Source organism: Spirillospora sp. NPDC049024 (assembly GCF_040649235.1).
Classification (GTDB): Bacteria; Actinomycetota; Actinomycetes; order Streptosporangiales; family Streptosporangiaceae; genus Spirillospora.
In genome coordinates this window covers 427,820-484,763 of the sequence record NZ_JBEZFD010000001.1, presented here as the reverse complement: position 1 = coordinate 484,763, position 56,944 = coordinate 427,820, and the positions used below count along the sequence as shown (strand labels likewise).

General features: G+C 72.7%; 55 protein-coding genes and 3 tRNA genes (1 of these 58 only partly in view). 46 read left to right on the top strand and 12 right to left on the bottom strand.

The genetic code is table 11. The features are described 5' to 3' along the window. Positions 1-39, top strand: the end of a protein-coding gene (locus tag AB0C21_RS02300) for a D-alanine--D-alanine ligase family protein (protein WP_500202263.1). It extends 1,086 nt beyond the left edge of the window; the window shows 39 of its 1,125 coding nt (coding positions 1,087-1,125); its start codon lies off the left edge, out of view; it ends in the stop codon at positions 37-39. Between the two features lie 70 nt (positions 40-109). Here AB0C21_RS02300 and AB0C21_RS02295 read toward each other — a convergent pair whose 3' ends face one another. Then, entirely contained in the window at positions 110-1,981 is a 1,872-nt protein-coding gene (locus tag AB0C21_RS02295) for a beta-propeller domain-containing protein (RefSeq protein WP_500202262.1), read from the bottom strand. A gap of 159 nt (positions 1,982-2,140) precedes the next feature. On the opposite strand from AB0C21_RS02295, the gene AB0C21_RS02290 reads away from it, so the two are divergent. Next, positions 2,141-2,713 carry an acetamidase/formamidase family protein gene (locus AB0C21_RS02290; protein ID WP_500202261.1) on the top strand — a complete coding sequence of 191 codons (573 nt, stop codon included), beginning with the start codon at positions 2,141-2,143 and terminating at the stop codon, positions 2,711-2,713. Here AB0C21_RS02290 and AB0C21_RS02285 read toward each other — a convergent pair. The 4 genes from AB0C21_RS02285 to AB0C21_RS02270 all read right to left on the bottom strand — a co-directional run bounded on the left by AB0C21_RS02285 (position 2,710) and on the right by AB0C21_RS02270 (position 6,248). Then, positions 2,710-3,048 (bottom strand): carboxymuconolactone decarboxylase family protein, encoded by a 339-nt coding sequence (locus AB0C21_RS02285; protein WP_500202260.1) that lies wholly within the window; start codon positions 3,046-3,048, stop codon positions 2,710-2,712. The genes AB0C21_RS02290 and AB0C21_RS02285 overlap by 4 nt on opposite strands. 124 nt (positions 3,049-3,172) lie before the next feature. Further along, the gene (locus tag AB0C21_RS02280; RefSeq protein ID WP_500202259.1) at positions 3,173-4,060 is read right to left on the bottom strand and encodes an NAD(P)-dependent oxidoreductase; all 888 of its coding nucleotides are present in this window, start codon (positions 4,058-4,060) and stop codon (positions 3,173-3,175) included. Beyond that, entirely contained in the window at positions 4,057-4,791 is a 735-nt protein-coding gene (locus AB0C21_RS02275) for an SDR family oxidoreductase (protein WP_500202258.1), read from the bottom strand. The genes AB0C21_RS02280 and AB0C21_RS02275 overlap by 4 nt, the downstream gene beginning before the upstream one ends. Further along, positions 4,788-6,248 (bottom strand): aldehyde dehydrogenase, encoded by a 1,461-nt coding sequence (locus AB0C21_RS02270; protein ID WP_500202257.1) that lies wholly within the window; start codon positions 6,246-6,248, stop codon positions 4,788-4,790. Before AB0C21_RS02270 ends, AB0C21_RS02275 begins: the two co-directional genes overlap by 4 nt. 154 nt (positions 6,249-6,402) lie before the next feature. Between AB0C21_RS02270 and AB0C21_RS02265 the strand changes: the two genes are divergently transcribed. Together AB0C21_RS02265 and AB0C21_RS02260 are read left to right on the top strand one after the other, a co-directional pair. Next, complete coding sequence (locus AB0C21_RS02265) at positions 6,403-7,311, top strand: hypothetical protein (RefSeq protein WP_500202256.1); 909 nt, start codon at positions 6,403-6,405, stop codon at positions 7,309-7,311. Next, on the top strand, positions 7,308-7,691 hold the full coding sequence (locus tag AB0C21_RS02260) for a hypothetical protein (RefSeq protein ID WP_500202255.1): 384 nt from the start codon (positions 7,308-7,310) through the stop codon (positions 7,689-7,691). The genes AB0C21_RS02265 and AB0C21_RS02260 overlap by 4 nt, the downstream gene beginning before the upstream one ends. Positions 7,692-7,755: 64 nt before the next feature. Here the strand turns inward: AB0C21_RS02260 and AB0C21_RS02255 are convergent, their stop codons facing one another. Then, positions 7,756-8,460: an enoyl-CoA hydratase-related protein gene (locus tag AB0C21_RS02255; RefSeq protein ID WP_500202254.1), complete on the bottom strand. Its 705-nt coding sequence runs from the start codon at positions 8,458-8,460 to the stop codon at positions 7,756-7,758. Between the two features lie 75 nt (positions 8,461-8,535). Between AB0C21_RS02255 and AB0C21_RS02250 the strand changes: the two genes are divergently transcribed. From AB0C21_RS02250 to AB0C21_RS02215, 8 genes are all read left to right on the top strand, one after another. Next, the gene (locus AB0C21_RS02250) at positions 8,536-9,111 is read left to right on the top strand and encodes a TetR/AcrR family transcriptional regulator (RefSeq protein WP_500202253.1); all 576 of its coding nucleotides are present in this window, start codon (positions 8,536-8,538) and stop codon (positions 9,109-9,111) included. A gap of 94 nt (positions 9,112-9,205) precedes the next feature. Beyond that, positions 9,206-10,711: a protein kinase domain-containing protein gene (locus tag AB0C21_RS02245; RefSeq protein ID WP_500202252.1), complete on the top strand. Its 1,506-nt coding sequence runs from the start codon at positions 9,206-9,208 to the stop codon at positions 10,709-10,711. A 223-nt stretch (positions 10,712-10,934) separates the two neighbouring features. Next, a tRNA-Leu gene (locus AB0C21_RS02240) sits at positions 10,935-11,008 on the top strand. Positions 11,009-11,013: 5 nt separating this feature from the next. Continuing rightward, positions 11,014-11,086, top strand: a tRNA-Leu gene (locus tag AB0C21_RS02235). Between the two features lie 26 nt (positions 11,087-11,112). Continuing rightward, positions 11,113-11,196, top strand: a tRNA-Tyr gene (locus tag AB0C21_RS02230). A gap of 92 nt (positions 11,197-11,288) precedes the next feature. Next, the gene (locus tag AB0C21_RS02225) at positions 11,289-11,855 is read left to right on the top strand and encodes a TetR/AcrR family transcriptional regulator (RefSeq protein ID WP_500202251.1); all 567 of its coding nucleotides are present in this window, start codon (positions 11,289-11,291) and stop codon (positions 11,853-11,855) included. Between the two features lie 10 nt (positions 11,856-11,865). Next, complete coding sequence (locus tag AB0C21_RS02220) at positions 11,866-13,062, top strand: cytochrome P450 (RefSeq protein ID WP_500202250.1); 1,197 nt, start codon at positions 11,866-11,868, stop codon at positions 13,060-13,062. After that, entirely contained in the window at positions 13,062-13,841 is a 780-nt protein-coding gene (locus tag AB0C21_RS02215; RefSeq protein ID WP_149257828.1) for an SDR family oxidoreductase, read from the top strand. Before AB0C21_RS02220 ends, AB0C21_RS02215 begins: the two co-directional genes overlap by 1 nt. Positions 13,842-13,863: 22 nt before the next feature. Here AB0C21_RS02215 and AB0C21_RS02210 read toward each other — a convergent pair whose 3' ends face one another. Both AB0C21_RS02210 and AB0C21_RS02205 read right to left on the bottom strand, forming a co-directional pair. Next, positions 13,864-14,313, bottom strand: a complete 450-nt coding sequence (locus tag AB0C21_RS02210; protein ID WP_500202249.1) for a DUF3515 domain-containing protein — start codon at positions 14,311-14,313, stop codon at positions 13,864-13,866. Positions 14,314-14,332: 19 nt separating this feature from the next. Continuing rightward, positions 14,333-14,566 (bottom strand): Lrp/AsnC family transcriptional regulator, encoded by a 234-nt coding sequence (locus AB0C21_RS02205; protein WP_149257826.1) that lies wholly within the window; start codon positions 14,564-14,566, stop codon positions 14,333-14,335. A gap of 133 nt (positions 14,567-14,699) precedes the next feature. Here AB0C21_RS02205 and AB0C21_RS02200 point away from each other — a divergent pair, with 133 nt between their 5' ends. From AB0C21_RS02200 to thiD, 3 genes are all read left to right on the top strand, one after another. Further along, entirely contained in the window at positions 14,700-15,620 is a 921-nt protein-coding gene (locus AB0C21_RS02200) for a thiamine-phosphate kinase (protein WP_500202248.1), read from the top strand. Between the two features lie 101 nt (positions 15,621-15,721). Further along, positions 15,722-16,612, top strand: a complete 891-nt coding sequence (locus AB0C21_RS02195) for a cellulose binding domain-containing protein (protein WP_500202247.1) — start codon at positions 15,722-15,724, stop codon at positions 16,610-16,612. A gap of 38 nt (positions 16,613-16,650) precedes the next feature. Further along, positions 16,651-17,454, top strand: a complete 804-nt coding sequence (gene thiD / locus AB0C21_RS02190; protein WP_353820156.1) for a bifunctional hydroxymethylpyrimidine kinase/phosphomethylpyrimidine kinase — start codon at positions 16,651-16,653, stop codon at positions 17,452-17,454. A 123-nt stretch (positions 17,455-17,577) separates the two neighbouring features. Here the strand turns inward: thiD and rpmB are convergent, their stop codons facing one another. Further along, entirely contained in the window at positions 17,578-17,772 is a 195-nt protein-coding gene (gene rpmB / locus AB0C21_RS02185) for a 50S ribosomal protein L28 (protein WP_030164391.1), read from the bottom strand. Positions 17,773-17,957: 185 nt separating this feature from the next. Here rpmB and AB0C21_RS02180 point away from each other — a divergent pair, with 185 nt between their 5' ends. The 5 genes from AB0C21_RS02180 to AB0C21_RS02160 all read left to right on the top strand — a co-directional run bounded on the left by AB0C21_RS02180 (position 17,958) and on the right by AB0C21_RS02160 (position 26,043). Then, positions 17,958-19,547: a DAK2 domain-containing protein gene (locus AB0C21_RS02180; RefSeq protein ID WP_500202246.1), complete on the top strand. Its 1,590-nt coding sequence runs from the start codon at positions 17,958-17,960 to the stop codon at positions 19,545-19,547. A 32-nt stretch (positions 19,548-19,579) separates the two neighbouring features. Next, a complete protein-coding gene (locus AB0C21_RS02175; RefSeq protein WP_500202245.1) occupies positions 19,580-22,792 on the top strand; it encodes a helicase-related protein in 3,213 nt (1,070 codons plus the stop codon). A gap of 57 nt (positions 22,793-22,849) precedes the next feature. Further along, complete coding sequence (locus tag AB0C21_RS02170; RefSeq protein ID WP_500202341.1) at positions 22,850-22,930, top strand: putative leader peptide; 81 nt, start codon at positions 22,850-22,852, stop codon at positions 22,928-22,930. 58 nt (positions 22,931-22,988) lie between these two features. Then, a complete protein-coding gene (locus tag AB0C21_RS02165; protein ID WP_500202244.1) occupies positions 22,989-23,858 on the top strand; it encodes a HEAT repeat domain-containing protein in 870 nt (289 codons plus the stop codon). Positions 23,859-24,300: 442 nt separating this feature from the next. Then, entirely contained in the window at positions 24,301-26,043 is a 1,743-nt protein-coding gene (locus tag AB0C21_RS02160) for a serine/threonine-protein kinase (protein ID WP_500202243.1), read from the top strand. A gap of 65 nt (positions 26,044-26,108) precedes the next feature. Here the strand turns inward: AB0C21_RS02160 and AB0C21_RS02155 are convergent, their stop codons facing one another. Continuing rightward, on the bottom strand, positions 26,109-26,972 hold the full coding sequence (locus tag AB0C21_RS02155; protein ID WP_500202242.1) for a hypothetical protein: 864 nt from the start codon (positions 26,970-26,972) through the stop codon (positions 26,109-26,111). A gap of 220 nt (positions 26,973-27,192) precedes the next feature. Between AB0C21_RS02155 and rsmD the strand changes: the two genes are divergently transcribed. The 10 genes from rsmD to smc all read left to right on the top strand — a co-directional run bounded on the left by rsmD (position 27,193) and on the right by smc (position 37,900). Further along, a complete protein-coding gene (rsmD, locus tag AB0C21_RS02150; RefSeq protein WP_500202241.1) occupies positions 27,193-27,759 on the top strand; it encodes a 16S rRNA (guanine(966)-N(2))-methyltransferase RsmD in 567 nt (188 codons plus the stop codon). 38 nt (positions 27,760-27,797) lie between these two features. Continuing rightward, positions 27,798-29,249 (top strand): peptidoglycan D,D-transpeptidase FtsI family protein, encoded by a 1,452-nt coding sequence (locus AB0C21_RS02145; RefSeq protein WP_500202240.1) that lies wholly within the window; start codon positions 27,798-27,800, stop codon positions 29,247-29,249. Between the two features lie 94 nt (positions 29,250-29,343). Further along, on the top strand, positions 29,344-29,826 hold the full coding sequence (coaD, locus tag AB0C21_RS02140; RefSeq protein ID WP_500202239.1) for a pantetheine-phosphate adenylyltransferase: 483 nt from the start codon (positions 29,344-29,346) through the stop codon (positions 29,824-29,826). 106 nt (positions 29,827-29,932) lie between these two features. Beyond that, the gene (locus AB0C21_RS02135) at positions 29,933-30,580 is read left to right on the top strand and encodes a YceD family protein (protein WP_149257816.1); all 648 of its coding nucleotides are present in this window, start codon (positions 29,933-29,935) and stop codon (positions 30,578-30,580) included. A 1-nt stretch (position 30,581) separates the two neighbouring features. Continuing rightward, positions 30,582-30,761: a 50S ribosomal protein L32 gene (rpmF, locus tag AB0C21_RS02130; protein WP_149257815.1), complete on the top strand. Its 180-nt coding sequence runs from the start codon at positions 30,582-30,584 to the stop codon at positions 30,759-30,761. A gap of 275 nt (positions 30,762-31,036) precedes the next feature. Next, positions 31,037-31,864 (top strand): ribonuclease III, encoded by an 828-nt coding sequence (gene rnc, locus AB0C21_RS02125; RefSeq protein WP_500202238.1) that lies wholly within the window; start codon positions 31,037-31,039, stop codon positions 31,862-31,864. Then, the gene (gene mutM, locus AB0C21_RS02120) at positions 31,857-32,750 is read left to right on the top strand and encodes a bifunctional DNA-formamidopyrimidine glycosylase/DNA-(apurinic or apyrimidinic site) lyase (RefSeq protein WP_500202237.1); all 894 of its coding nucleotides are present in this window, start codon (positions 31,857-31,859) and stop codon (positions 32,748-32,750) included. The genes rnc and mutM overlap by 8 nt, the downstream gene beginning before the upstream one ends. 19 nt (positions 32,751-32,769) lie before the next feature. Further along, positions 32,770-33,084: an acylphosphatase gene (locus AB0C21_RS02115; RefSeq protein WP_500202236.1), complete on the top strand. Its 315-nt coding sequence runs from the start codon at positions 32,770-32,772 to the stop codon at positions 33,082-33,084. A 178-nt stretch (positions 33,085-33,262) separates the two neighbouring features. After that, positions 33,263-33,460 (top strand): hypothetical protein, encoded by a 198-nt coding sequence (locus AB0C21_RS02110; protein ID WP_141577590.1) that lies wholly within the window; start codon positions 33,263-33,265, stop codon positions 33,458-33,460. Positions 33,461-34,237: 777 nt separating this feature from the next. After that, positions 34,238-37,900 carry a chromosome segregation protein SMC gene (smc, locus tag AB0C21_RS02105; RefSeq protein ID WP_500202235.1) on the top strand — a complete coding sequence of 1,221 codons (3,663 nt, stop codon included), beginning with the start codon at positions 34,238-34,240 and terminating at the stop codon, positions 37,898-37,900. Positions 37,901-37,915: 15 nt separating this feature from the next. On the opposite strand, the gene AB0C21_RS02100 is transcribed toward smc, so the two are convergent. Continuing rightward, positions 37,916-39,022, bottom strand: coding sequence for a helix-turn-helix domain-containing protein (locus tag AB0C21_RS02100; RefSeq protein ID WP_500202234.1), 1,107 nt, complete (start codon positions 39,020-39,022; stop codon positions 37,916-37,918). A gap of 227 nt (positions 39,023-39,249) precedes the next feature. Here AB0C21_RS02100 and AB0C21_RS02095 point away from each other — a divergent pair, with 227 nt between their 5' ends. Beyond that, positions 39,250-40,455, top strand: coding sequence for a sensor histidine kinase (locus AB0C21_RS02095; protein ID WP_500202233.1), 1,206 nt, complete (start codon positions 39,250-39,252; stop codon positions 40,453-40,455). Next, a complete protein-coding gene (locus tag AB0C21_RS02090) occupies positions 40,455-41,141 on the top strand; it encodes a response regulator transcription factor (RefSeq protein WP_500202232.1) in 687 nt (228 codons plus the stop codon). The genes AB0C21_RS02095 and AB0C21_RS02090 overlap by 1 nt, the downstream gene beginning before the upstream one ends. Before the next feature lie 195 nt (positions 41,142-41,336). Here the strand turns inward: AB0C21_RS02090 and AB0C21_RS02085 are convergent, their stop codons facing one another. Next, complete coding sequence (locus tag AB0C21_RS02085; protein WP_500202231.1) at positions 41,337-41,876, bottom strand: hypothetical protein; 540 nt, start codon at positions 41,874-41,876, stop codon at positions 41,337-41,339. 924 nt (positions 41,877-42,800) lie between these two features. On the opposite strand from AB0C21_RS02085, the gene AB0C21_RS02080 reads away from it, so the two are divergent. The 14 genes from AB0C21_RS02080 to lepB all read left to right on the top strand — a co-directional run bounded on the left by AB0C21_RS02080 (position 42,801) and on the right by lepB (position 56,390). Beyond that, positions 42,801-43,208, top strand: coding sequence for a globin domain-containing protein (locus AB0C21_RS02080; protein ID WP_500202230.1), 408 nt, complete (start codon positions 42,801-42,803; stop codon positions 43,206-43,208). A 3-nt stretch (positions 43,209-43,211) separates the two neighbouring features. Next, positions 43,212-44,363, top strand: a complete 1,152-nt coding sequence (locus AB0C21_RS02075) for a globin domain-containing protein (RefSeq protein WP_500202229.1) — start codon at positions 43,212-43,214, stop codon at positions 44,361-44,363. A gap of 5 nt (positions 44,364-44,368) precedes the next feature. Continuing rightward, positions 44,369-45,040: a DivIVA domain-containing protein gene (locus tag AB0C21_RS02070; RefSeq protein ID WP_500202228.1), complete on the top strand. Its 672-nt coding sequence runs from the start codon at positions 44,369-44,371 to the stop codon at positions 45,038-45,040. Between the two features lie 136 nt (positions 45,041-45,176). Further along, positions 45,177-46,331 carry a signal recognition particle-docking protein FtsY gene (gene ftsY / locus AB0C21_RS02065; protein ID WP_500202227.1) on the top strand — a complete coding sequence of 385 codons (1,155 nt, stop codon included), beginning with the start codon at positions 45,177-45,179 and terminating at the stop codon, positions 46,329-46,331. Positions 46,332-46,612: 281 nt separating this feature from the next. Further along, complete coding sequence (locus tag AB0C21_RS02060; RefSeq protein WP_500202226.1) at positions 46,613-47,953, top strand: ammonium transporter; 1,341 nt, start codon at positions 46,613-46,615, stop codon at positions 47,951-47,953. Beyond that, the gene (locus AB0C21_RS02055) at positions 47,953-48,291 is read left to right on the top strand and encodes a P-II family nitrogen regulator (protein WP_149257802.1); all 339 of its coding nucleotides are present in this window, start codon (positions 47,953-47,955) and stop codon (positions 48,289-48,291) included. Before AB0C21_RS02060 ends, AB0C21_RS02055 begins: the two co-directional genes overlap by 1 nt. An 8-nt stretch (positions 48,292-48,299) precedes the next feature. Then, complete coding sequence (locus AB0C21_RS02050) at positions 48,300-50,894, top strand: [protein-PII] uridylyltransferase (protein ID WP_500202225.1); 2,595 nt, start codon at positions 48,300-48,302, stop codon at positions 50,892-50,894. Between the two features lie 87 nt (positions 50,895-50,981). Beyond that, positions 50,982-52,556 (top strand): signal recognition particle protein, encoded by a 1,575-nt coding sequence (gene ffh / locus AB0C21_RS02045; protein WP_500202224.1) that lies wholly within the window; start codon positions 50,982-50,984, stop codon positions 52,554-52,556. 228 nt (positions 52,557-52,784) lie between these two features. Next, positions 52,785-53,234, top strand: coding sequence for a 30S ribosomal protein S16 (gene rpsP, locus AB0C21_RS02040; RefSeq protein WP_141577564.1), 450 nt, complete (start codon positions 52,785-52,787; stop codon positions 53,232-53,234). 1 nt (position 53,235) lies between these two features. Then, positions 53,236-53,478: an RNA-binding protein gene (locus AB0C21_RS02035; protein ID WP_021598307.1), complete on the top strand. Its 243-nt coding sequence runs from the start codon at positions 53,236-53,238 to the stop codon at positions 53,476-53,478. A gap of 11 nt (positions 53,479-53,489) precedes the next feature. Continuing rightward, a complete protein-coding gene (gene rimM / locus AB0C21_RS02030; RefSeq protein WP_500202223.1) occupies positions 53,490-54,002 on the top strand; it encodes a ribosome maturation factor RimM in 513 nt (170 codons plus the stop codon). After that, on the top strand, positions 53,999-54,868 hold the full coding sequence (gene trmD / locus AB0C21_RS02025; protein ID WP_500202222.1) for a tRNA (guanosine(37)-N1)-methyltransferase TrmD: 870 nt from the start codon (positions 53,999-54,001) through the stop codon (positions 54,866-54,868). Before rimM ends, trmD begins: the two co-directional genes overlap by 4 nt. Positions 54,869-54,986: 118 nt before the next feature. Beyond that, complete coding sequence (rplS, locus tag AB0C21_RS02020; RefSeq protein ID WP_149257798.1) at positions 54,987-55,337, top strand: 50S ribosomal protein L19; 351 nt, start codon at positions 54,987-54,989, stop codon at positions 55,335-55,337. Between the two features lie 168 nt (positions 55,338-55,505). Next, positions 55,506-56,390 carry a signal peptidase I gene (lepB, locus tag AB0C21_RS02015; protein WP_500202221.1) on the top strand — a complete coding sequence of 295 codons (885 nt, stop codon included), beginning with the start codon at positions 55,506-55,508 and terminating at the stop codon, positions 56,388-56,390. The last annotated feature ends 554 nt before the right edge of the window (positions 56,391-56,944 follow it).

Below are 56,944 nucleotides of genomic sequence, written 5' to 3'. Positions count from 1 at the left end.
ATCCAGACGGCGCTCCAGCGCTCGACGGGCCTGCGCTGACCGCTCTGCGGTGCGGTCGGCGGCGCCGTGTCGTCCGGCTTGGCGGTCGGGGCGGCTTGAGCGCGGTGCGTCAGTCGTAGGGGAGCCAGTCGCCGCCCTTGAGGGTGGACGCGTCGACGGCGTGCGCGCCGTCGGCTGAGAACGTCCAGAGGGTGCCTCCGATGACGAGCGATCGGCTGACGCCGCCTTGGAGTTCGCCGGGGTGCCGGACGGATCCGGCCTCGGTGATGTCGGTACCGGTCACCTTCAGGGCGAGGGCCCGGGGCGCGCCGCCGTCCCGCAGCGCCACCGGGATGACCGTGAGACCGGTCTTCGGCCAGTACAGGAACGCGTGCGGGTCGAACTCCGTCTGCGAGTTCGACCCGGGGAGCCTGTAGGCGCCGATCCGGCGGGGCTTGCCGGAGACGTCGAAGAGGGAGACCTGGAGGCCGCTCGTCCGGCCGGAGGGGTCGGCGTCCTGCCCCACGCCGAGCAGCTTCCCGTCCGCCGTGGGATGCAGGTACGCCGAGTAGCCGTTGATCTTGAGTTCGCCGGTGGCGCGGGGGTGCCGGGCGTCCTTGAGGTCGACGACGTACAGGGGGTCGGTCTGCCGAAACGTTACGACGTAGGCGGTGTCGCCCATGAACCGGACGGAGTGGATGCGCTCGCCCTTGCCGAGGCCGTCGAGGCGCCCGACCTGGTCGAGGCGGGAGCCGTGCTGGGCCAGGACGTACACCGAACTCTGCGACGTCCTGCCGCCGGGTTCGAAGGTGCCGGATGTCGTGGCGAGGCGGAGGTCGCCTTCATGCTCCGACATCGAGTACTGGTTGAGCAGGGAGCCCTTCACCGACCCGGAGGCCGCGTACCGGGGGCGTCCGGCACCGCCGACGTCGAACTTGTGGACGTCCGTGCGCGGTTCGACCGCCTTCTTGCGCGGCGGCGCGTAAGGCGCCGAAGGCGAGCCGGTGACGTAGAGGCTCCTCCCGTTGCCGTAGACGGTCGAGCCGTCGGCGGCCACCGCGACCGGCAGCGGGTCGGCGAGGCCCTTCGCCAGATCGAACGTCAGCACGGTCAGCATCGAGGAACCCGCGTGCGAGGCCGGGCGGCTGACCTGGTCGCACGGGGTCCGGTACGTCCGGCCGCCCTCGATCTCGAAGGACGGCAGCCAGGCGTCGAGCGGGGCCTTCAGCACCGCCTCCCGGTTCGCCTCGGTGGACTTCTTCAGGCCGTTGCCGCCCGGGAAGTAGATGCGCGGCTCCGACCTCACCACCACCCGGACCGTGGAACCGGTCTGCCGGGCGTCCAGGTAGTCGGCGCCGGACGTCATCGTCCCGACGACCTTCGGCTTTCCGGACAGATCGACCAGCGTCAGGCGCATCGTCTGCGCCGGCAGGGGCCCCGGCCGCGACGGTTTCGCGGCGCCCGGCTCCGGCCCTTTGAAGGCGACGGCCCTCGTCTGCCGCGTCAGCACGAGCACACGGTCACCGCTCAGCAGCAGCTCCCCGGTGTCGTACCGGGTGCCCTCCGGGATCTTCAGCGTGTGCGTCACCTTGCGCGACACCGGGTCGATGACCCTGAGCCTTCCCTGCGCGAACGCGACGATCCTGCGGCCGTCGGTCTTCACCTGGTCGGGCTCGTCCGCGCCCGGCTCGTGCGAGTTCGTGGCGGAGTGCTCGGGAGCGGGCGCGGAGGACCTCGACTCCCCGGGCGCCCCGCCGGCCATCGGAGCCTTGCCCAGCGCCGCGATGCCGTCGCGGGGCACGCCGTCCAGCCCGTACGGGCCGACCTTGTCCAAGGTGGCGCGGCGCAACTCCTCGTGGAGCACGTCACAGCTGTCATAGGCGACGAGCCGCACCGGCGGCCGCTCGGTGTTCCGGTCGGATACCTCTCCTGACGGGGTACACCCCGCGACCCCGGAGAACAGGAGCGTCGTCGCGACCGGGAAGAAGATGCGCCCACGCATGGACGTTGGACGCTCGCGTCCGCCGCCCGGTTCCCATGCGCCGCGGGATTTCCGGTGATGGCCGTCTTACGCGAGCGTCAGCACACCGAAACCGTCCGGAAACAGCGGCCCGCCACGATCGGACCACCGCCTGATCCCTGCTGGAAGGAGCGCTGCCCGATGCCCTCACCAGCCGTGTTCGACCTCGACGACCCCGGGATGCGGGATGTTCTCGGACACTCCCACTGGCACCCCGACATCGCGGGCGTCGCGGAGGTCATCACGGGCGGCTCCGTCCGGATGGAGTGCCCCGGCCGCGAGCCCGGCGGCGGTGCTCTGCTCTGCGGTCCGCTCGTCGTCGTCGGCGCGGAACCCGGAGACGTGATCGTGGTGGACGTGCTCGCCGTCGGACGCCCCGGAGGCGGCCGCGACGCCGGCGGCCACCCCGGGGTCATCGGCTGCGCGCCGTCCGACCCGGTGGCCGTGCCCGGCGACGCGCGCGGCCGCGACGTCGGCGGATGCCTCATCGCCCCGCTCGCCGCCGGGTCGCGCCTCCTGCTGCCGGTGCACGTGCGCGGCGCGAAGCTGTCCGTGGGCGACCTGCACTTCCCGCGGCGCGGCGCCCCCGACTGCGCCGAGGCCGGCAGGGCAGGCTGGATCGACCTGCGCGTCAGCCTCACCCGCCAGGGCGTCGAACGGTTCCGCGTGGCCGGGCCGATGCTGATGCCCGCCCCGTCCCCGCGGCTCTGCTAACCGTCCCGCCGAGCGCGCTTCTCGTGCCTGGCGATCAGTGTGTCGATCTGGACGCACAGCTTCGAGCCGAGCGGCCAGCCGACGTAGTGGGTCAGGAAGACGCCGATCTCGCGCAGTTCGTCCGGCGACAGCTCCCCGTTGCCGAGCGCCGCCGGGATCTGGATGTCGAGGACGTCGTTCAGCCCCTGACCGGCGAGCGCCCCGATGAGGAGCAGCCGCCGGTCGCGCATGCTCAACCCGGGACGCGTCCAGATCTCCCCGAAGAGATGCTCGACGGTGATACCGAAGAAGTCACCGGGCCCGTCCGAGACCTCCCAGCCATAGACCTGCCGCATCATCTCCAACCCGCGCGCACGCCTACTCTCCGCCGGGGAGGCACCCTCCACACCCCCCGGTTCGCTTCGCTCATTCGTGTCGTCTGTGGGGGGACGACCCCCCACACCCCCCGACTCGCTTCGCTCACTCATTGGTTTCTCCCGCCAGCCCCAGCCCCGCGCCGAAGCGTTCGAGTGCGATCCGGGCGAGCGGGGTGTCGACGCCCAGCTCGTCCGCCAGCTCCAGCGCGAGGGAGAGGTCCTTCTCGCCGAGGTCCCGCGTGTGACGCAGGATGTCGTACAGGTCGTCGTCCGGCTCCAGCGGCGCGGTCGTCGGCCGCAGCATGATCGAGCCGGCGCCGCCGGTGATCGCGTCGGTGTGCCGGACGACCCGCCCGAGCTTGCGCAGCGACACCCCGGCCGCCTCCGCGAGCCGCTGCGCCTCGGCGGCGGCGGTGAACGAGATGAAGTGCAGCATGTTGCGGGCCAGCTTCGTGCGGGTGCCCGCGCCGACCGGCCCCATGTGCAGGACGAGGTCCGCCCAGGCGCCGAACGGCTCACGGCAGCGGTCGAACGCCTCCTGCGTCCCGCCGACCATCACCGCGAGGCTGCCCGCGCTCGCCCCCATGAACCCGCCGCTCACCGGCGCGTCCACCACCTCGATCCCGTACCGCCCCGCCCGCGAGGCCAGGTCCTCGGCGGTCCGTGCGCGGATCGTCGAGTGGATCGCGAGGACCGTGCCCGGACGGGCGCTCGCCAGCACCTCCTCGCCGACCTCCATCACCTGGGCGTCGTCCCGGACCATGACCGACACCAGGTCGCAGCGCGCGGCGACCTCCGCGACGCTCCTGGCCGCCCGCGCGCCCGCCTTCACCAACGGCGCCACCGCCTCGGCCCGCGCGTCGTACACGACCAGGCGGTCGCCGGCCAGGTGGGCCGCCATCGGCGCACCCATCTGGCCGAGCCCGACGAAGCCGACCGCCATGCGCTCGCCCTCCGGGGGGACCTGCGCCTCCCCGTCCGCATCGTTCATGCGCGGAACACCTCGCCGCCGTCCACGTTGATGATCTGGCCGGTGATCCACGCGGCGTCGTCCGACAACAGGAACAGGCAGGCGCCCACGAGGTCCTCGGGCGACCCCATCCGCTTGAGCGCCATCTTGTCCCGGACGATCTTCTGCGACATGTTGCCCGGGACGACCGTCCGGTTCGCCTCGGTGTCGATCGGGCCGGGCGCGATCGCGTTCACGCGGATGTTCATGCCGCCCAGCTCGTGCGCGAGCTGCTGCGTGAGCCCGTTGACGCCGACCTTCGCCAGCCCGTAGAAGCCCGAGTACTGCCACGCCGCCGTGGACGACTGGTTGACGATGGAGCCGCCGCCCCGCGCCTGCATGTGGGGGTAGCAGGCGCGCGCGCACAGCAGCGCGCCGTCCATGTTCACCGACATGAACTTCTTGTAGTAGTCCCAGTCGACGGTGAAGAGGAAGTCCAGCTTCATCGTCCCGAAGATGGCGGCGTTGTTGACGAGATGGTCGATCCCGCCGAACCGCTCCACGGCCTTCTCCGCCATGGCCTCGACGGACGCGGGGTCGGACACGTCCGTCCGCACGAACAGGCCCTTGATCTCGTCCGCGACGTCCCGCCCGCGCTCATTGACGTCCGCGACCACCACTTGGGCGCCTTCAGAGGCCAGCGCCCGCGCGTACGCCTCGCCGATCCCCTGCGCGGCCCCGGTGACGACCGCGACCTTCCCCTCGAACCTCATACGCCCTCCGCGATCGCCTTGGTCTCCAGGTACTCCTCGAACCCGGCCACGCCCATCTCCCGGCCGATGCCCGACTGCTTGTAGCCGCCGAACGGGACGTCCGCGCCGTACCAGACGCCGCCGTTCACGCTGACCGTCCCGGTGCGCAGCCTCTTCGCGACCGCGCGCGCCCGCTCGACGTCGCCGCCGTGCACCGCGCCCGACAGCCCGTACGGCGAGTCGTTCGCGATCCGCACCGCGTCGTCGTCGCCGTCATGCGGCAGGATCACCAGCACCGGCCCGAAGATCTCCTCCCGCGCCGCGCGGGAGTCGTTGGTCAGCCCCGTGATCAGCGTCGGCTCGATCCAGAAGCCCTTGTCCCGGCCCTCCGGACGGCCGCCGCCGCACGCGAACGCGCCGCCGTCCTTGACGGCCAGCTCCAGGTAGCCCTCGATCCGCTCGCGCTGCCGCGCCGAGATGACCGGGCCGCAGATCGTCCGGTCGTCCTGCGGGTCCCCGGCGCCGAGCTTCGCCAGCGACCCGGCGGTGATCTCGACGGCCTCGTCGTGGCGCTCGCGAGGGACGAGGATCCGCGTCGTGATCGCGCATCCCTGCCCGGCATGGGCGACCCCGGCGAACGCCGCGTACGAGCACGCCGCCCGCAGGTCGGCGTCGTCCAGCACGATGAACGCCGACTTGCCGCCGAGCTCCAGGAACACCCGCTTGAGCGTCCCGGCCGCGCTCGCCATCACGTTCCGCCCCGTCGCGGTGGACCCGGTGAAGGAGACCAGGTCGACGCGCGGGTCCTGGGCGAGCTGGGCGCCCAGCGCGTGATCCGACGAGGTCACCACGTTGACCACGCCCGGCGGGATGTCGGTGTCGTTCGCGATGACCTCGCCGACCACTGCCGCGCACCAGGGCGTGTCGGGCGCCGGCTTCAGGACCACCGTGTTCCCCGCCGCCAGCGCCGGACCCAGTTTGGCGAGGTTGATCTGGTGCGGGAAGTTCCACGGGGTGATCGCGCCGACGACGCCCGCCGCCTCCCGGACGACCCGCCGGTGGCTGGGCATCCCCATCGGCTCCGCCCGCCCGAGGTCCCGCTCCCAGGCGTAGCCCTCGACCAGGTCGGCGAACCACCCGAGGTCGTCGACGGGCGCGTCCAACTGGGCCCCGTACGTCAGGAACCGAGGCGCGCCCACCTCCTTGATCGTGAGTTCGCGCAGCTCGTCGGCGCGCCGCCGCAACCCCTCCCGGAGCTGCCGCAGACACCGCGCGCGGAAGGCGTGGTCGGTCGCCCAGCCGGTCTCGTCGAACGCGCGGCGGGCCGCCGCGATCGCCCGGTCCATGTCGTCGGCGGAGGCGTCGGCGGCGGTGCCGAGCACCTCCTCGGTCGCGGGATTGATCGTCTCGAAGGCGCCGCCCGCCCCGGGGACGAGCCGCCCGTCCAGCAGAAGCAAGCGATCGGTTGTTCTGGACACCTGTCCAGACTAGCGTTCAGCCCCTGACGGGACGCAAGACGCCCCAGCAAATTCGCTTGGTAAGCCCCAGTATGGAATGTGACCAGGACCACAATCGTCGAACAGTTCAGCGAATACTCAGTGTGATCTTTCGATTGCTCATAGTGTCGAACGCATGCCGACACAGGAGCACGACATCTCGGCAGAGCTGTTCCGCTGGTCCCCCATGCTCGCCGCGGAACTGCTCACCGAGATGGGCGTCCCCCTCGCCGAAGTCCGGCAGGCCAGGGACGTCTCAGAGTCCTTCACCGACCTCAAGACGAAGGAGTACACAGCCGACGCGGCGATCGTCCTCGAAACAACCCGCGGCCGGACGGGCGTGGTGGTCGAGGTCCAGCGCAAGAGAGCCGAGGACAAGCGCTGGACGTGGCCCCTCTACCTCGCCACCCTCCGCAACCGCCAGCGCTGCCCCACCGTCCTCCTGGTGATCGCCCCCGACCCCGTGGTCGCCCAGTGGTGCGGCATCCGGATCGACACCGGCCACCCCGGGCACACCCTCACCCCGCTGGTCCTGGGGCCTGAACACGTCCCGCTCATGAAGGACGGCTCGCAGATCGCCGCCGACCCCGCCATGGGCGTCCTGTCCGCCTTATTCCACGGCACGGGCGAACACCAGGCCAACGTCCTGCGAAGCGCCTTCGACGGCGCGAACGTACTGGCAGAGAGTGGCCACGAACACGCCCACCGTTATTATCAGTTCGTGCAGGCAGTCCTACCCGAGGTGGCACGCAAGACCCTGGAGACCATGATGCGGACCGAATCGCCCTACTACGACACCCTGATGGCCCAAACCGCAGCCAAGAGCAAGGCCGAGGGCAAGGCCGAGGGCAAGGCCGAGGGCAAGGCCGAGAGCAGGGCCGAGGATGTGCTGCTGGTTCTGGAGCACCGGGGCATCGCGGTGAGTGAGGGGGAGCGGGAGCGGGTCCTCGGGTGCACGGACATGGCGCGGTTGGGTGTGTGGCTTGCTCGTTCGCTCACCGCCCAGACCGCCGCAGAAATATTCGGCCGAGGCGAAGAGCGGTGACCGATTCGACATGCGCCTCGCCTGGCGAGTTCCCACCGCTTGAGGCGGGGGACATCGCCACCGCCTTATCGGGCCTTTGTGGAATATGGGATGACTCGCCTCTCTATGACTACTACCTCGCCAAGGCCTATGCCCAAGGCATACCGAAGGGCTGGGCAGAGTTGTGTGCCGGGGGTGCTGCCAAGGCCTTTGCCGAGGCCTATGTCGAGGCGCGTGCCGAATCCATACTGTTGGTTCTGGAGCACCGGGGCATCGAGGTGAGTGAGGGGGAGCGGGAGCGGGTCCTCGGGTGCACGGACGTGGCGCGGCTGAACGCGTGGCTGGAGCAGTCGCTCACCGTTCGGACGGCCGCGGAGATCTTTGGGCGGGATGACGTGTGAGCTCGCACGGCTTCTAGTTCTGCTCTGGGCCCTCGTCCGCTTCGGTGGGTGGGGCCCTTGCGGTTTATGTGGGACTGGGCAGCGCCGCTAGGGCGAGGGTCGTTTCGTTTTGCAGGGCCTCTGGCTCGGGGAGGGTTTCCTGAGCTAGGAGTGAGGCTCGGGCTGCTTGGAGGGCGGGGGCGGGGAGGGACGCTATCCGGTCGGCCAAGGTCTGGGCTGTTTGCAGGGCCTCGCCGGGTGGGGTGAGGGTGGTGAGCAGGCCCCAGTCCGCGGCTTCATTGGCGGGGATCCGGCGGGCGGTCAGGACGGCCTCCAGGGCGCGTGCCTTGCCCACCAGGCGGGGGAGGCGGACGGTCGCGCCATCCAGGGGCGGGAGGCCGTGCTCGAAGTTGAGCAGGCCGAACTCGGCGGTCTCCGAGGCCACGCGCAGGTCGCACCACAGGGCCAGTTCGAAGCCGCCGCCGAAGCAGTAGCCCTCGATCGCCGCGATCACCGGCTTGGACGGGCGGGTGCGCGTGACCGCCATCGGGGGCGGGCCGTCGGGGGTCGGGGCGGGGAAGTCGCCCGCGGCCATCGCCTTCAGGTCGTTGCCCGCGCAGAACGCGCCGCCGGCGCCGGTCAGCACGGCGACCTTCGCGTCGCCCTCCTCGAAGTCGCGGACGGCCTCGGCCAGCCGCCGGGCGGTCGGGCCGTCGACCGCGTTGCGGCGGGACGGGCGGTCGAGGGTGATGACGTGGACGGGTCCCCGGCGTTCGGTCCGCACGGTCATGAGGCGCCTCCCTGTCTAGATCGATCGTCATACTAGATAGATCGATCTAGCGAGAGCAACGGCTAGGGTGTCGGCATGACGCGCGATACACGGACCCGGCTGCTGGAGGCTAGTGCCCAGCTGTTCCGCGAGCAGGGATATTCGGGGACGGGGCTCAAGCAGATCACCGCTGCCGGCGGCGCGCCGTGGGGGTCGCTGTACCACTTCTTCCCCGGTGGAAAGGAGCAGCTGGGGGCCGAGGCGGTGCGGCATTCGGGCGACCGGTACCTGCGCCTGTTCGACCTCGTCTTCGAGGGGGCCGGCCGTGATCTGGGGCAGTCGGTCCTCGACATGTTCCGGCTGAGCGCGGAGGCGTTGCAGAAGTCGGACTGGGGCGACGGCTGCCCGATCGCGACCGTGGCGCTGGAGGTCGCCGGCACGAGCGAGCCGCTGCGGCACGCGTGCGCGGACGTGTTCGCGTCATGGGAGCTCTCGCTCGCGCGGCGGCTGGCGGGCGCCGGGATCGCGGAGGAGCGCGCGAAGGATCTGGCCACCTACGTGCTGAGCGCCTTCGAGGGCGCGCTCGTGCTCAGCCGGACGGCGCATGACGTCAGGCCGCTGGAGGTGACGGCCGGGATGGTGGCCGGGACGGTGCGGGCCGAACTCGGCTGAGGCGCGCGCCTGGATGATCGCGGAGTGTGGCCGCGTGAGCCGTGGGGATGTGCCAGGCTTGTACGGCCGTTCGCCGTCTCAAGGAGATTGTCCCGTGCCGTACGCCGCCCTGCCGGAGCGCATCGGCCCCTACCGGGTCGTCGACCGTCTCGGCGAGGGTGGCATGGGGACGGTGTACGCGGGGCTGGACGCGTCCGGGCGCAAGGTCGCCCTCAAGGTGATCCGGCGGGAGTACGCGGCCGACCGGCAGTACCGCGCGCGGTTCGAGGCGGAGGTCTCGGCGGCGAAGCGCGTCCGGCCGTTCTGCACGGCGCCGGTCCTGGACGCCGACCCCGCCGCGGACCCGCCCTACCTGGTGACCGAGTTCGTCAACGGCCCGAGCCTGGACGCCGCCGTGGCGAAGGAGGGGCCGCTGCGCGGCGCCGACCTGGAGGCCGTCGCGGTCGGCATCGCGACCGCGCTGACCGCCATCCACGACGCGGGCGTGGTGCACCGCGACCTGAAGCCCGCCAACGTGCTGCTGTCCACGTTCGGGCCGCGCGTCATCGACTTCGGCATCGCCCGCTCCATGGACGGGACGCGCCTCACCGCGACCGGCGGCATCGTCGGCACGCCCGCGTTCATGGCCCCCGAGCAGCTGGACGGGCGCGGCGCGACCCCGGCGTCCGACGTGTTCGCCTGGGGCGCGACCGTGGCCTTCGCGGCGCGCGGCGGACCGTGCTTCGGCGGCGACTCGCTGCCGGCCGTCATCCACCAGATCATCAGCGGCGAACCCGATCTGAGCGGGCTCGACGGCACGCTGCTCAAGGCCGTCCAGGCGGCGCTGGCCAAGGACCCCGCGCGGCGGCCGTCCGCCCAGTCGCTGCTGGACGGCCTGATCTCCAGCGGCGTCCGGCAGTCCGCGCCGCCCTCGCAGCACACCCGGGCGCCGGGCCGGCACCGCACGGAGACGCCGTCGCAACCGCACACGCAGGCTGCGGGCCGGCACCGCACGGAGGCGCCCTCACAGCCGCACACGCAGGCGCCGGGCCGGCACCGCGCCGACGCGCAGTCCCAGGCGCCGGGGACGCAGGCGTCGGAGGTCGTCCCGCCGCTCGCCGCGGGGGAGGCGGCGGCGCTCGTCGAGGGGCAGTACCGGCAGGCCGCGCAGGCCGGCGACCCGGCCGCGATGCGCAACCTCGCCGTCCTGCTCAGCGGGCAGGGACGGACCGCCGAGGCGGAGAGCTGGAGCCGCTACGCCGACGCGATCGACGCCCGGCAGGCCGTCTACCAGCAGCCGACCGGGTACCGGCAGCCGACGGGGTACCAGGGCCAGCCGACGCAGGCGCCCCACCAGTACCCGGCCGCGCACCACCCGCACGGCAAGCCGCCCATGAACAGCCTCGCGATCTACGCGGTGTCCATGGGCGCGGTGGGGCTGATCACGTGCGGGCTGCCGTCCATCCCCGCGATCATCGCCGGGCACATGGCCTGGGTGCGGCTCCGGCGCTCCGGCGAGCGCGGGCTCGGACTCGCGGTGACGGGGATCGCGCTCGGCTGGATCATGGTCGCGTTCTGGGCGCTGGTCGCGTTCGGCGCGGCCCTGCCGGACGACAGCTGAGCCGAAAACCCGTTGCCGCAGTCGCGCGGCCGATGGCACCGTAGACGACGTCAGCCCGTCGAAGACGGTGACGCGAGACGTCCGAGAGGAGGACCGGCCATGGCTCTGGAGCAGTATCGACTTCGACTGCCCTCGGCGTCGCACGCCCGCCCCGGCCGGTATCCCGTCTCCTAGAGGCCCCGGCCGAGCCGCCGCGAGCGACGCCCGCCCTTGCGAGTCACGCGCGGCTCTACTCCAACAGGCAGAGAGGCCACTCTCAGGAAGTGGACGTTCCGGGTTCGAATCCCGGGAGCCGCACGCATGCCTCCGTAGTCCAACGGCAGAGACGGCAGCATGAGGTGCTGTGCGCTGGGGGTTCGAATCCCTCCGGAGGTACGGCGCGGGCCGGGCGGCCCGCGCGAGGGGCGGCGCCGACGTTCGGAGAGTCGGGCTTGGCTGTAACCCAAGTGTCGCTGACTGAGTGGGTTCGAATCCCACCCGCCTCACCCGGCGCCGCGCGCCGTCCGAGATGCCCCGACGTTGCGCGCGGCAGTCTTCTGAACTAATGTCTGGACACGTGTCCGGAAAATCCGAGCCCATGACCGAGTCCACCCGGCGCCGCCTCACCGAGCGGCAGGCCGACACGGTGCGGCGGCTGACCGACGCCGCCGTGGTGGAGGTCGGTGAGACCGGCTACGAGGGCCTGACCGTCCGCAACGTGGCCCGCCGCGCGGGCGTGGCGCCCGCGACCGCCTACACCTACTTCGCCTCCAAGAACCACCTGATCACCGAGGTGTTCTGGCGGCGGCTCAGCGCCCTGCCCCCGGTGGAGGCGGACGGGACGCTGCGCGAACGGGTCGTGGAGACGCTCCGCGAGATCGCGCTGCTGGTGTCGGACGAACCGGACCTCGCGGCGGCGTGCACCACCGCGCTGCTCGGCACCGACCCCGACGTCCGCGAACTTCGGATGCGGATCGGCTACGCGATCCGCGAACGGCTCCGCGCGGCGCTGCGCGAGCACGACGACCCCAAGATCCTCGGCGCGCTGGAGCTGGCCTACACCGGCGCGCTCGTGTACGCGGGCATGGGATACACGTCCTACGCCCGCATGGCCGACCGGCTCGCCGAGATGGCGGAGCTCATCCTCCCCGAGATCCCCGAGTGAGGTGACGGCCGTGGACCCTGCCGCGCAGGTCTCCTACAGCCCGTTCGACTACGCCGTCCACGAGGACCCCTACCCCCTCTACGCCCGCCTCCGCGAGGAGGCGCCCCTGTACCGCAACGACGAGATCGGCTTCTGGGCGCTGTCCCGGCACGCCGACGTGTCCGCGGCCTTCCGCGACCACGCGACGTTCTCCAACTCCCACGGCGTCTCGGTGGAGCCGAGCGCCTGGGGCCCGCACGCGCACCGGACGATGTCGTTCCTCGCGCTCGACCCGCCGCGCCACACCCGCATGCGCGCCCTCGTGTCGAAGGGCTTCACGCCCCGGCGGGTGAAGGAGCTGGAGGACGGCATCCTCGACCTGACCAGGCGCCACATGGAACCGGCCCTGGAGAAGGGCGAGTTCGACTTCGTCGCCGACTTCGCGGGCCTGCTGCCCATGGACGTCATCTCGGAGATGATGGGCGTGCCCGAGGCCGACCGGGCCGAGGTGCGCCGGCTCGCGGACACGGTCGTCCACCGCGAGGAGGGGCTGAACGACGTCCCGCCCGCCGGGATGGACGCCGCGCTCACCCTCGTCGGCTACTACCAGGACATGGTCGCCGAACGGCGCCGCAAGCCGACCGGCGACCTGACCTCCGCGCTGCTCGACGCCGAGATCGACGGCGACCGGCTGACCGACGAGGAGGTCATCGCGTTCCTTTTCCTGATGGTGGTCGCCGGGAACGAGACGACCACCAAGCTGCTCGCCAACGCCCTGTACTGGGGGGCGCGGAACCCGGACCAGGCCGCCAAGCCGCTCCGCGACCCGGCCCGCGTGGACGACTGGATCGAGGAGACGCTCCGCTACGACACCTCCAGCCAGATGCTCGCCAGGAAGGTCACGCGGGACGTCGAACTGCACGGACAGAGGGTCCGCGAGGGCGACCGCATGCTCCTGCTCATCGGGTCGGCCAACCGCGACCCGCGCGTGTTCGCCGACGCCGAGACCTACGACCTCGACCGCGACACCTCGCAGCTCGTCAGCTTCGGCGGCGGCCGGCACTTCTGCCTCGGCGCGAACCTGGCGCGGCTGGAGGCGCGCATCGCGCTGACCGAGTTCGTCCGCCGCGTCGCCTCCTACGAGGTCGACCACGCGAACGCCGAGCGGGTGCACTCGGTGAACGTCCGCGGTTTCGCGGCACTGCCCGTACGTGTGGAGGTGCGCTGATGCCCAGGTTCGAGCCCCATCCAGAACGGCGCGCGGCCGTGGTCGCCGGCGCCTCGTCGGGGATCGGCGCGGCGACCGCGACGGCGCTGGCGATGGCCGGGCACCCGGTCGCGCTCGGCGCCCGGCGCGTCGACAAGTGCGAGGAACTGGCCGCGACGGTCCGGGCCGGCGGGGGAGAGGCGTTCGCGCACCCGCTGGACGTCGCCGACTCCGACTCGGTCAAGGCGTTCGCCGCCGCGGCCGCCGACGCGCTCGGCCCCATCGAGATCGTCGTCTCCAGCGCGGGCGACCTGTCCGCCGGACGCCTCCACGAACTCGACACCGCCGAGTTCCTCGCGCAGGTGCAGGTCCACCTCGTCGGCGCGCACCGGCTCGTCTCGCATTTCGTCCCGCAGATGGTGGCGCGGAGACGCGGCGACATCGTGTTCGTCTCGTCCGACACCGTCCCCGCCCCTCGCTCCTGGACGGGCGCCTATGTCGCGGCCAAGAACGGCGTGGAGGGCATGGCCCGGACGATGCAGATGGAGCTTGAGGGGACGGGCGTCCGGGCGTCCATCGTCCGGCCCGGACCGACCGCGACCGGGATGGGCATGAGCTGGGATCCGGACACGACCGGCGCCGTCCTGGAGGACTGGGTGAAGTGGGGCCACGCCCGCCACCCGTACTTCCTGCGCCCGTCCGACGTCGCCGCCGCCGTCGCCGCGATCGTCGCGGCCCCGCGCGGCGCTCACCTCCGGCTCGTCGAGGTCCAGCCCGAAGCGCCCCTGGAGGAACCGTGAGCCCGTTCTCGGGGGCGGTCGATCAGATCTGGCCCTCGGGCTTCGCGGGGATCGTCGCCTTGATCGCGGGGCCCAGTTCGATCAGCACGTCCCCGGCCGGGTTGTACTTCGGGGGCACGGTCACCTCGACGTAGGCCTGGCGCCCCACCGCGGTGAAGGTCACCGGCCGGCCGGCGGGCTGCCCGAACCAGTCGATCCCGTTGATGGTCACCAGCTCGGACGTCGGGCGCAGCGTGGGAGGCCGCGGTACCCCGCAGCGCAGCGCGATCGCGGGGGAGCCCCAGGCGGCGGTCAGCGGCGAGTCCGGGGAGGTGTCGCGGCGCTTCTGCCCGTGCACCTTCTCGGGCAGCCGCAGTCCCTGGCACAGCCGCTGGGTCGCCGCGTCGGGGCTCGGCACCGGAACCTGCACCGCCCCGTCCCCGCACCCCGCCGCGAGCAGCGCCAACCCGCCGAGAAGGACCGCGACCCGCACGGCTGCTGCCGTGAGGTGCTCAGATGTGGACGATCGGGCAGGTGAGGGTCCGCGTGATGCCCTCGACCGCCTGGATCTGCGCGACGACGAGCTTGCCCAGCTCGTCCACATTCCGCGCCTCCGCTCGGACGATCACGTCGTAGGGTCCGGTGACGTCCTCCGCCCGAGTGACACCCGTTATGCCGGAGATGTGGCTCGCCACCTCGGCTGCCTTACCGACTTCGGTCTGGATGAGGATGTAGGCCTGCACCATCACGTCCTCCCCAAGCGGAGAATCAACCGTCGGACGGTTCACCGTATCGTGTTACGCGCCGCCACGGGCGGTCGGGGTACGGCGTGCCCGGTGGGAACCGGGAGAAACGCGGGAAAACGGGGGAACGGCGCGAATGGGGACGATCGGCGAGCTGGGCGAGTTCGGCCTGATCGGCCGGTTGACCCGGCGGCTGCCGCAGGGTCCGGCGGTCCGGCTCGGCCCCGGCGACGACGCCGCGGTGATCGCCGCGCCGGACGGCCGTGTCGTCGCCACCACCGACCTCCTCGTGGAGGGACGGCACTTCCGCCGCGACTGGTCCCGCCCCTACGACATCGGGCGCAAGGCCGCCGCCCAGAACCTCGCCGACGTCGTCGCGATGGGCGCGCGTCCCACGGCGCTGCTCGTCGGCTTCGCGGCCCCGGCCGATACCGACGCCGGCTGGGCCGAGCGGCTCTACGACGGGCTCGCCGACGAGTGCCGCGCCGCGGGGGCGTCCGTCGCGGGAGGCGACGTCGTCGCCGCGCCGCAGGTCACCCTCGCGGTCACCGCGCTCGGCGATCTCGGCGGCGCCGCGCCGCTCACCCGGTCCGGTGCGCGGCCGGGCGACATCGTGGCCGTCCGGGGCAGGCTCGGCTTCGCCGCCGCCGGCCTCGCGCTCCTGGACGCCGGCCTGGACGGGCCCGAGGAGTTGATCGCGGCGCACCGCCGCCCCGAGCCCCCCTACACCGCCGGGGAGGAGGCGCGGACGCACGGCGCCACCGCCCTGCTCGACGTGAGCGACGGGCTCGTCCAGGACCTCGGGCACATCGCCGAGGCGAGCGGAGTCCGGATCGACGTCGACTCCGCGTCCGTGCCCGTCCCGAAGATCCTCGGACCGAACGGGGCGAACTACGCGCTCACCGGCGGCGAGGACCACGCGTTCGCCGGAACCTACCCGGTGGGCGCCGTCCTGCCCCCATCCTGGACACGGATCGGGACCGTCGCCGAAGGGGCCGGCGTGCGGGTGGACGGAGGCGAACCGCCCGCCGGCGCGTGGGACCATTTCCCAGGCTGAACGCCCCGCGCACGCAGCGCGTACAGCCGTGTGCGTTGACGCATCCGGTAGGCATGCTTGGTGCGGGTTTGGTATACATCCTGTGATCGAAGAGGGATGGGATGGGACGACACTCCAGGCTTGAGCAACCGGACGACGACCCCGTACCGGGCGCCGAAGCGTCGCGAGGGCCGTACTACGGGGCCCCGGTCGACCCCTCTTACGACATCTTCTCCGGGCCGACCGACGACCGGGTGTACGTGTCGCCGCACGACCGGGTGAGGTCGGGTCCGCCGCCGGTCGCCGAACGCCAGCACGACCCGCCTTCGGACCCGTACCGGTTCGACCCGCTTCCTGGGGACTACCCCGGCGACTACCCGGGCGCTCCCACGGCGGCGTTCCCCGAACTGCCGCGCGAGACGCCGCCTCCCGAATTCGGGAGCACGTCCGACCCGCTGGAACCCGAGGATCCGTCCGACTCCTCCGGCAAGCAGGGCTGGACGAAGCTCGTCTCGGTGCTCCCGCTCCCGCTGCTCCCCATCGTCGCGCTGGTCATCGCCGTCGGGATCGTCTCCTACGCGCTGAGCACCCAGCAGATCTCCCTCAACTTCGCGGGCGGCACGCCGAAGACCAGCCAGACCGACCCGCGCGACAACCAGGTCTCCCAGCGCGGCCCCGGCGAGCGCGCCAGCCGCGGCGCCGGCCGCCCCGACGGCCTCGTCATCGGGTTCCGCGTCGCCTCCCGGACGCCCGGGGGGTTCAAGGCCACCGCCACCATCGCCAACAAGAGCCAGGTGCCGGTCAGCAGGTGGGCGCTCGCCTTCAAGATCCCTAACGCGTCGGTCACCGCCGTCAGCGGCGCCACCGTCGTGCGGACCGGCACGGTCGGCTTCGTCCGCGGCCGCACCGGCATCGCGCCCGGCGGCACGGTGCGGATCGTGTTCACCGCCAAGGGGACCCCGTCCAAGCCGTCCAGCTGCATCCTCAACAAGCTCCCCTGCACGCTGGTCTGAGCTCGCCGCTCCCGGCAGATCGCCATAAAGTGGGCGGTATGACGCGCTCCGCCCTCGCCCCGCCCCTCGTGCTCACCATCGCGGGCTCGGACTCCGGCGGCGGCGCCGGCATCCAGGCCGACCTGAAGACCATGCTCGCGCTCGGCGTCCACGGGATGAGCGTCATCGCCGCCGTCACCGCGCAGAACTCCCTCGGCGTCCAGGGCTACTGGGAACTGCCGCCCGAGGCCGTGCGCGCCCAGCTCGACTCCGTGCTGTCCGACATCGGCGTCCACGCGATCAAGACCGGCATGCTCGCCTCCACCGGACTGGTGGAGATCGTCGCCGAGGCCCTCGCCGCGTCCGACGCCCCCGCCGTCGTCGACCCGGTCGGCGTCTCCAAGCACGGCGACTCGCTGCTCGCGCCGGACGCCGTGGACGCCGTCCGCTCGGTGCTGCTGCCGACGGCGACCGTCGTCACGCCCAACCTGTACGAGGTGGAGCAGCTCACCGGCGTCAAGGTCGTGGACGAGTCGGGGCTGCGCGAGGCGGCCGAGGCGGTCAAGGCGCTCGGCCCCGCATGGGTGCTCATCAAGGGCGGACACCTGCCCGGCGAACCCGCCGACCTGCTCTTCGACGGGGAGCGGGAACACCGCTTCACCGCCCCGAGGCACGACAACCGGCACACCCACGGAACCGGCTGCACGCTCGCGTCCGCCATCGCCTCGTACCTGGCGCTCGGCGACGACGTCCCGGCGGCGGTGGCGAAGGCGAAGGAGTACGTGACGGGCGCCATCGCGGCGGGCTTCCCCTTGGGCGCCGGCATCGGCCCCGTCGACCACGCCTGGCGGAACCGCCACTGAGCGCTCTTCGGCGGCACGCGGGGTGGCACTCGGCGGGAACGCAAAAGTCGGCTCATCGGAAGATTCCGATGAGCCGACCGAAGCCGTGAAGCGGGCCGGCCCGAGGGGACGGCCCGGGAAGGCTCAGACCGTCGGCTTGACGACCTTGCCGGCCTTGATGCAGGACGTGCAGGCGTTGATCCGCTTGGTGCTGCCGTTCACGACGGCGCGCACGCGCTGGATGTTGGGGTTCCAGCGGCGCGGGGTGCGGCGGTGCGAGTGGGAGACGCGCATGCCGAAACCGGGTCCCTTGCCGCAGACGTCGCAGACGGAAGCCACGGGAAACTCCAAGTGGTGTCGATGCTCTGATCGGAGCGCCACCCCGGTGCCGCCGCGGGCGGGCCGGGCATCATGGGCGCTCACTGATGAGCGCCACGGAAGTGGCGCGTGGACCAGACTAGCCGACTGCCAGTCGGGTTAGCGAATCGGCGGCGCCGGGACACGGCGGCGCGGAAGGGAGCACGGTGGCCCTGGACGATGCGGCGGTCCTCGACGGCGCGGCGGTGCGGCGGTGGTGCAGGCTCGCGGCGGAGGCGCTCGGGCGGACGAGAGCCGAGATCGACGCGCTCAACGTCTTCCCCGTCCCGGACGGCGACACCGGCACCAACCTGCACCTCACCGTCATCGCGGCGGCCGACGCCCTCGACGAGCCGCCGGCCGGCGCGGACCCGTGGCGGACCCTGGCGCAGGGGGCGCTGCTCGGCGCGCGCGGCAACTCCGGCGTGATCCTGAGCCAGGTGTTCCGGGGGCTCGCCGACGTCCTCGGCCCGCTGGAGGCGCCGGACGGCGCGTCCTTCGCCGCCGCTCTCGACCACGCGTCCGTCCTCGCCCGCGGGGCCGTCGAGCATCCCGTCGAGGGCACGATCCTCAGCGTCCTCGCCGAGGCCGCCGCGTCCTCGGCGACGGTTTCCGGCGCCGGGCTCCCCGAGACGGCGCGGGCCGCCGCCGCGGGCGCCCGGCAGGCGCTGGGCCGCACCACCGGCCAGCTGGACGTGCTGGCCCGCAGCGGCGTCGTGGACGCCGGCGCGGCCGGGCTGTGCGTGGTGCTCGACGCCCTCGTCGCCGTGGTCACCGACGAGTACCCCGAGCGGTACGAGATCCCGGCCCGCACCGCCGGGACGCCCCCGCCCGCCGGGGAGCCCCCGGCGCCGCAGGGCTCCGGCTACGAGGTGATGTACCTGCTGGACGCGCCCGACGGCGCCGTCCACACCCTGCGCGAGCGCCTCGACGGCCTCGGCGACTCCCTCGTCGTGGTCGGCGGCGACGGGCTGTGGAACGTCCACGTCCACGTGGACGACGCCGGAGCCGCCATCGAGGCGGGCATGGCCGCGGGACGCCCGCACCGGATCCGCGTCACCTACCTGCACGCCGCCGAAGGCCCGCACGCGCCGCACACCGGCCGCGCGGTGATCGCCGTCACCGCCGCCGACGGGCTGGCCGCGCTGTTCGAGGAGTGCGGGGCGCGGGTCGTGCGGCGCGAGCCCGGCGCCGTCCCGCCGCTCGCGGTGCTGGCCGAGGCCATTCTCGCCGCCGGCGACGAGGTGGCCGTCCTGCCGAACGAACCCGAGGTCCTCGCCCTCGCCGAGGCCGCCGCGGAGCGCGCGCGGGACGGCGGGGCGCGCATCGCGGTGGTCCCGACCAAGGCGTCCGTCCAGGGGATGGCGGCGCTCGCCGTGCACGACCCGCTGCGCCGCTTCGACGAGGACGTGATCGAGATGACCCGCGCCGCCGGCGCGACCCGCTTCGGTCATCTGGAGGTCGCCGCCCAGGAGGCGGTGACGAGCGCGGGCCTCTGCCAGCCGGGCGACGTCCTCGGCCTGATCGAGGGCGACGTCGCGATGATCGGCGCGGACCTCGCCGAGGTGGCCCGCGACGTCCTGGACCGGATGCTGTCGGGCGGCGGCGAGCTGGTCACGCTGATCCCCGGCCGGCACGCCCCGCCCGGCCTCGCCGCGGAACTGGAGGACCTGCTGCGCGTGCGGCACCCCGACGTGGAGGTCGGCGTGTACGCCGGCGACCAGGAACGCTACCCCCTGCTCATCGGCGTCGAGTGAATCCCGTCGCCCCCATCGGCTAGAAAAGACCCGTGGCTAACCTCGACGAGCCGTTGCGCAAGGTCCTCGGCGACAAGACGGCCAACGCGCTGAAGAAGGGCCTCGACCTGCACACGGTCGGCGACCTCCTGCACCACTACCCGCGCCGCTACGCCCACCGCGGCGAGCTGACGCAGCTCAGCGGCCTGCAGGACGGCGAGCACGTCACGGTCATGGCGGAGGTCGTGAAGGTGCAGGGCCGCACCCTCACCCGCAGCCCCGGCTACGTCCTGGAGATCACCGTCACCGACGGCACCGGCCTGCTCAAGCTCAGCTTCTTCGGCCGCAAGGGCTCCTACCGGCCGGAGAAGGAGCTGTCGCCGGGCACCCGCGGCCTGTTCGCCGGGAAGATCAGCACCTATGTGCCCCGCAGCGGCAAGACCGTCCGGCAGCTGACCCATCCGCAGTACAAGGTCGTCCACGAGAAGGGCGCCGAGGAGGCCGCGCAAGAGTGGGCGGACGAGATCATCCCGATCTACCCGTCCACCAAGTCGCTGCCCATCGAGGCGATCAGCACCTCCGTCGAGACCGTCCTGGCCCAGCTCGACCTCCCCGACGACCCCGTGCCCGAGGCGCTCCTGCGCCGCCGCCACCTGATCGGCCTGCGCGAGGCGTACGAGGGCATCCACCGCCCCCGCACCTGGGACGAGCTGGGCCGCGCCAAGGCCCGCCTCAAGTGGGACGAGGCCTTCGTCGTCCAGATCGCCCTCGCCCAGCGCCGCGTCGCCGCCGCGGCCCTCCCCGCCAAGCCCCGCCCCCCGTCCTTCGGCGGCATCCAGGCGGAGTTCGACGCGCGCCTGCCCTTCGAACTCACCAAGGGCCAACGCCAGGTAGGCGACGAGATAGCCGCCGACCTTGCGAAGAGCCACCCCATGCACCGCCTCCTCCAAGGCGATGTCGGAGCGGGCAAGGCCCAGCCGCTGGATTCCGAGGTGCTGACGCCGAGCGGCTTCCGGCGGATGGGCGACCTGGCGCCGGGAGACGAGGTGATCACGCCCGGCGGCGAGGTCACCGTGGTGACCGGGGTGTTCCCGCAGGGAGAGCGTGACGTCTACCGGCTGGTCATGTCCGATGGCACGTCGGTGGAATGCGACGACGAGCACCTCTGGGCCGTGAAGACGGATACGGGATGGCATCGGGGAAGCCCGCTCAAGGTGTTGACGACGAAGGAACTGCGTGCGGACCTCCTGCGCAGGTCCGGGGGCAGCAAGTGGTACGTCCCCCTGGTCGAAGCCCCTGAGTTGGACACGCCCGCGGACCGTCCGGTCGACGCGTACCTCTTGGGGCTCCTGCTCGGCGACGGATTCATGAAGTACGGGCGGGTGGAGATCTCGACCCGCGACCAAGAGGTCATCGATGCGGTCGCCTTGCTCGTCCCGGACGGGTGCAGGCTGCGCCGCAGGCAGGACCGCCCGCTCGCCTGGTCGATCCTCGGCGAGCGTCGCGGGGCCGGGAACCCGTTGATCGCTGCGCTCCGCGACCTCGGCGTCTACGGGAGGGGGGCTTGGGACAAGTTCGTCCCCGCCGCGTATCTGAACGCTCCGATCAAGCAGCGGCACGCCCTGCTGCAAGGTCTGCTCGACACCGATGGGACGCTGCGGGCCGAGGGCAGGGACGTCAGCCTGCTCTCCGCGTCGAAGCACTTGGCCGAAGCGACCGCATGGCTGACGCGCTCACTGGGCGGCTACGCACGGTGCCGGGAGGTCCATAAGGCGGGCAAGCGGTACTGGATGACCAGCGTCGCGTTGCCGGACGCCTACCCGCCTTTCAGGCTGTCCCGCAAGGCCGAAAGGCTCCGGCCCCGCACGAAGTACGAACGTCGGCGCAAAGGTATCCGCGCCATCGAGTACGTGGGCCGCAAGGAGGTCCAGTGCATCTCCGTCGCCCACCCCGGGCGCCTCTACGTCTCCGACGGCTGGACCCCCACCCATAACACGGTGGTCGCGTTGCGGGCGATGTTGCAGGTGGTGGACGGGGGAGGGCAGGCGGCGCTGCTGGCGCCGACGGAGGTGCTGGCTCAGCAGCACTACCGGTCGATCACCGGGATGCTCGGCGATCTGGCGCAGGCGGGGCAGATCGGCGGGGCCGAGCACGCCACCCGGGTCGCGCTGCTGACCGGGTCGCAGGGGGCGAAGGCCCGCAAGGAGGCGCTGCTGGACGCGGCGTCCGGCGCGGCGGGGATCGTCGTCGGCACTCATGCGCTGCTGCAGGAGACCGTCCAGTTCGCCGACCTCGGGCTCGTCGTGGTCGACGAGCAGCACAGGTTCGGCGTCGAGCAGCGCGACGCCCTGCGCGAGAAGGTCGACGGCGGCCGCCCGCACGTCCTGGTCATGACGGCGACGCCGATCCCGCGCACGGTGGCGATGACCGTCTTCGGCGACCTGGAGACCTCGGTGCTCGGGCAGCTCCCGGCGGGGCGGTCGCAGATCCAGACGCACGTCGTCCCGCCCGAGAAGCCGGCGTTCCTCGCCCGCACCTGGGAGCGGATCAAGGAGGAGGCGGCGAACGGCCGGCAGGTCTACATCGTCTGCCCGCGCATCGGCGACCAGGAGGGCGACGAGGGCGATGCCGTCGTCGCCGAGGAGGGCGACCGCCGGTCCCCGCTCGGGATCATGGAGGTGCTGCCGAAGCTGGAGGAGCTGCTCTCCGGGCTGCGCATCGGCGTCCTGCACGGCAAGCTGCACCCGGACGAGAAGGACGCGGTCATGCGCCGCTTCACCGCGCGGGAGCTGGACGTCCTGCTCGCCACCACGGTCATCGAGGTCGGCGTGGACGTGCCCAACGCCACCGTCATGGTGATCATGGACGCGGACCGGTTCGGCGTCTCCCAGCTCCACCAGCTGCGCGGGCGCGTCGGCCGCGGCTCGCTGCACGGCCTCTGCCTGCTCGTCACCGACGCCGCGCCGGGCAGCAAGGCCCGCGAGCGGCTGGACGCCGTCGCCTCCACCACCGACGGGTTCAAGCTGTCCCGGCTCGACCTGGAGCAGCGCCGCGAGGGCGACGTGCTCGGCGCCGCGCAGGCGGGGCGCGCGTCCAGCCTGCGGCTGCTCACGCTCCAGCGGGACGAGGACGTGATCCGCGACGCCCGCGAGGAGGCGACCGCGCTCGTGGAGGCCGATCCGGACCTGTCGAGCCACTCCGGCCTGGCCACCGTCCTCGCGTCCCTGCTCGACGAGGAGCGCGCCGACTTCCTGGAGAAGACATAACAGGTATTGCCGACCTATTTGGTTGACAATGCCGCCCGGCCGGGTCACGATGAACACGTGAACCCGAGTCATGCCCTGATCGCCCGCCTGCACGTCGACCTCCGGCGCCAGGCGAGCGCCCTGTGTTCCCGTCGCTGATCCCGCGCCCCTCGGCGGGCCCATGCCCGTCCCGGATCCGACGGCCAGGAGGCCACCCATGACTCACACCATCCCGCTCCGGCTGGACCAGGCGGAGGAGCTCCTCCGCGACCCCGACCCCGCGACCCGCGCCGCCGCGCTCGCGGCGCTCACCCGGGCGGCACGCGCGGGGCAGGCGCCGCGCGGCACCGGCGACACTTTCGCCTGGGCGCTCGCCGACGAGGACGAGGCCGTGCGCCGCGCCGCCGCCGACGCCCTGCGCGACCTGCCCGAGCTCTACTTCGGCGACGACGGCGTGGACGCCCTGCTCCTCGCCGCGGCCGACGGCCGCGACTCCGCGGTCCGCGAGACCGCCGCCGACCTGATCGGCATCCTCGCCAAGGGCGCCGGCGAGCTGTACGCGCAGGGGTTCGAGGACGACGAGCCCCAGGTCCGCATCCAGGCCGTCCTCGGCCTGGTGGCGCTGCGCGAGGTCGCCCGCGTCGCCGAGGCCGCCGACGACCCGTCCCGCGAGGTCCGCGTCGCCGTCGCCGAGGGCCTCGGCCGCCTCGCCCGCCCCTCCGGCCTGCCCGCGCTCGAACACCTCCTCGCCGACCACGACCCCGTCGTCCGCCTCGCCGCCCTCGCCGCCGCCGCCGACCTCGGCGTCCCCGAACCGCTGGAAGGACGCGTCGTCACCGCGATCGCCCACGCCGACTGGCAGGTCCGCTGCCACGCCGTCCGCGCCCTCTCCAAGGCCCGTCCGGAGGTCGCCGTCCAACCGCTCATCAAGGCCCTGCGCGACCGCACCGTCGACGTCCGCCGGGCCGCCGTCCAAGCCCTCGAACAATGGGCCACCGACCTCCCCGAGGTCGTGACGGCCCTCACCGAAACCCTCGCCGACCCAGACCCGGGCGTCCGAACCCAAGCCCGCTGGTCCCTGGCCTAAAGGCAGAGACTCAGCGAACCACCGGCCCGGTCTTCCCACTGGGAGGAAGACCGGCCATGGGCGAGACCGTCAGCGTGGCACGGCGCTGGCGGTCTTGCTTATTGCTTTTTCTCCTCCTTCGGGCCTGGCGGCCCTCCATCGTCGGAAAAAGCGGGCGATCGCTGGCATCGCTCCGTCTCGCCTTGCGGCTCGCTGCGCGATCAGATTCTCGCTTCGCTCGAATCTGCCTTCGGACGCGATCGCGGGCCCCAGGTTGTCGCGTGGTGCTGTGGTGGCTGAGGTCGTTGCGGTGGGTTTCTGCTTGCTCGGGCGTTCGGGGGGCGGTCACTGTGAACACATGGTTGATCACGGAGGTCTAACGTGAGTGGATGGTAAGTAGCCGTCGGGGGGCTGTCCGGGTAGAGGTCCCCGTGGGTGTGCATGCGACTAAGGAGCTCCCCCTATGACGTCCGTTGGGCCTTTGGTGCATGGGGACCCTGCCTGGCTTGGGCGTTATGAGCTTGTTGGGCGGTTGGGGGAGGGTGGGCAGAGCGTCGTCTATCTCGGGCGGCGTGAGGACGGCGGGCAGGCGGCGGTGAAGCTGCTGCGCGACCAGCTCAGCCGCAGTCCCGAGTGGCGGGCGCGGTTCGAGCGCGAGATGCGGATGATCGGGCGGGTCGCGGGGTTCTGCACGGCGCAGGTGCTGGACGCCGACATCTCCGGCGACCTGCCTTACGTGGTCAGCGAGTACGTGCCGGGTCCGTCGCTCAGCGGGCTCGTGAACGAGCGGGGGCCGCGCACCGGGACCGACCTCGACCGGCTGGCGATCGGCACCGTGACGGCGCTCGCGGCGATCCACCGCGCGGGGATCCTGCACCGCGACTTCAAGCCGTCCAACGTGCTGATGGGGCCGGACGGGCCGCGCGTCATCGACTTCGGCATCGCGCGGGTCGTCGGCGCGGCGTCGGCGAAGGGGAGCGGCGTCGTCGGGACGCCGTCCTACATGGCGCCCGAGCAGGTCACCGACACCGACCTCGGCACCGGCGTGGACATGTTCACCTGGGCGGCGACGATGCTGTTCGCGGCGACGGGGCGGCACCCGTTCGGCAACGACACGATCTCCGCGGTGTTCCACCGGATCCTGAACTACGAGCCCGACCTGTCGCCGCTGCCGGAGTCGCTGCGCGGCGTCGTCGCGGCGTGCCTGGCCAAGGACCCGGCGAGGCGTCCCGAGGCGGAGCAGGTGCTCCTGGACCTGCTCGGCGGGCAGTCCGTTCCGCAGGACGAGGGGGCGCTCAGCACCGGCGCCCATTTCGCCGGGGACGCGCGCGTGCCGGTGACCGTGGCGGGCCCCGAGCGGCCGATGGGCACCGGTTCGGGCGGGACGCGTCCGCCCGAGCCGGTCCGCCCCCGGCGGCGCCGCGGACTCGGGATCGCCGCGGCCGTCGCGGCGCCGCTGATCGCGCTCGCCGCGGGCGGGACGGCGTGGGTGCTGCTGGCGGACGGCTCCGACACCGACCACGCGGAGGCGGGCACCGGCTCGGCGGCCCCGCCTCCCGCGGCGGCCGAGGCCGTGGGGCCGGCCGCCCAGGCGATCGAGGCGGTGCTCAGCTTCGACCACGCCCGGTTCGACCAGAACGTGGCCGCCGCGCACCGGGTCTCCACGCCCCGGTACGGCGCCGACTACGACCGGCAGCTCGCGACGCGCAAATACCGCGACGAGCTCACGGCCAAGAAGGGCTCGGTGACGGCGGACGTCGTCGACGCCGCCGTCGTGTCCGCCGCGTCCGGGAAGGTCACCGTGCTGTCGTACGTCAAGCGGACGGTCCGCGCCGAGAACGCCGATCCGTCCCGGCTCCAGGACCCGATGCGCGCGACCATGGTGAGGCAGGGGAGCGGGTGGCTGCTCGACAGCCTGTACTCGCTGAAGGCGGGGTCTCCGCGCGCCGACACGTCGGGCGCGTCCTGGCCCGGCAAGGAGGCGCGGGCCGCGTTCGACGCCGCCTCTCGCGACCCGTCCGTCGCGCGGGGGACGCCGCTGGAGGTCGGCCTGCGCGGGGGCGGGACGCGGAACGAGATGACGGCGCTGGTTCTGGTCGGCGAGTGCAAGGGCGGCTGCACCGACGCTGATGCGGTCGCCGTTCGCCGACTGCTGCTGGAGCGGGCTGGGAGCGGCTGGAAGGTCGGGCGGTCCGAAGGACTCTGAACAGCCGGCTTCTGAACGGCGAAAGGGGCGCCTCCGCATGGGAGGCGCCCCCTTCGGTGAGCGGCTCAGGACTCGCGGGCGTGGCGCCTGCGGGTCGCCGCCACGGCGGCGCTTCCCGCGGCGATGGCGGTCAGGCCGAGCGCCACGAGCGGCAGCGCCTCGGTGCCGGTGAAGGGAAGCCCCTTGGGCGGCGTGAACCCGGCGGCGGCCGTCGGGTGGCCGGGGCCCATTCCCGGAGCGGACGGGATCTGCGGCAGCAGCGGTGAGGAAGGCAGCGACGGAGGCTCCGGGGAGGGGCTCGGAGGCGTCGGCTCGCCGGGCGGCGGGGGCGGGGGAGTCGGCGGGGTCGGAGGCGTCGGGGGAGTCGGGGGCGTGGGCGGTGTGGGAGCCTCGCAGCCTCCGCCCACGCAGACGCCCGCGGACAGGTTGGCCGAGACGGGCGTTCCGCCCGCAGGGGTCACCGACGCGCCCAGTTCGGTGCGGGCGCTGAGGAGCCGGTTGCCTCCCGAGACCGCGGCCCCCGTCTTGAGGGAGAGGGCGGTGCCGCCGGCGGGCGACGCGGCGCGAGCGTCGAGCCGGGTGGCCGCCTTGACCGTGGCGTCGTTCAGCGACGCGGAGGCGCCGGTCCGGAGCCGGACGCCCGCGCCGGCCTTGGGGGTGCCGACGCCCGCGCCGACGTCGAGGCCCGCGCTGGTGGTCCTGGTGCGCTCGTCGTACTTCAGCGTGGCGCCGAGCCGGAGCTCGACGGCGGGCTCGGCCTTGCCGGCCCTCGGCGCCTTACGGGTTCTCTTGAGGGTCGTCGGGCTCTTCGGAGTCTTCGGCTCGGCGGTCTGCGGGTGGGGCGCGAGCCCGGCGAGGGGCTGGGAGGTCTCGGCGTGCGAGACGCCGCTCATCGCGGCGATGCCGAGCACCGTCGCACCGGCCGTCACCGCCAGTCTCCTACCGTGATGCACTGGTGCTCCTGGGTCACTGGGTTGCACAACCTGCGAGCACGTTTGCACGTGAAGTAGTCGCTGTGAACCGCGTTCGTGTCATTTGGGTAGAGGTTCACAAGCGGTCGGTAGTTGGATTGTGCAACATTCTTGGGAATCGTCCGGATGCGAACCGGGCGAGGCGCGAGCAGCGGGGGCCGCCCCCGATACTGGGACGGTGAGCAGGGTCATCGCGGGCATCGCGGGAGGACGGCGGCTGGCCGTCCCGGCGGGACGGGACACCAGGCCGACCAGCGACCGCGCCAGGGAGGGGCTCTTCTCCACGGTGCTGGCCCTGCTCGGCCCGCTGGACGGGCTGCGCGTCGCCGACCTGTACGCGGGTTCGGGCGCGGTCGGGCTCGAAGCACTGTCCCGGGGCGCCGCCCATGCGCTGCTGGTCGAGTCGCATCCGCGCGCGATGAAGGTGATCCGGCAGAACGCCGAGTCGCTCGGGCTGCCCGGCGCCGTCCCCTGCGCGGACAAGGTGGAGCGGGTCGTCCGGAAGAAGCCGGACGAGCCCTACGACCTGGTCTTCGCCGACCCGCCGTACGCGCTTGCGGACGCGTCCGTCACCGCCCTGCTGGAGGATCTGCGTGACAACGGGTGGACGTCCCCGGACGCGCTCGTCGTCGTGGAGCGCGCCGCCCGCGGCCCGGCGCTGGAGTGGCCCGGCGGCTACGAGGCCGAGCGGGAGCGGCGCTACGGCGAGGCGGTGTTCTGGTACGGCCGCGCGGTCGCGCGTTAGCCCGCATCGGGCAGAGGTATTCGGGTAGAGGGATCCGCATGAAGCCCGGGATCGACCGCGCGGTGGCGCGCACCTGGGTGCTCACCCTGCTCCTGATCCTCGCGCTCCTGGTGAACGTCACCTACGTCCAGGGCTTCCAGGCGCAGGAGCTGCGGGACGACTCGCTCAACGCCCGCCAGTTCGAGGACCGCTTCAAGATCGACCGGGGCCCCGTCGTCGCGCGCGGCGAACGGCTCGCCTGGTCCGAGCAGGTCGGCGGCGACCGCTTCCAGCGCCGCTACAAGGACGGCGCAGCGTTCGCGCCGATCACCGGGTACTTCTCCGTGTTCTCCCAGACCGGCCTGGAGGAGGCCGAGAACCACTTCCTGGACGGGACCGACGCCCGCCTCGCCACCTCCAACCTCGTCGACAAGCTGATCGGCAAGCACGTCCCCGGCGGCACGGTGGAGGCCACCGTCGACCCCGACGCGCAGCGCGCCGCCTACGAGGCGCTGAAGGGCAGTGGCGCCCGCCGAGGGGCCGCGGTCGTCCTGGACGCGCGCACCGGCGCGGTGCTGGTGATGGCGTCCACGCCGTCCTACGACCCGAACGAGGTGTCGACCCTCGACCGGGACAAGGCCGCGAAGGCGTTCGCCCGCCTCGGCGACCAGCCGCGCAAGCCGCTGCTCAACAAGGCCGCGTACGAGCTGTTCCCGCCCGGCTCCACGTTCAAGACCGTCGTCGCCGCGGCGGCGCTGAGGGCCGGGACGAGCGAGGACACGCGCGTCAAGGCCGGACGCAGCTACCGCCCGCCGGGCGCCGGGCAGGCGATCAACAACGACGCGGGCGACATCGGCGGATCCTGCGACCTCGCCCGGATCCCCCTGATCGAGGCGTACGCGCAGTCCTGCAACACGACGTTCGCCTACATGGGCGCCCAGAAGCCCGGGAACGACGCCGTCAACGCGCAGGCGGGCAGGTTCGGTTTCGGGGAGCGGATCGAGTTCGCGGACGGCCTCAAGAGCGCCCCCAGCTCGTTCCCCAAGACCGACCAGCCCTCGCTCAGCGCGCTCGGCTCCATCGGGCAGGGCAGCACGGTCGCCTCGCCGCTGCAGATGGCCATGGTCGCCGCCGCGGTCCTCAACGACGGGGAGGTCATGCGTCCCCGCCTGGTGGACAGGCTCCGCGCCCCGGACGGCTCGACGGTCGACAAGATCTCGCCCCAGCGGATGTCCCGCGCGCTCACCGGCGACCAGGCCGAGCAGATGCGGGACATGATGGAGGCCGTCGTCGAGCGGGGCACCGGCAAGTCCCTGCGGGGGACCTCCGTCCTCGGCGGCAAGACCGGAACCGCCGACGTCGAGGGCGCCTCCTACAACGACCGCTGGTTCATCGGGTTCGGCCCGCGCAGCGACCCCAGGTACGCGGTCGCGGTGATGACGGAGGCGTCCGGGTACGGCATCGAGTCCGGCCCGATCGCCGCCAGGATCCTGGACGCCCTGGGCGGCTGAGGACGCCCCCGGCGAGCCCGGTGGAAACCCGGCCGAATGCGATTTGGTACGTTCACGCCGCAGGTCAGAAACCGGGACCGAAGGGGTTCGCGCCGTGCGCCGTGTCGTCTGTCCGGGATCGTTCGACCCCGTCACCAACGGGCATCTCGACATCATCAGCCGCGCCTCCCGCCTCTATGACGAGGTGGTCGTCGCCGTGCTGATCAACAAGAACAAGAAGAGCCTGTTCACCGTGGACGAGCGCGCCGACATGATCTCCGAGGTCACCCGGGAGTACGGCAACGTCACGGTCGACACCTTCTACGGGCTCACCGTCGACTACTGCAAGGAGCAGGACATCCCGGTCATCGTCCGGGGCCTGCGGGCCGTCAGCGACTACGAGTACGAGTTGCAGATGGCGCAGATGAACCACCGGATCGCCGGGGTGGAGACGCTGTTCATGGCGACGAACCCCGAGTACGCCTTCCTGTCGTCCAGCCTGATGAAGGAGGTCGTGCGGTTCGGCGGGGACGTGTCCGGCCTCGTCCCCGACAGCGTGCACGACCGGCTGGTGCAGCGGCTCCAGCACGATTCCTGACCGTCCGGCGGCGGGTCCGGCCCTGGTGGCCGGGGCCGTGAGTTGGGTCAGCGGCCCGTGTTCGGTACCCTGGGACATCGGCCATCACAGGCGGCCGCCGTTCACCATGCCTCACGAAAGCAGGAATCCGCTGACACGCCACGACCCCAGCGCCCCTCTCAAGCTCGACACCCGAGCTCTGGGCAGGCAACCCGGGTCGTCGCGGGAGGAGCACCTGTCCGTGCCGGCACCGGAGAATTTCGGCGTCGAGATGGTGGGCGTCCCCGAGGGCGCCGCGATCGAGCTGGACCTCCGGCTCGAAGCGGTCCTGGAGGGGGTGCTCGTCACCGGCACGGCGACGGTCCCCCTGAAGGGGGAGTGCTCCCGCTGCCTCGATCCGATCGCCTCGACCTTCGAGGCGGACTTCCAGGAGCTCTTCGTCTACGACGACACCCGCTCCGGCGGGAACGCCGACGACGACGAGCTCCGCCTCGAGGGCGACATCATCGACCTCGAACCGGTCCTGCGGGACGCGGTGGTGCTCGCGCTGCCGCTGTCCCCGCTGTGCCGGGACGACTGCCCGGGCCTGTGCCCGGACTGCGGTGCACGGCTCGCGGACGTCGGGCCTGACCACCACCACGACGTCGCCGACCCCCGGTGGGCGGCGCTGCGGGACCTGGCCGGCGACATGGCGCCGGCCGCCCCCGACCGGGGGAACGGGAGCTCCGGCTCCCGTGCTTCATCGGACCGACGAGAAGGAAAGCAGGAGGGCTGACGTGGCCGTCCCGAAGCGGAAGAAGTCGCGCAGCAACACGCGGCACCGGCGCGCGCAGTGGAAGACCGCCGCGCCGAACCTGGTCGAGTGCCCGACGTGCCGCGACCACAAGCTGCCGCACACCGCGTGCGCGACATGCGGAACCTACGACCGGCGGCAGGTCATCGCCCCGTCGGCCTGAGTCTTCTCGCATCATGGGGGGCGGATCCGCGCGAGCGGCCCGCCCCCCACGGTGCGGCAGGACAAGCACCCCGACCACCCGGCGCGCGACGTCGGCGTGGTGACCGGCGCGGAGACATGCGCCCGGAGCCGTGGTGCACGCCGGGATCAAACCGACCGGCGCGCACCTCGTCTTCGCGGACCCTCCCCGCCGAGCGTCCTCGCCGTCCCGGCCACCGGCCGCGCGCCGCAGAGGCGACCGCGCGCTGCGCGGTGCACGGCCTGCGAGGAGGGCCTGTGAGCGCTAAGAAGACCGAACCCGCGCCGGACCGCGCGGAACTGACCCACGCCCTCGGCGTCGAGGTGGGCGAGGAGCTGCTCGAACGCGCCCTCACCCACCGTTCCTACGCCTACGAGAACGGCGGCCTGCCCACCAACGAGCGCCTGGAGTTCCTCGGCGACTCGGTGCTGGGCCTCGTCGTCACCGACACGCTGTTCCGCGGCCACCCCGACCTGCCCGAGGGGCAGCTCGCCAAGCTGCGCGCCGCCGTGGTCAACATGCGCGCCCTGGCCGGCGTCGCCCGCGGGCTCGGCGTCGGCGCCCACATCCGGCTCGGCCGCGGCGAGGAGGGCACCGGAGGCCGCGACAAGGCCTCGATCCTCGCCGACACCCTGGAGGCGCTGATCGGCGCCGTCTACCTCGACCGGGGCCTGGAGGAGGCGTCCGCCCTGGTGCACCGGCTCTTCGACGGGCTGATCCAGCGGTCGGCCGGCCTCGGCGCCGGCCTGGACTGGAAGACCTCCCTGCAGGAGCTCACCGCCGTCGAGGAGCTCGGCGTCCCCGAGTACCACGTCGCCGAGAGCGGCCCCGACCACCAGAAGACCTTCCGCGCCTCCGTGCGGGTCGGCGGCCAGGCCTACGGGTCCGGCGAGGGCCGCAGCAAGAAGGAGGCCGAGCAGCACGCCGCCGAGGCCGCCTGGAACGCCATCCGGGAGATCGTCGTCCAGCGCGAGGCGGAGGCTCAGGCCGAGGCGGTGAAACAGGCGGGGGCGCAGGCCGGGCCGCCGGCGCAGGGCGCGGACGCGGCCAGGGAGGCCGGGCAGGCGGCGCAGGCCGGTGCCTGAGCTCCCCGAGGTCGAGGTCGTCCGGCGCGGCCTCGAGAGCTGGACGACCGGCCGCACCGTCGCGTCCGCCGAGGTCCTGCACCCGCGGTCGGTGCGCCGGCACGCGGCGGGCCCCGCCGACTTCGCCGGGCGCCTGGCCGGACGCACCATGCTGGCCCCCCGGCGCCGCGGCAAGTACCTGTGGATCCCGCTCCAGGGCGAGGAGGGCGGCGACCCCGGCGAGGCGGTGCTCGCGCACCTCGGCATGAGCGGCCAGCTGCTCGTCGGCGAGCCCGACCGCGAGCGCGAGAAGCACCTGCGGGTCCGCGTCGAGTTCGACGACAAGGGCCACGACCTCCGGTTCGTCGACCAGCGGACGTTCGGGCATCTCATGGTCGCCGACCTCGTCCCCGACGCCTTCGACGCCCGGACGCTCGTCCCCGAGCCGATCGTGCACATCGCGGCCGACCCGCTGGAGGACGCCTTCGACGCGGAGGCCTTCTACCGCGCCCTGCGCCGCCGCAAGACCGGGATCAAACGGGCCCTGCTCGACCAGTCCCTCATCAGCGGGGTCGGCAACATCTACGCCGACGAGGCGCTGTGGCGCTCCAGGCTGCACTGGGCGCGGCCGACCGACACGATGACCCGGGCCGAGGCCGCGCGCGTCCTGGAGGCCGCACGAGAGGTCATGGGGGCCGCTCTGGCGGTCGGCGGGACGTCCTTCGACAGCCTCTACGTGAACGTCAACGGCGAGAGCGGCTACTTCGAGCGGTCCCTGGACGCCTACGGCCGGCGGGACGAGCCCTGCCGCCGCTGCGGCACCGCGATCCGCCGCGACGAGTTCATGAACCGCTCGTCCTACAGCTGCCCGGTGTGCCAACCCCGCCCGAGGCGGGCACGGTACTAGCGGCGCCGAGGGGGGAGCGATGAACGGCGACGAGAACGACGACGAGATCGTCCGGCTGACGGCCTGGGTGCGCGGGCGCGTCCAGGGCGTCGGGTTCCGCTGGTGGGTGCGGGCGCGGGCCCTCGAACTGGGCCTCGCCGGCAGCGCCACCAACCTCCGCGACGGCCGCGTCGAGGTCGTCGCCGAGGGCCCGCGCCGCGGCTGCCGCCGGCTCCTGGAGCTGCTGGACGGCGACGTGCCCGGCGGCGTTCCGGGACGTCCCGGCGCCGTCACCGGCGTCACCGACCGCTGGAGCGCGCCGCGCGGCGAGGCCGCCGGGTTCCACGAACGGTGACCGGGTAGGGAGTACCGGTTTGTACCTGCTAAACTAGTAGAGGAAGGTTGTTACTGGCCTGTGATGTGCGCCTTGACCGGCGCAGCGGCCGGTGCGACTCTAGACGGTACGCGCACCGACTTCAGCAGTTTCCCGTGCGCGATCCCTGCTGGTTACTCAGCGTGGAGGACCCTTAGTCATGGCGAAGGCTCTACTCGGCCACGTCGGCGGTCCCGACCCCCGGATGGTCGCGGAGATGCGGCGCCTTCAGCAGCGCGTACGTGACCTGGAGGCCGAGCTCGTACGGCTCCAGGCGGAGAACGACGCGCTTGCGACGGCGACGGACGACGAAGTGATGTCGCTGCCGGTGAAGGAACGCGAACCGGCTCTTACTTGATTGCTTTTTTCTCCTCCTTCGGGCCTGGCGGCCCTCCATCGTCGTAAAAAGCGGGCGATCGCTGGCATCGCTTCGTCTCGCCTTGCGGCTCGCTGCGCGATCAGGTTCTCGCTTCGCTTGAACCTGCCTTCGGACGCGATCGCGGCCATTGAGGTCGTCGCGTGGTTGCGGCGGTGGCTGAGGTAGTCGCGGTGCCTGTTGTTCGCAGTGCTCTCCTCCTTCGGGCCTGGCGGCCCTCCATCGTCGAGCACTGCGGGCGATCGCTGGCATCGCTCCGTCTCGCCTTGCGGCTCGCTGCGCGATCAGGTTCTCGCAAGCTCGAACCTGCCTTCGGACGCGATCGCGACCATTGAGGTCGTCGCGTGGTTGCGGTGCGGGCTGAGGTCGGTGCGGCCGGAGTTTCGTCCTCGGCCCTTCGGCCATCGGTCGCCGTGGTTTGCGGGTGGTCGGTTGCACCACTTTGGTCTGTTGCGCGACCAGGTTTTCGCTTTGCTTGAACTTGCCTTCGGACGCGAGCGCGGGGCCCGAGCAGTCGCGTGGGGTGGCGGTCGTTGCGGTGGCCGGGGCCCGTCAAGGTGCGCGGCTCGGTGGGTGATCGGGTGTCCGCCTCTCGGGCGGTGTCGTTCTGATCGCCCTGTTCTCCTTTCTCCCATCTCCCGGTCGCCGTTGTGGGGCGCTGTCTTCGGCTGGTGAGCGAGTGCCGTGCTCGTGGGTGGTGCTCCCGGTATTGTTCGACGGATGTTCTAGGTCTGGACACCGGAGGGGGACGGCTGGCGCGTGTATCTCAAGACTCTGACGCTGCGCGGCTTCAAGTCCTTCGCGTCCTCCACCACGCTCAAGTTCGAGCCGGGGATCACCGCCGTCGTGGGGCCCAACGGGTCCGGCAAGTCCAATGTCGTGGACGCGCTGGCGTGGGTGATGGGGGAGCAGGGCGCCAAGTCGCTGCGCGGCGGCAAGATGGAGGACGTCATCTTCGCCGGGACGGCCAACCGGGCGCCGCTGGGGCGCGCCGAGGTCGTGCTGACGATCGACAACTCCGACGGCGCGCTGCCGATCGACTACACCGAGGTCACGATCAGCCGGCTGATGTTCCGGTCGGGGTCGAGCGAGTACGCGATCAACGGCGACTCGTGCCGGCTGCTGGACATCCAGGAACTGCTGTCGGACTCCGGCATCGGCCGCGAGATGCACGTGATCATCGGGCAGGGGCAGCTCGACCGCGTCCTGCACTCGGGGCCGGAGGGGCGCCGCGCGGTGATCGAGGAGGCGGCGGGCGTCCTCAAGCACCGCAAGCGCAAGGAGAAGGCCCTCCGCAAGCTCGACGCGATGCAGGGCAACCTCACGCGCGTGCAAGACCTCACGGGTGAGCTGCGGCGGCAGCTTAAGCCGCTCGGCAAGCAGGCCGAGATCGCGCGCCGGGCCGCGGTGATCCAGGCCGACCTGCGGGACGCCCGGCTGCGGCTGCTCGCCGACGACCTGGTCACCCTGCGGACGAAGCTGGAGCAGGAGGCCGCCGACGAGGCCGCGATCCGGGAGCGGCGCACCGAGACCGAGCGGGCACTGGCCGAGGCGCAGGAGCGCGAGGGCGTCCTGGAGGCCGAGGAGGCCGAGCAGGCGCCGAAGCTCGCCCAGGTCCAGGACACCTGGTTCCAGCTGTCGGCGCTGAAGGAGCGGCTGCGCGGCGTCGCCGACCTCGCCGCCGAGCGGCACCGCAACGCCGCCGAGGCGCGCGAGGAGGAGCGGCGCGGCCGCGACCCCGAGGACATGGAGCGCGAGGCCGCCGAGATCCGCGAGCAGGAGGAGATGCTCCGCGCCGCGCTGGACGAGGCGCGCGACGGGCTGTCCCATGCCGTGGACGAGCGGTCGGCGGCCGAGGAGGCCCTCGCCGCCGAGGAGCGCCGCCTGCAGTCCGCCGCCCGCGCCGCAGCCGACCGCCGCGAGGAGCTGGCCCGGCTGCGCGGCCGGGTGGAGGCGCTGCGCAGCAAGGCGCAGGCCGGGCGGTCGGAGATCGGGCGGCTCGCGCAGGCGCGGGAGGAGGCCGAGCAGCGCGCCGAGTCCGCGCAGGCCGATTTCGAGGCGTTCGAGGCCGAGGTCGTCGAGGACCCGGCGCTCGCCGCCGAGCACGAGACCGCCCAGGAGGCGCTCGCCGCGGCCAAGGACGCCGCCGAGTCCGCCCGCGCCGCCGTGGACGGCCCGCGCCGCGCGCTGAAGGAGGCCCGGACGGCCGCGGGTGCGGCCCGCACCGCCGACCAGGCGGCGCAGAAGAAGGTCGCGGCCCTCCAGGCGCGGATCGAGGCCCTGAACCTGACGCTCGCCAGCGCCGCCGACGGCGGGGAGGCGCTGCTGGCGGCGGGCTCCGACGGCTCGCTCGACGGGGTGCTCGGCACGGTCGCGTCGCTGCTGAACGTCCGGTCCGGATACGAGACCGCCATCGCCGCCGCGCTCGGCAACGCCGCCGAGGCCATCGCCGTCGGATCGCTGGACACCGCCGAGGCCGCCCTCGCACTGCTGCGCTCCCGCGACGCCGGACGCGCCGGGCTGGTCGTCGGCGGCGGGGCGCCGGCGCGGGCCGAGCGGGTCGCCGGCGTCGACTACGCGGTCGACGCGGTCACCGTCCCGGACGCCGTGCGGCCCGCGTTCGAGCACCTGCTGCGGGACGTGGTCGTGGTCGACGACGTCCCGGCCGCGGCCGCGCTCGTGCGCAGGGAGGCGTCGCTGCGGGCCGTCACCCGGGACGGGGAGCTCGTCGGGGCGCACTGGGCGCAGGGCGGCGCCGCGGGCGGCGGGCAGAGCCTCCTGCAGATGCGCGCGACGCTCGACCAGGCCACCGAGGATCTCGCCGCGGCCGAGACGGCCGCCGCCGTCGCCGCCGACGGCCTCGCCGCGGCGGTGGAGCACGAGCACGCCGCCCAGACCGCGGTCGAGGCGGCCGAAGCCGCCGCCGGGGAGGCCCGGTCGGGCGTCGACCACGCGCAGGCCGCGCTCGACCGCGTCCGGACGCGGCTGCGGGAGTACGACGCGCAGGCCGCGCAGGAGGCCAAGCGCGCCGCGCGCCTGGAGGCCGACGTCCGGGCCGCGCGGGGTGAGGCCGAGCGGCTGACCAAGGCCCTCGACGCGGCAGGGGAATCCCTCGAACGCGACACCGAGGCGGCCGAGGAGCTCGCGGTGCGGCTCGCCGAGGCGGAGGAGGCCGCCGAGGTCGCCGACGAGGCCGGGCACGACACCGAGGCCCGCGACGAGCTGAACGCCCGCTGCCAGGAGCTGCGCAGCGTGGAGATGGAGGCGCGGCTCTCGGTCCGCACCGCCGAGGAGCGCGTCCAGGCCATCGCCGGGCGCGCCGACGCGCTCGAACGCGGCGCGCGCCGCGAGCGAGAGGAGCGCGCTCGCGCAGCCCAGCGCCGTGCCCGCCGGGAGGAGCAGGCCAGGGTCGCCAAGGCCGTCCTGCGGGGCGCGCGGGCGGCGCTGGAGCGCATCGAGCACTCCCTCGCCGCCGCGGTGCGCCGCCGCGAGGCGGCGGAGCAGGCCAAGGCGGCGCGCGAGGCCGAGCTGAAGGTCGTCCGCGGGCAGGTGCGCGAGCTGTCCTCCACCCTCGAACGCCTCGTCAACGTCGTGCACGGCAACGAGGTCGCCCGCGCCGAGCAGCGGCTGCGGCTGGAGCAGTACGAGCAGCGGGCCCTGGAGGAGTTCGGCCTGGAGGTCGAGGCGCTGGTGTCGGAGTACGGGCCCGACCAGCCCGTCCCGGCCGACCCGGAGAAGGGCGAGGACGCGCCGCCCCTCCCGTACGAGCGGGCCGTCCAGGAGAAGCGCGCCAAGACCGCCGAGCGGCAGCTGAACCAGCTCGGCAAGGTCAACCCGCTCGCCCTGGAGGAGTTCGCCGCCCTGGAGGAGCGGCACGCGTTCCTCACCTCCCAGCTGGAGGACCTCAAGAAGACCCAGCGCGAGCTGCTCGGCCTCGTCAAGGAGGTCGACGACCGAGTCCAGCAGGTGTTCGCCGCCGCCTACGACGACACCGCCCGCGAGTTCGAGCGGATCTTCGCCCGGCTGTTCCCCGGCGGCGAGGGCAGCCTCTCGCTGACCGAGCCGGGCGACATGCTCACCACCGGCGTCGAGGTCTCGGCCCGCCCGCCCGGCAAGAAGGTCAAGCGGCTGTCGCTGCTGTCGGGCGGCGAGCGGTCCCTGGTCGCCATCGCGTTCCTCGTCGCCGTGTTCAAGGCCCGCCCGTCCCCCTTCTACGTGCTGGACGAGGTCGAGGCCGCGCTCGACGACACCAACACGCAGCGGCTCATCACGGTGTTCGAGGAGCTGCGCGAGTCGTCCCAGCTGATCGTCATCACGCACCAGAAGCGCACCATGGAGGGCGCCGACGCGCTCTACGGCGTCAGCATGCGCGGCGACGGCGTCACGCAGGTCGTCAGCCAGCGCCTGCGCGACCTCGACTGACCGCGCGCCGGGAGGCTACGGCGCCGCGGCGGGTGAGAAGAGGTAGCCGCGCACGCCGGACCGGCCGCACGCGGTGTGGATCGCCTCCAGCGCCCCGACCTCCCGGACGCCTATGCCCACGCACATGCCGTCGCCGCGCGTCGCCTGCGGGACGATGCGGAACAGCGGCCCGCCCTTCACGGGCCCTTCCACCGGCGCCAGCCCGAACCGCTGCCGCGGATCGTCCCCGCACTTCTCCAAGGGCAGCGGGGAGCGCTCGGCGGGGGTGGCGAGCGTCGCGCACCGCAGTTGTCCTTCCACCGTGTACGCCCTCAGCTGGAACGTCCCGGCGGAGGCGGGGACGGCGGCGAGCCGGATCCGCTGGAGCGGGTCCTCCGCCACGCACCTGTCCTGCGCCAGCCGCGGCTTCATCCGGTCGTCCGGCAGGATCGACAGGCAGTTGCCGGTCCGGTCGCCGTCGGCCAGCGGCATGACCGTGTACCAGCCGGGCGGGGGCGGCGCGGCCCTTCCGGCCGGGGGCGGCGCGGTCCCGCCGGACGTCCCCGGGGCGGTCCGCGTCCGGTGCGGCTCCGCCCCGCCGCCGAACACCCCCGGCAGCGTCGAGGCCACCACGGCGATCGTGATGATGGCGGGGGCCGCCACGAGCAGCGACACCCGGCGCCGGCCGCCGGACGCGCGTGGAGTCGGCCTGCGGTGCCACGGACGCGGCGGCGGCGCCGCGCGGTGCTCGGAGCCGTTGCCGGGAGCGGGTGGGGGCGCGGTGGGTACCGCTGCGGCCGCCAGATCCAGCCTCATCGGGGGCAGTTCGGCGAACCACTTCTCGTTCCCCACGGCGGTGGAGGGGCCGCAGAGGCGGTCATAGGCCAGCAGCCAGCGCTCGCGCTCGTCCGGCGGAAGGCCGCATGCGGTCACGAAGGAGGCCGTCAGGTCCCGGCTCGGCGGCGTGCCGCCCCGGAGGAACCCCTCGATTCCGGACGGGGCGACCGCGCCGTCCGCGCGCATGCGGTCCTCGAGCTCGGAAAGGGGCAGGCCGGACCATTGCCGCAGACGGCGCATCAGGTCGAGGAAATCGGCGGGGCCGCGGGCCTCCTCCGGCCGCGGAACCGCGCTCGGAGCCGGCACCGGTGTCCTCCCGCGAACGGGAACGCTTGTTCTCGGGGGCATCGTAGCGATCTTCTCGGTCGGAATGACTAATGTTCCCTATGTGGTCTTTGACCAGATCCATGGCGTCATGAGTTCAGCGCCGGTCATGAGTTCGGCGCTCGTCCAGAGTTAGGCGCTCGTCAACGGGAGGGGCCCCCGCGATGCCGCGCTCCGGTGTACCGGTTCCGCCTGATTTGCAGCGTTCCGTGGAGAGCAGGATCGGTGCCACGTTCGTCCTTCTGACGCAGCTGCGCGTCCTCGTCATCGGGGTGACCGCGGTGGTGGACGGGCAGGTGCGCGGCGACCCCTGGGCGCTCGGCGTGCTCGTCCTCGCGGCCGTCGCCTCCGGCGCGGTGCTGGCGGGCTGGGAGAAGGTCGTGCCGCGGCTGCTCGCGCAGCCCGCCCTGCTGGCCTTCGACGTGCTCGCCGGCTACGCCGTGCTGCAGGTGGGCGGGATCTTCGGCCCCTACTTCCTCGTGACCGTGGTGACCGCGGGTCTCGCCGGCCTGCTGTACCGGTGGCCGGTCACCGCGCTGCTGTGCGCCCAGCAGGCCGTCCTGTACTACACGGCGCTCTACCGCACCGCGCCGTCCGAGGAGGACGGCGGCGCCACCATGCCGCTGCTGGTCATGCTGCCCGTCTTCTACGGGGTCGCCGCGCTCGCCGGGGCGGTGCTGCGCCGCCTGTTCGACGAGCACGCCGCCGCCGAGGAGGCGCGCTGGCGGGCGGAGGCGCAGGCGATGGCCGCCGAGGAGCGGACCCGGCTGGCCCGCGACATGCACGACTCGCTGGCCGGGACGCTCTCCGGCATCGCCATGTCGGCGAACAGCCTGCCCGCCTGGGTCCGCAGGTCCCCCGACCGCGCCGAGGCCGAGGCGCGGCGGATCGCCGAGGCGGCCCGGGTCGCCATCCGCGAGGCGCGCTCGCTCATCGCCGGGCTGCGCGACGACCCGGCCGGCGTCTCGCTGGGCGACGCCCTGCGGAAGCTGGCGGGGGAGTGGGAGGCGCGCACAGGCGTCCCGGTGCGGGTGGACGCCGAGGCCGGCGCGAACCTCCCGGCGCCGCGGCGGCGCGAGATGGTCACGATCGTGAGAGAGGCGCTGGAGAACGTGCGGCGGCACGCGCACGCGTCCAGCGTCGACATCGCCGCAGCGGTCGTCGGCGGCGACCTGGAGGTGCGCGTGCGGGACGACGGCACGGGCATGCCCGGGCGGCCGGACGACCCCGGCCGGCTGGACGCACTCGCCGGCGGCGGCCATTACGGCCTCGTCGGCATGCACGAGCGGGCCGCGCGGGCGGGCGGCCGGCTGGCGGTGCGCTCGGTCCCGGGCGGCGGCACCGAGATCACGGCGTCGATGCCGGCGGCGGACCCGGACCCCGAGCCCGCGCGGGCCGCGCTCGGGGGCGGCTGATGGACGAGCCCGTCGACGACGAGCCCCGCCGCTACCGCGTCATGGTGGTGGACGACAATCCCTTCATCCGCGCCGGACTCACCTCCGCGCTGGAGGCCGCCGGCGACATCGAGGTGGTGGGCGAGGCGGGCGACGGCCGCGAGGCCGAGGAACTGGCCCGGCGGCTGGTGCCCGACGTGGTCCTGCTCGACGTCCGGATGCCGCGCGCGGACGGGGTGAGCGCCGCCGCCGCGCTGAGCGGGATCAGCCGCGTGATCATGCTGACCCAGGTCGAGGAGCCCGAGGTGGTCCTGTCGGCCGTCCGCAACGGCGCCGTCGGCTACCTCGTGCACAACACCTTCACCGTGGACGAGCTCGCCGCGGCGATCCGGGACACCGTCCGGCACCGGGCCCACCCCCTCTCGCACGCGGCCGGCGCCGCGCTCATCGACGCCGTGCGGGCCGACACGCCCGCGGCGCGCGCGGCCGATCCGGCCGAGCAGCGTGCGCGTTTCGGCCTTTCCTCCCGCGAGGCCCAGGTCATGAATCTGATCGTGCGCGGGCACCCGAACCAGGAGATCGCGGCCACGCTATTCGTCACCGAGAAGACCGTCAAGAACTACATCAACCGCATTTATGCGAAGCTCGGCGCGCCGAACCGGGCGACCGCCATCGTGACCTGGCTCGGACTCCCTCCCCCTGGCTGAGCTGCACGTTCGTGGTTGGGGCCCCGGGCCGCCTCCGGTAGGGCCCTAGGGCCCTAGGGGTGCCCGCTGAGATCGAATAGCGTTTCCGGCGAACGGATTCCATGAATGACGGCGCATTTCCGGCGGCCCTTCCTCCGGTGCGCCGCCCGAAGGAGATCATGCTTTTACCGGCCTTGACCAGTGCGGCGCCCGATGTCATTCGACGATCTGCCAGACCTCTCCGTTGTGGCGCAGGGTGAACTCGCCTTGAAGGGTCCTCTCCGTCATGGAGCCGCTCGTCCAGCGCAGGGCGGAGAAGGGGATGACCGCCCCGCCGCCCGACAGCCGCCCGCCCTTCACGATCACCGTGCGGAGCGCCTCCCGCTCCCGCGGCCGGAGCCAGTGCGGCGTGCCGCGCACGCCGGCCGGGCAGTCGCCGCGGAGCGCGGGGCCGCGGAGGAAGTCGCCGCCCTGCGCCACGTAGCGGCACACCGCGTCGTCTCCGGCGGCCTGGCCGCGCAGGAACGCCTGGAGCGCGGCCCGCGCGCCCTCGATCCCCTCCCGGGTGCTCGGGTCGGACTCCTGTGCGGTCTCCGAGGGCGACGGGGACGGCGGCCGGGACACCGCGCCGCCGTCCCCGCCGCCGCCGACCTCTCCGTCGCCGTTCCCGCCGCCGCAGCCCGCAGTGAGGAACGCCGCCGCGAGCGCCGCGGCGGTGAGCGCGCCGCCGGTGCGGGCGGTGAACCGGTGGGTCATTGCGTGCCTTCCTCGGGTGGGGGTGTCGGCTCGTCGTCAGAGCGCCGCCGTTCCGACAGATCAGACGGCCAGCCGAAGATTAATGCCCTGACCGGAGATCGGCCAGTGGACACGGCGTCATCCGGTCAGGGAATCTGGACACCCGTCCGGACGGCTTTCCGTGTCCAGACCGCCATTCTTCTGGTCTGATTCCTCAGACCGTGCAGGCGGAAGAATGCGGTTTTGGGGCCCCGGACCAAGTCGAAGGAGTGCGCGACGGTGAGGCGGATCAATTACACGAGAGAAAGCGTGAAATCGATGGCGGCCGAGCATCGTCCGCGGCATGGACCCCTTCATCGCCGATCAGCCGGACGGTTTCCCGGACCAGTCGGCGAATCCGGCTCGCCGTTTCCGGTGCGGCGGGCTGGCTCGACGGCCCCGCCGGTTCGGTGATCTCGGCAGAGCCCGGCGGCCCGGTGCTCTCGGCGCGGCCGATCGGTCCCGGCGACCTGCCGAGCCCTCGCCGAAACCGCCGGAGACCCTCCACCGGCGGCTGGAGGGGCGCGCCGGGTGCCGCGGGAACAGGGGCACGCGGCACCCGGCGCCCCCGAGGTCCCGCTGCCCGGCGCGGGACCGAACGCCATTCACCGTGATGCGCATCACATTTTCCCATGGAACGTGACATCGCCCAGCGCTCACATTTCGGGCGCGGCGCCGGATCTGATCCCGGGCTTCTTCCCCCGACCTATAGTCGATTGGCGACTTCGCATCCGCGCCGGTGACGCGTAATCGGCGGGATCGACGTGCACCGACCGTGATGATCCGGCGACGCTGGCGGACTTGTGTGCCCCCGGCCAATCCACTACCCATATGCACCTGCGGTTCTCCGGCTCCCTCATCGGACTCCCCTCGTCCGTACCGAGAACCGCCGGAGAGGTGCTGCCCGTGGATCCGCAGAAACTCAAAGACAATTTCGCCCTGGTGGCCGCGAACGGCCTGGACGTCGCCGAATATTTCTACGCCGACCTTTTCGCGCGGGATCCCCAGCTCAGGTCGATGTTCCCCGCCGCGATGGCCAAGCAGCACGAGGTGCTGCTGGCGGCGCTGTCCCAGATCGTCTCGACGGTGGACGACCCCGACGCGCTCGTCCCCTTCCTCACCGACCTCGGACGCCGCCACCACGGCTTCGGCGTCCTCGCCGAGCACTACGCCCCCGTCGGCGCCAGCCTGCTCGCCACCCTCGCCTACTTCAGCGGCCCGCAGTGGAGCCCCGAGCTGGAGAACGACTGGACGGCCGCCTACGGCGTCGTCGCCAAGGTCATGACGGAGGCCGCGGCGGAACCCGTCGCCTGATCCGTGGACGCCCAGCGACTCAAGGACAGCTTCGCGCACGTCGCCGAGCAGGGCGACGCGGTCGCGCTGTTCTTCTACTCCGACCTCTTCGTGCGCAACCCCCACCTGCGCGACATGTTCCCGATCGGGATGAGCGGCCAGCGCGACAAGCTGCTGCGCGCCCTCGGGCACATCGTCTCCCAGGTGGACGACCTGGCCAACCTCGTCCCTTTCCTCCAGCAGCTCGGCCGGGACCACCGCCGGTTCGGCATCGTGGCCGAGCACTACCCGCATGTCGGGGCCAGCCTCCTGACCACCCTGCGGCACTACTCCGGGCCGGCCTGGAGCGACGACCTCGAAAGCGACTGGAACGCCGCCTACACCCTCGTCGCCAAGGTCATGCTCGAGGCCGCCGACGAGAACGCCCTCAGCACGCCCGCCTGGTGGAACGGCCAGGTCGTCGCCGTCGAGCGGCGCCGCTTCGACATCAGCGTCCTGCGCGTCCAGCCCGACCGGCCCCTGCCGTACGTGCCGGGCCAGTCCGTCGCGCTGGAGGTGCCGTCCCGGCTGCGGCACTGGCGGTACTACTCGATGGCGAACGCGCCTCGTCCCGACCACACCGTCGACTTCCACGTCCGGCTGGTGGACGGGGGGCCCGTGAGCCCCGTGCTGGTGCGCGGCACACAGACCGGCGACCGCGTCCGCATGGGCGCCCCCATCGGCACGCTCACTCTGGACGAGAGCTCCCCGCGGGACGTCCTGCTCGTCGCGGGCAGCACCGGCCTCGCTCCGCTCAAGGCGATCCTGGAGCAGATCTCCCGCCGGACCGTCCCGCCGCGCGTGCACCTGTTCTTCGGCGCCCGCAGCCGCGACGGCCTCTACGACCTCGAGGACCTGACCAAGCTGGCGGGCGAGTTCCCCTGGCTCACCGTCGTCCCGGCCGTCTCGGACGAGCCGGGCGGGCACGGGTTCTCCTCGCTGCTCCAGTCGGGGGACGACGGGGTCGAGCACGGCAACCTGTCCGACGTGGTCGCCAGGCGCGGCCCGTGGGACGGCCACGACGCCTACGTGTGCGGGCCGTCGGTCATGGTCGGGCACACCGTCGAGCAGCTGACGCGGCTCGGCGTCCCCCGTGACCGCATCCGCCTCGAAACCTTCGCCGACGCACAGAGGTGAGCGCCTTGAACTCCCCGAACCTTCCGGTCGTCTCCGAGGGCTCGCGGCTGACCCCGGGCGAGCTCCACTCGGTGGTGTTCGCCCGGGCCGCCCTCGGGCGCCGCGGGTACGACGAGGAGCAGGTCCGCAACTTCCTGCAGTACGTGGAGCGCGAACTCGTCCAGATCTTCAACGACAAGGCCGCGCTCGCCGAGGAGGTGAACCGGCTGCGCGCCCAGGCCTCCTCCGGCTCCCGCGGCGTGATGGCGCCCGAGGACGCCCACTTCCAGGCCGTCCGCATCCTGTCGCAGGCCCAGCAGACCGCCGACCTGTACGTGGCGGACGCCGAGCGCTACACCAGGGAACTGGCGCACGAGGCGAGGCTGCACCGGGAGGCGATCCTGTCCGACGCCAAGGGCCGCGCGGAGCAGATGCTGGAGGAGGCCCACCGCAAGGCCGCCGCCGTGGCCGACGCGGCCGTCCGCGCGGCCGAGACGAAGCCCGCGCCGGCGCCCGCGTCGAGCCCGGCGCCCCTCCCGGACGACGAGCGCCTCGCCATGGAACGCGAGATCGCCTACCTGCGCACCTACAGCGACGTCTACCGCACCCACCTGCGCTCCTATCTGGAGGCCCTCCTCCGCAACGTGGACGAGTGGGAGTCGTCCGAACGGGCATCCCTTCCTGGGGGTAATGCCTGATCTACCGTCCCGGTGCGGGTACCGGGGCACCCTGGCGTCTCGCGCGGTTGCGCGCCCGGCCGGGCTCGCCGCATGATCGGCGGGCCCGGCGCAGCGTGTTCGCGCGGGAGTGCTCGTCTGGAAAACTGGGGGCGTTATGGAATTTGTGATCGTCATCGTCGCGCTGGCCGTGCTCGCGCTGATCATCGGCGGCGTCACGCTGCTGCGCCCGCGCCGGACCCGCCCGCGCCCGCCCGTCGAGCGCCCCTCGGAACGGACCGGCGGCGCCACCGCCGCCGACGTGGCGGAGGCCGGCGCCCCCACGATCGAGAAGGCCCCGCCGACGGAGGTCCCGCCGCCGCGGCCCACGGTGGAGATCGAGAAGCCGCCGCCCGGCGCGGGCCGGCTCGTGCGGCTTCGGGCGCGGCTCGCCCGCTCCCAGAACGCCTTCGGCAAGACCCTCCTCGTCCTGCTGTCGCGCGAGACGCTCGACGAGGACGCCTGGGAGGAGATCGAGGACACCCTGATCACCGCCGACATGGGCGCGGCGGTGGCCCGGCAGGTCACCGACGACCTGCGGACGCGCGTCCAGGTCCTCGGCACGCGCAGCCCGGAGGAGGTCCGCGCGCTGCTCAAGGAGGAGCTGGTCAAGCAGATCGGCCCGGACATCGACCGCTCCCTGCACACCGAGGCGCACGGCGACCGCCCCGCCGTGCTCATGGTCGTCGGCGTGAACGGCACCGGCAAGACCACCACGTGCGGCAAGCTCGGCCGCGTCCTCGTCGGTGACGGCAACACGGTGCTGCTGGGCGCCGCCGACACGTTCCGCGCCGCCGCCGCCGACCAGCTGGAGACGTGGGCGACGCGGGTGGGCGCGCAGGTCGTCCGCAAGGACGAGGGCGCCGACCCCGCCAGCGTCGCGTTCGACGCCGTCAAGCAGGGCATCGAGACCAAGGTCAACGTGGTGATCGTCGACACGGCGGGCCGGCTGCACACCAAGACCGGGCTGATGGACGAGCTCGGCAAGGTCAAGCGGGTCGTGGAGAAGCAGGCCACGGTGGACGAGGTCCTGCTCGTCCTGGACGCGACGACCGGCCAGAACGGCATGCAGCAGGCCCGCGTCTTCGCCGAGGTCGTCAACATCACCGGCGTGGTGCTCACCAAGCTGGACGGCACCGCGAAGGGCGGCATCGTCGTCCAGGTGCAGCGCGAGCTCGGCGTCCCGGTGAAGCTGGTCGGGCTGGGGGAGGGGCCGGACGACCTCGCTCCGTTCGAGCCCGAGGCGTTCGTGGACGCGATCCTCGGCGACTGATCCGGCCCCGCGAGACCGGCCGATCCGGGCACTGCGGACCGCCCGGTCCGGCCTCGCGGACCGGTTGGTTCCGGCCTCGCGGACCGGCCGGTCCGGCCTCGCGGGCCGGTGGAATCGGCTCCCGAACCGGCCGATTAAGGCATGTGAGGATTCGGAAACAGCGGTGAAACACGTCCGGGACGGTTTTCACACCGCGGAAACTTAGCGGCATACCGGGCGAAACGGCCGCGCCCGAGTCTCTGAGCATTCGAGGTTCCTGGCGAGGAGGGACACGCTCAGAGATGAAGATCGATAGCGGTAGTACCGCCTGGATGTTGACGAGCACCGCGCTCGTCCTGCTGATGACACCGGGCCTGGCCTTCTTCTACGGAGGGATGAGCCGGGCCAAGAGCGTGCTCAACATGATGATGATGAGCTTCGTCAGCATCGCCGTGGTGGGCATGGCGTGGGTCGTCTACGGCTACTCCCTGACGTTCGGCGACGGCGGGCCGCTCAGCTCGTTCATCGGCGGGTTCGGCGACTGGGGCCTGGTCGGCCTGGAGAACGCGGCGACGGCCGACGACGGGACGGGCATCCCGCAGCTGGTCTTCGTGGCCTTCCAGGCGACGTTCGCCATCATCACCGTCGCGCTGATCAGCGGCGCGGTCGCGGACCGTGCCAAGTTCGGGGCGTGGGTCGTGTTCAGCCTGGTGTGGGCGACCCTGGTGTACTTCCCGATCGCCCACTGGGTGTGGTGGTCCGACGGCCAGGACGGCGGCAAGTCCGGCTGGCTGTTCGACCTCGGCGCGCTCGACTTCGCGGGCGGGACGGTCGTGCACATCAACGCCGGCGTCGCGGCGCTCGCCCTGGTGCTGGTGCTCGGCAAGCGCAAGGGCTGGCCGAAGGAGCCGATGCGGCCGCACAACCTGCCGTTCGTCCTGCTCGGCGCCGGGCTGCTGTGGTTCGGCTGGTTCGGCTTCAACGCCGGGTCCGCGCTGTCGGCCGGCTCCACCGCGGCCGTCGCGTTCATCAACACGCTCGTCGCGACCTGCGCCGCCGCGTTCGCCTGGATCGTCGTCGAGAAGCTGCGCGACGGCGCGTCCACCACGCTCGGCATCGCCTCCGGCGTGGTGGCCGGACTGGTCGCGATCACCCCGGCCTGCGCGTTCGTCACCCCGCTCGGCGCCCTCGTCCTCGGCCTGGTCGCCGGTGCCGTGTGCGCGTTCGCGGTCAGCCTGAAGTACAAGCTCGGCTACGACGACTCGCTCGACGTCGTCGGGGTCCACATGGTCGGCGGCATCGTCGGCGCCCTGCTGATCGGGCTCCTGGCGACCACCGCCGTCAACGACGCCGGCGCCGACGGGCTGTTCGCGGGCGGCGGGCTCGCGCTGCTCGGCAAGCAGGCCGTCGCCGTCCTGGCGACGCTCGCCTACTCCTTCGTCGTCACCTACGTGATCGCGAAGGTGATCGACCTGGTGATGGGCTTCCGGATCAGCGAGGACGACGAGGCCGCCGGCATCGACAGCACGGCGCACGCGGAGACCGCCTACGACTTCGGCACCATCCGCGCGGGCATCGGTTCCGGGGCGACCGCGGCGGCGCCCGCCCCGCCCGCCCCGGCGAAGAAGGTGGAGGCGAAGTGATGAAGCTCGTCACGGCGGTCATCAAGCCGTTCAAACTGGACGAGGTCAAGAAGGCCCTGGAGGCCTTCGGGGTCAAGGGGATGACCGTCAGCGAGGCCAGCGGCTACGGGCGGCAGAAGGGCCACACGGAGGTCTACCGGGGCGCCGAGTACCAGGTCGACCTGGTGCCCAAGCTGCGCGTCGAGGTCCTGGTCGAGGCCGAGGACGCCGACGACATCATCGACGTGATCGTCAAGGCGGCCCGCACCGACAAGATCGGCGACGGCAAGGTGTGGGCCGTGCCGGTCGACACCGTCGTCCGGGTCCGCACGGGCGAGACCGGACCGGAAGCCCTCTAGGGACCACGGTGACCCTCGCCAACCCGCCGGCCGGAGGCCGGGCCCCCGCGCCCGCTCCGGCCGGCGGCGCCCCGAGCCGGGAGGCGGCCCGCGCCGCCCTGGCCGCCGCCCGCGCCTCCCGCGCCGCGGCCCTGGACCGCTGGCTGGCGTCCCTCCTGGCCACCGCCCCGCCCCACTCGGCTCCCGCGCCCCCGCCGCAAGCGGCCGCCCCGCGCGGTGGTGCCGCACCCGACGGCACTGAGCAAGGTGACGCGGAGGCCGGCGCCTCGCACGACAGGACCTCACGCGACGACCTGCCCGGCGCCGGCCTTGCAGGCGGCCTCCCGAGCGGAGGCTCGCAGACGGGCGGTTCGCAGAGCGGCGCTTTCCTGACCGGTGACGGAGGGACGCCGGAAGGGGTGGCGCTCGTCGCGGTGGGCAGCCACGCGCGGCGGGAGCTGACGCCCGGCGGCGACCTCGACCTCGTCCTGCTGCATCGCGGCCTGGCCGGCGTCGCGGCGATCGCCGACCGCGTCTGGTACCCCGTGTGGGACTCGGGGCTGCGGCTCGACCACTCCGTCCGCACCGTCGCCGAGGCCCGGACCGTGGCGCGCGGCGACATCAAGGCCGCCCTCGGCCTGCTGTCGGCCCGCCGCGTCGCCGGAGACCACGCCCTGGTCGACGAGCTGCGCGCCGCCGTCCTCACCGACTGGCGCGCCGACGCCCCCGTCCGGCTGGCCGAACTGTCGGCCATGTGCCGGGAACGCTGGGAGGCCCAGGGCGAGCTGGCGTTCCTGCTCGAACCCGACCTGAAAGAGGCCCACGGCGGACTGCGGGACGTCCACGTCATGCACGCGGTCGCCGCGTCCTGGGTGGCCTCCGCCCCCGACGCCCGCGTGCGCGCCGCCCACGACCTGCTCCTCGACATCCGCCACGCGCTCCACGAGGTCACCGGGCGCTCCACCGACCGGCTCGTCCTCCAGGAGCAGGCGGCCGTGGCGCGCGCCCTCGGACTCCTGGACGCCGACGTCCTGCAACGCTCGATCGCCGAGGCCGCCCGCACGATCACCTACGGGGCGTCCCACCTGTGGCGCCGCGTCGACAACTTCACCAGGGCCAAGCACCGGCAGCCGCCCGGCGACCCGCAGGGGACGGGACGGCGCGGCGTGGAGCGCAGGCCGGTCGGGGACGGCGCCGTCGAGCACGAGGGCGAGGTCGTCCTCGCGCGGAACGCCGATCTGAGCGACCCGGCCCTCGTCCTGCGCGTCGCCGCCGCCGCGGCCCAGACGGGGCTGCCGCTCGCCCCCGCCACGGTGGCCCGGCTCGCCGAGCACGCCGCCCTGCCGCGCGTCCCCTGGCCCGCCGCGGCCCGCGACGCGCTGGTCTCCCTGCTCGGCGCCGGGCCCGCCGCCATCGCGGTCTGGGAGGCCCTCGACCAGGCCGGGCTGGTCGTCCGGCTGCTGCCCGACTGGGAGCGCGTCCGCAACCGCCCGCAGCGCAACCCCGTCCACCGCTTCACCGTCGACCGCCACCTCGTCGAGACCGCCGCGGGCGCCGCCGCCCTGACCCGCGAGGTGGCCCGTCCCGACCTGCTCCTGATCGGGGCCCTCCTGCACGACATCGGCAAGGGCTGGCCGGGCGACCACTCCAAGTCGGGCGCCGTCGTCGCTCGGGACATCGGCGCCCGCCTCGGCTTCCCGGAGGCGGACGTCCGGGTCCTGGAGACCGTCGTCCGGCACCACCTGCTGCTCCCCGAAACGGCGACCCGGCGCGACATCGACGACCCGGTGACCGTCCAGACGGTCATCGCCGCCGTGTCCGAGGCGCCCGGCCGCGAGCGCGAGGTCCTCGACCTCCTCGCCGCCCTCGCCGCCGCGGACGGCGGCGCCACCGGCCCCGCCGCCTGGGGCGCCTGGAAGGCCGGGCTCGTCGCCGAACTCGCCCGCCGCGCCGCCGCCGCGCTCTCCGGCGGCACGCCCCCGCCGGCCCCCGCGCTCGCCGCCGACCACGCCGCCCTGGCGCGCCACGACGGCGCCGCCGTCCGCGTGACGGGCTCCCGGATCACCATCGCCGCTCCGGACCGGCCGGGCCTGCTCTGGCGCGCCGCCGGCGTCCTCGCCCTGCACCGCCTGGCCGTCAAGACGGCGCGGGTGGTCTCCTCGCCGTCCGTCTCCGGAGCGTCGGCCCCGTCCGCCCAGACGGCGGTGCTGGACTTCACGGCCGTCCCCGAGTTCGGGACGCCGCCGGATCCGGCCGGCCTGGAGGCGGACCTGCGCCGGATGCTCGCCGGCCGCCTCGACGTGGCCGAGCGGCTCGAACGGCGGGCGCGGTCGGTCCGGATCCGGCCCGGAGTCACGGTGCCGCCGCCGCGCGTCACGATCGTGGACGACGCGTCGCGGACCGCCACCGTCGTCGAGGTCCGGGCCCACGACCGCCCCGGCCTCCTGTGGCGGGTCGGGCAGGCGCTCGGGTCCTGCGGCCTCCAGGTCCGCGCCGCCCAGGTGGACACGCTCGGCGCCGAGGCGGTGGACGTCTTCTACGTGGTGGACGCCCAGGGCCGTCCGCTGGACGCCTCCGACGCGCTGGACGCCGTCCGGGACCGGGTCCTCGAAAGTCTTCACTGACCGGATCATCGGAGGGGGCGGGGCTCACCCGGCGACCCGATACGCTGATAGGCGATCCCAGAAGCTTTCCAAGGACGGTCCAGACACGTGTTCGAGACGCTCTCCGACCGGTTGACGACGGTCTTCTCGTCGCTGCGCAGCAAGGGCCGGCTCTCCGAGGCCGACATCGACGCGACCGCGCGCGAGATCCGGATCGCGCTGCTTGAGGCCGACGTCGCGCTCCCCGTGGTCAAGGCCTTCATCGCCCAGATCAAGGAGCGGGCGCGCGGCTCGGAGGTCTCGCAGGCGCTGAATCCGGCGCAGCAGGTCGTCAAGATCGTCAACGAGGAGCTCATCACCATCCTCGGCGGCGAGACCCGGCGGCTCCGGCTGGCCAAGACCCCGCCGACCGTGATCATGCTCGCCGGCCTCCAGGGCGCCGGCAAGACGACCCTCGCCGGCAAGCTCGCCCGCTGGCTGAAGCAGGAGGGCCACACGCCGATGCTGGTGGCCGCCGACCTCCAGCGTCCGAACGCCGTCCAGCAGCTCCAGGTCGTCGGCGAGCGGGCCGGGGTCCCGGTGTTCGCGCCCGAGCCGGGCAGCGGCGTCGGCGACCCGGTCGACGTGGCGCGCCGCTCGATCGACCAGGCCAGGCACGCCCAGCACGACGTCGTCGTCATCGACACCGCAGGCCGCCTCGGCATCGACGCCGAGATGATGCAGCAGGCCATCGACATCCGCGACGCCGTCCGCCCCGACGACATCCTGTTCGTCGTCGACGCCATGGTCGGCCAGGACGCGGTCAACACCGCCCAGGCGTTCATGGACGGCGTCGGCTTCGACGGCGTCGTCCTCACCAAACTCGACGGCGACGCGCGCGGCGGCGCGGCGCTGTCGGTCCGGCACATCACCGGACGCCCGATCATGTTCGCCTCGACGGGCGAGAAGCTCGAGGACTTCAGCGTCTTCCACCCGGACCGCATGGCGGGCCGGATCCTCGACATGGGCGACATCCTCACCCTGATCGAGCAGGCCGAGCAGGCGTTCGACGCCGAGCAGGCCGAGAAGATGTCCTCCAAGTTCGCCTCGGGCGAGGACTTCACCCTCGAGGACTTCCTCGAGCAGATGATGATGATCCGCAAGCTCGGCCCGATCGGGAACCTGCTCGGGATGATGCCGGGCATGGGCCAGGTCCGCGACCAGATCAGCCAGATCGACGACCGCGACCTCGACCGCATCGCCGCGATCATCCGCTCGATGACCCCGCAGGAGCGCGCCCAGCCGAAGATCATCAACGGCTCGCGGCGGGCCCGCATCGCCAAGGGCTCCGGCGTCGGCGTCGGCGAGGTCAGCAGCCTGGTCACCCGGTTCTTCGACGCGCAGAAGATGATGCGGCAGATGGCCGGCGGCATGGGCCTGCCCGGCATGCCCGGCGGCCGCCGCAAGGCGACCAAGGCCGCGAAGGCGGCCAAGAACAAGAAGGGCAAGCAGCGCAGCGGAGACCCCCGCAAGCGCGCCGCCGGCAAGGGGCCGCAGGAGCAGGCGCCCGCGGCCGACGGCATGCCGAAGGGCCTGCCGCCCGGCCTCGGCGGCGGCGCCCTCCCGCCGGGCCTCGGCGGCCAGCTCCCGCCCGGCTTCCAGATGCCCGACCTGAACAAATTCCAGGGCCGCAAGAAGAAGTGACCCGCACGCCCCCACCGCATGGCTTGAGCGCCGCTCGACGCGACACCCGGGCGGCGCGATTGCGCTTTCGCGGCGAACGTCTGGCAGAATGACAGGCTGGAAACCCGGAATCGCGAGGCGCCCTCTCTCGTCCTGCGCGACCGGAGTCCATCGGACGGCCGTGAGCCGGTGTTCCCCACCTGGCACGGGCCCGTCCATCCCGTGATGAAGTTGGAGTACACCACACCCGTGGCAGTCAAGATCAAGCTCAAGCGTCTGGGGAAGATCCGGAACCCGCAGTACCGGATCGTCGTCGCCGACGCCCGCACCAAGCGCGACGGGCGGGCCATCGAGGAGATCGGGCTCTACCAGCCCAAGCAGGAGCCCTCGCTCATCAAGATCGACTCTGAGCGCGCGCAGTACTGGCTCGGCGTGGGCGCGCAGCCGACCGAGCCGGTCCTCAACCTGCTGAAGATCACCGGCGACTGGCAGAAGTTCAAGGGCGAGCCGGGTGCCGAGGGCACCCTCAAGGTCGCCGAGCCGAAGGCCGACCGGAAGGCCGCGTTCGAGGCCGCCGTCAAGGAGTCGCTGGGCGACGACGAGGCCGCCGGCACCGCGACCCGTGGCAAGAAGAAGGCCGAGCCGAAGAAGTCGGAGGCGAAGGCCACCGAGACCGACGAAGCCAAGAGCGAGGGCTGACGTGCTCGAAGAAGCGCTCGAGCACCTGGTCCGCGGGATCGTCGAGAACCCGGACGACGTCCGGGTCCGCGCCCGCCGGATCAGGGGCGGCCGGGTCCTCGAGGTGCGCGTGCACCCCGAGGACCTCGGGAAGGTCATCGGCCGCAGCGGTCGCACCGCCAAGGCCTTGCGCACGGTGATCAGCGCCCTCTCCGGAGGCCGCTACGTGCGTGTCGACCTGCTCGACGTCAACGAGGTCCGCTGAGTGGCGTCCCGATGAGCGAACCGCTCGTGGTGGGACGGATCGGGCGGCCGCACGGGGTTCGCGGCGAGGTCGCCGTCGACGTCCGCACGGACGAGCCGGAGTCCCGGTTCGCCCCGGGCACGGAGATCGCCACCGACCCCGTCACCGCCGGTCCGCTCACCATCGAGCGGAAACGCTGGCATTCGGGACGCCTGCTCGTGCGCTTCGCCGGGATCGGCGACCGCTCCGCCGCGGAGGAACTGCGCGGCACGTGGCTCGTCGTCGACCCCGGTGACATCTCCCCGTCCGCCGACCCGGACGACTTCCACGACCAGGAACTGCTCGGACTCGCCGTGGTCACCACGGACGGGACCGAGGTCGGCCAGGTCGCGGACGTCCTGCACCACGGCCAGGACCTCCTGGTCGTGCGCGGGGCCGGAGGCGAGACGCTGGTCCCCTTCGTGGCCGCGCTCGTCCCCGAGGTGGACGTTCCCGGGGGGCGGCTCGTCATCGATCCGCCCCCCGGTCTGCTCGACGAATCATGAAACTCGACATCGTCACGATCTTCCCCGAGTACTTCGCCCCCCTGGACATCTCCCTCCTGGGCAAGGCTCGGCGCGCCGGGCTGCTGGACGTCCGCGTCCACGACCTGCGCGACTGGACCCACGACCGGCACCGCACCGTCGACGACACCCCCTACGGCGGCGGCCCCGGCATGGTCATGAAACCCGACCCCTGGGGCGAGGCCCTCGACACCCTCGTCCCCCCCACGACCCCAACCGCCGAGCCCGATCCCGAGCCCGCGCCCGGAACCGACGAGTCCGGGGCCCGTGAGTCCGGTGCCGGGGCGGCGCCCGCGACGGTCCCACGGTTGATCATTCCGACGCCGAGCGGGCGGCCGTTCACGCAGGCGGACGCGGTGCGGTACGCGGCCGAGCCGTGGCTGGTCTTCGCCTGCGGACGCTACGAGGGGATCGACACCCGCGTCGCCGAGGAGGCCCGCACCCGGATGCCGGTGGACGAGGTCAGCCTGGGCGACTTCGTCCTCGCCGGCGGGGAGGTCGCCGTCCTCGTCATGGTGGAGGCGATCGGCCGCCTGCTGCCCGGCGTCCTCGGCAACGCCGACTCCGTCACCGACGACTCCTTCGCCCCGGGCGCCATGGAGTCGCTGCTGGAAGGACCCGTCTACACCAAGCCGCCCGTCTGGCGCGAGCGGCCTGTTCCGGACATCCTCCTCTCCGGCCACCACGGCGCGATCGCCCGCTGGCGGCGCGACGAGGCACTGCGCCGGACGGCCCGGCACCGGCCCGAACTGCTCTCCCGCCTGGCGCCGGAGGCCCTCGACAAGCACGACCGCGCCGTGCTGCACGAGGCCGGTTTTCCGGTTGACGGCGAAGGTATGGCAGACTAGGGCGTCCGTGCGTCCAGACCGCACGGCACCCGAAGACCACTCTCCGCGGCGCGACGCCCCCACGAAGGACCCACCGGGGCCTCTCGACGCCCGCGTTCGACCATGAGGAACCGCTGCGATGCACACGCTGATCCAGGAGATCGAGAAGGCCGCGATGCGCGCCGACGTCCCGGACTTCCGTCCGGGCGACACGCTGAAGGTGCACGTGCGTGTCACCGAGGGCAACCGGAGCCGTATCCAGGTGTTCCAGGGCGTGGTGATCCGGCGGCAGGGCGGCGGCGCCCGCGAGACCTTCACCGTCCGGAAGGTCAGCTACAGCGTCGGCGTCGAGCGGACGTTCCCGCTGAACAGCCCCTCCATCGACAAGATCGAGGTCGTCACCCGCGGCGACGTCCGCCGCGCCAAGCTCTACTACCTGCGCAACCTGCGCGGCAAGGCCGCGCGCATCAAGGAGAAGCGCGAGCACTGAGCCGATGGACCACGACGCCCCGGGAACCCGCGACGGTGCCCGGGGCGTTGCCCGTTCTGGACCGAGTTGATCAACTTGGTCGTCGGCGACACGCCCGCGCGCACCGTCCCACGGGCACACCGCCGCTAGGCTTTTGCTCTGATGACCGACGAGGACGATCGGAGAGACGTGCGATCCGAAGCCGAGGGCGCGGCGCCCGAAGAGAAGGAGCCCGTGGACTCGGCCGATGAGGCGGCCGACGAACCCGAAGAAGACGGCAAGCGCAAGAAGAAGCAGGGCTCCTTCTGGAAAGAGCTTCCCGTCCTCATCGTGGTCGCCGTCGTGCTCGCCCTTGTCATCAAGGCGTTCGCGGTCCAGGCGTTCTACATCCCGTCGGGCTCCATGGAGAACACCCTCCAGGTCGGCGACCGCGTCCTCGTGAACAAGATCGTCTACCACACCCGGGACATCGCCCGCGGTGACGTCATCGTCTTCAACGGCCTCGACTCCTGGGACCCCGAGGTCCAGGTCAACGAGCCCAGCAACCCGGTCTCCAAGGCCCTGCGCGCCGTCGGCACCGCCTTCGGCGTCGCGCCCAACGAGAAGGACTACATCAAGCGCGTCATCGGCATCCCCGGCGACCACGTCAAGTGCTGCGACGCCAAGGGCCGCGTGACCGTCAACGGCGTCCCCCTCGACGAGAAGTCCTACCTCTTCACCGATCCGATCACCCACGAGCAGAACAAGCCCTCCAACGACCCCTTCGACGTCACGGTGAAGCCGGGTCAGCTCTGGGTGATGGGCGACCACCGCGAACTGTCCTACGACTCCCGCTCCCACCGCGGCGACCCGGGCGGCGGCACCATCCCGGTCGACCGCGTCATCGGCCGCGCCTTCGTGATCGTCTGGCCCCTGGACCGCCTCGGCACCCTGCCGATCCCGGACACCTTCAAACAACCCGGCCTGACGAAGACCGGCGCCGCCGCCGCCCTTCCCGCCGCTCCCTACGCCCTGGGCATCCTCTGCACCCTGCCCCTGGCCTACCTGAGACGCCGCCACCACCACCGCCACTGACACCCGCCTAGCGCCGCCGACCCGACCGGAAGCCTCCGGGAACGGAGCTGAGGTGGCTGCTCAGATCGGTGCGAGAGACGCTTGCGGTAGGCGTGCCCATCCTGGCCTCCCGGTACCTGGACGCGGCCGGCCGCGCCATATGAAGGTCAGCCTTTCTACAAATTCTCGACAATTAACTCCTTCCGGCGACCTTTCAGCCCCGAGCGCGCAGGTCCAGCGGCAAGAAGAAACCCCTGGCCGCCCCCGCCGACGCAACCACTCAAAGCCCTACCGACCGCACCAGGCGCCGCCGAACCGCAGCGCCCACCCGCCGGAGAAGACCCCGACCGGTGCAGGACGAGTCTCAAGTCGCGCCCCCACCCCATTGCGTCCACACGAAGATCGTCTCGGTCAGTAGGTCTGGCCACTGCATGCCCAAGAGCTTTGGACGCGCACCTGGAACTGGCGGGGTGGGGCGGGGCCTTGGCCTGTGGCTGCTGGGCCACGTCCTTGCGCCGGTCGACTCGACGGCGGGTCTGGCCGCTGCATGACCCGGGTTTCTGGGCGCGGTGCCA

Coding starts and splice junctions, on each gene's coding strand:
- AB0C21_RS02280 (WP_500202259.1), bottom strand. CDS start 4,060: ATGAACGATGCGGACGGGGAGGCGCAGGTCCCCCCGGAGGGCGAGCGC.
- AB0C21_RS02295 (WP_500202262.1), bottom strand. CDS start 1,981: ATGCGTGGGCGCATCTTCTTCCCGGTCGCGACGACGCTCCTGTTCTCC.
- rplS (WP_149257798.1), top strand. CDS start 54,987: ATGCACACGCTGATCCAGGAGATCGAGAAGGCCGCGATGCGCGCCGAC.
- AB0C21_RS02285 (WP_500202260.1), bottom strand. CDS start 3,048: ATGCGGCAGGTCTATGGCTGGGAGGTCTCGGACGGGCCCGGTGACTTC.
- AB0C21_RS02265 (WP_500202256.1), top strand. CDS start 6,403: ATGCCGACACAGGAGCACGACATCTCGGCAGAGCTGTTCCGCTGGTCC.
- AB0C21_RS02145 (WP_500202240.1), top strand. CDS start 27,798: ATGAAGCCCGGGATCGACCGCGCGGTGGCGCGCACCTGGGTGCTCACC.
- AB0C21_RS02215 (WP_149257828.1), top strand. CDS start 13,062: ATGCCCAGGTTCGAGCCCCATCCAGAACGGCGCGCGGCCGTGGTCGCC.
- AB0C21_RS02275 (WP_500202258.1), bottom strand. CDS start 4,791: ATGAGGTTCGAGGGGAAGGTCGCGGTCGTCACCGGGGCCGCGCAGGGG.
- thiD (WP_353820156.1), top strand. CDS start 16,651: ATGACGCGCTCCGCCCTCGCCCCGCCCCTCGTGCTCACCATCGCGGGC.
- AB0C21_RS02115 (WP_500202236.1), top strand. CDS start 32,770: ATGAACGGCGACGAGAACGACGACGAGATCGTCCGGCTGACGGCCTGG.
- AB0C21_RS02195 (WP_500202247.1), top strand. CDS start 15,722: ATGGGACGACACTCCAGGCTTGAGCAACCGGACGACGACCCCGTACCG.
- AB0C21_RS02250 (WP_500202253.1), top strand. CDS start 8,536: ATGACGCGCGATACACGGACCCGGCTGCTGGAGGCTAGTGCCCAGCTG.
- AB0C21_RS02290 (WP_500202261.1), top strand. CDS start 2,141: ATGCCCTCACCAGCCGTGTTCGACCTCGACGACCCCGGGATGCGGGAT.
- AB0C21_RS02160 (WP_500202243.1), top strand. CDS start 24,301: ATGACGTCCGTTGGGCCTTTGGTGCATGGGGACCCTGCCTGGCTTGGG.
- AB0C21_RS02055 (WP_149257802.1), top strand. CDS start 47,953: ATGAAGCTCGTCACGGCGGTCATCAAGCCGTTCAAACTGGACGAGGTC.
- AB0C21_RS02205 (WP_149257826.1), bottom strand. CDS start 14,566: ATGGTGCAGGCCTACATCCTCATCCAGACCGAAGTCGGTAAGGCAGCC.
- AB0C21_RS02110 (WP_141577590.1), top strand. CDS start 33,263: ATGGCGAAGGCTCTACTCGGCCACGTCGGCGGTCCCGACCCCCGGATG.
- rimM (WP_500202223.1), top strand. CDS start 53,490: ATGAGCGAACCGCTCGTGGTGGGACGGATCGGGCGGCCGCACGGGGTT.
- AB0C21_RS02255 (WP_500202254.1), bottom strand. CDS start 8,460: ATGACCGTGCGGACCGAACGCCGGGGACCCGTCCACGTCATCACCCTC.
- AB0C21_RS02200 (WP_500202248.1), top strand. CDS start 14,700: ATGGGGACGATCGGCGAGCTGGGCGAGTTCGGCCTGATCGGCCGGTTG.
- AB0C21_RS02090 (WP_500202232.1), top strand. CDS start 40,455: ATGGACGAGCCCGTCGACGACGAGCCCCGCCGCTACCGCGTCATGGTG.
- trmD (WP_500202222.1), top strand. CDS start 53,999: ATGAAACTCGACATCGTCACGATCTTCCCCGAGTACTTCGCCCCCCTG.
- ftsY (WP_500202227.1), top strand. CDS start 45,177: ATGGAATTTGTGATCGTCATCGTCGCGCTGGCCGTGCTCGCGCTGATC.
- AB0C21_RS02085 (WP_500202231.1), bottom strand. CDS start 41,876: ATGACCCACCGGTTCACCGCCCGCACCGGCGGCGCGCTCACCGCCGCG.
- AB0C21_RS02060 (WP_500202226.1), top strand. CDS start 46,613: ATGAAGATCGATAGCGGTAGTACCGCCTGGATGTTGACGAGCACCGCG.
- AB0C21_RS02135 (WP_149257816.1), top strand. CDS start 29,933: ATGCCTCACGAAAGCAGGAATCCGCTGACACGCCACGACCCCAGCGCC.
- AB0C21_RS02225 (WP_500202251.1), top strand. CDS start 11,289: ATGACCGAGTCCACCCGGCGCCGCCTCACCGAGCGGCAGGCCGACACG.
- AB0C21_RS02165 (WP_500202244.1), top strand. CDS start 22,989: ATGACTCACACCATCCCGCTCCGGCTGGACCAGGCGGAGGAGCTCCTC.